General features: G+C 60.2%; 51 protein-coding genes and 3 pseudogenes (1 of these 54 cut by a window edge). 21 read left to right on the top strand and 33 right to left on the bottom strand.

The features are described from left to right. Together L4G42_RS11785 and L4G42_RS11780 are read left to right on the top strand one after the other, a co-directional pair. Positions 1–148, top strand: the 3' end of a protein-coding gene (locus tag L4G42_RS11785) for a carbonic anhydrase (RefSeq protein ID WP_419789370.1). 518 nt of this gene lie to the left of the window's left edge; 148 of the gene's 666 nt are visible here — the last part of the coding sequence; its start codon lies beyond the left edge, outside the window; its stop codon occupies positions 146–148. Between the two features lie 131 nt (positions 149–279). Then, positions 280–1809 (top strand): SulP family inorganic anion transporter, encoded by a 1530-nt coding sequence (locus tag L4G42_RS11780; protein ID WP_237250256.1) that lies wholly within the window; start codon positions 280–282, stop codon positions 1807–1809. 22 nt (positions 1810–1831) lie between these two features. Here the strand turns inward: L4G42_RS11780 and L4G42_RS11775 are convergent, their stop codons facing one another. Continuing rightward, the gene (locus L4G42_RS11775) at positions 1832–2482 is read right to left on the bottom strand and encodes a hypothetical protein (RefSeq protein ID WP_237250257.1); all 651 of its coding nucleotides are present in this window, start codon (positions 2480–2482) and stop codon (positions 1832–1834) included. Positions 2483–2632: 150 nt separating this feature from the next. Here L4G42_RS11775 and L4G42_RS11770 point away from each other — a divergent pair, with 150 nt between their 5' ends. Then, positions 2633–3265: an SCO family protein gene (locus L4G42_RS11770; RefSeq protein ID WP_237250258.1), complete on the top strand. Its 633-nt coding sequence runs from the start codon at positions 2633–2635 to the stop codon at positions 3263–3265. A 211-nt stretch (positions 3266–3476) separates the two neighbouring features. Here the strand turns inward: L4G42_RS11770 and L4G42_RS11765 are convergent, their stop codons facing one another. From L4G42_RS11765 to L4G42_RS11755, 3 genes are all read right to left on the bottom strand, one after another. Next, the gene (locus tag L4G42_RS11765; protein WP_237250259.1) at positions 3477–4250 is read right to left on the bottom strand and encodes a MetQ/NlpA family ABC transporter substrate-binding protein; all 774 of its coding nucleotides are present in this window, start codon (positions 4248–4250) and stop codon (positions 3477–3479) included. Positions 4251–4315: 65 nt separating this feature from the next. Further along, on the bottom strand, positions 4316–4990 hold the full coding sequence (locus L4G42_RS11760; protein ID WP_065987960.1) for a methionine ABC transporter permease: 675 nt from the start codon (positions 4988–4990) through the stop codon (positions 4316–4318). After that, the gene (locus L4G42_RS11755; RefSeq protein ID WP_237259253.1) at positions 4990–5997 is read right to left on the bottom strand and encodes a methionine ABC transporter ATP-binding protein; all 1008 of its coding nucleotides are present in this window, start codon (positions 5995–5997) and stop codon (positions 4990–4992) included. Before L4G42_RS11755 ends, L4G42_RS11760 begins: the two co-directional genes overlap by 1 nt. Positions 5998–6378: 381 nt before the next feature. On the opposite strand from L4G42_RS11755, the gene katE reads away from it, so the two are divergent. Beyond that, positions 6379–8538 (top strand): catalase HPII, encoded by a 2160-nt coding sequence (gene katE, locus L4G42_RS11750; protein ID WP_237250261.1) that lies wholly within the window; start codon positions 6379–6381, stop codon positions 8536–8538. A gap of 73 nt (positions 8539–8611) precedes the next feature. Here katE and L4G42_RS11745 read toward each other — a convergent pair whose 3' ends face one another. From L4G42_RS11745 to L4G42_RS11730, 4 genes are all read right to left on the bottom strand, one after another. Continuing rightward, positions 8612–9325 (bottom strand): PA5502 family lipoprotein, encoded by a 714-nt coding sequence (locus tag L4G42_RS11745; RefSeq protein ID WP_237250262.1) that lies wholly within the window; start codon positions 9323–9325, stop codon positions 8612–8614. Positions 9326–9482: 157 nt separating this feature from the next. Beyond that, entirely contained in the window at positions 9483–10265 is a 783-nt protein-coding gene (gene znuB / locus L4G42_RS11740) for a zinc ABC transporter permease subunit ZnuB (protein ID WP_237250263.1), read from the bottom strand. Then, a complete protein-coding gene (gene znuC, locus L4G42_RS11735) occupies positions 10258–11064 on the bottom strand; it encodes a zinc ABC transporter ATP-binding protein ZnuC (protein WP_237250264.1) in 807 nt (268 codons plus the stop codon). Before znuC ends, znuB begins: the two co-directional genes overlap by 8 nt. Further along, complete coding sequence (locus L4G42_RS11730; RefSeq protein WP_237250265.1) at positions 11064–11546, bottom strand: Fur family transcriptional regulator; 483 nt, start codon at positions 11544–11546, stop codon at positions 11064–11066. Before L4G42_RS11730 ends, znuC begins: the two co-directional genes overlap by 1 nt. Positions 11547–11603: 57 nt before the next feature. Between L4G42_RS11730 and znuA the strand changes: the two genes are divergently transcribed. Beyond that, positions 11604–12533: a zinc ABC transporter substrate-binding protein ZnuA gene (gene znuA, locus L4G42_RS11725; RefSeq protein WP_237250266.1), complete on the top strand. Its 930-nt coding sequence runs from the start codon at positions 11604–11606 to the stop codon at positions 12531–12533. Between the two features lie 149 nt (positions 12534–12682). On the opposite strand, the gene L4G42_RS11720 is transcribed toward znuA, so the two are convergent. Both L4G42_RS11720 and L4G42_RS11715 read right to left on the bottom strand, forming a co-directional pair. Further along, positions 12683–13633, bottom strand: a complete 951-nt coding sequence (locus L4G42_RS11720; protein ID WP_237250267.1) for a homoserine kinase — start codon at positions 13631–13633, stop codon at positions 12683–12685. Between the two features lie 32 nt (positions 13634–13665). Further along, positions 13666–13956, bottom strand: a complete 291-nt coding sequence (locus tag L4G42_RS11715; RefSeq protein ID WP_133774125.1) for a DUF2782 domain-containing protein — start codon at positions 13954–13956, stop codon at positions 13666–13668. 74 nt (positions 13957–14030) lie between these two features. Between L4G42_RS11715 and polA the strand changes: the two genes are divergently transcribed. Further along, positions 14031–16796, top strand: coding sequence for a DNA polymerase I (gene polA, locus L4G42_RS11710; protein WP_237250268.1), 2766 nt, complete (start codon positions 14031–14033; stop codon positions 16794–16796). 239 nt (positions 16797–17035) lie between these two features. Here polA and yihA read toward each other — a convergent pair whose 3' ends face one another. Next, positions 17036–17671, bottom strand: a complete 636-nt coding sequence (gene yihA, locus L4G42_RS11705; protein WP_237250269.1) for a ribosome biogenesis GTP-binding protein YihA/YsxC — start codon at positions 17669–17671, stop codon at positions 17036–17038. Between the two features lie 232 nt (positions 17672–17903). Between yihA and L4G42_RS11700 the strand changes: the two genes are divergently transcribed. The 6 genes from L4G42_RS11700 (at position 17904) to L4G42_RS11675 (ending at position 24914) form a co-directional block, all read left to right on the top strand. Beyond that, a complete protein-coding gene (locus L4G42_RS11700; protein ID WP_237250270.1) occupies positions 17904–18521 on the top strand; it encodes a c-type cytochrome in 618 nt (205 codons plus the stop codon). 191 nt (positions 18522–18712) lie between these two features. Next, positions 18713–19354, top strand: a complete 642-nt coding sequence (locus tag L4G42_RS11695) for a thiol:disulfide interchange protein DsbA/DsbL (protein ID WP_237250271.1) — start codon at positions 18713–18715, stop codon at positions 19352–19354. 9 nt (positions 19355–19363) lie between these two features. Continuing rightward, on the top strand, positions 19364–20245 hold the full coding sequence (locus L4G42_RS11690; RefSeq protein ID WP_237250272.1) for an endonuclease/exonuclease/phosphatase family protein: 882 nt from the start codon (positions 19364–19366) through the stop codon (positions 20243–20245). Next, positions 20242–22326: a GGDEF domain-containing protein gene (locus L4G42_RS11685; RefSeq protein ID WP_237259256.1), complete on the top strand. Its 2085-nt coding sequence runs from the start codon at positions 20242–20244 to the stop codon at positions 22324–22326. The genes L4G42_RS11690 and L4G42_RS11685 overlap by 4 nt, the downstream gene beginning before the upstream one ends. A gap of 99 nt (positions 22327–22425) precedes the next feature. Then, positions 22426–23202 carry an N-acetylmuramoyl-L-alanine amidase gene (locus L4G42_RS11680; protein ID WP_237250274.1) on the top strand — a complete coding sequence of 259 codons (777 nt, stop codon included), beginning with the start codon at positions 22426–22428 and terminating at the stop codon, positions 23200–23202. A 92-nt stretch (positions 23203–23294) separates the two neighbouring features. Further along, positions 23295–24914 (top strand): EAL domain-containing protein, encoded by a 1620-nt coding sequence (locus tag L4G42_RS11675; RefSeq protein ID WP_237259258.1) that lies wholly within the window; start codon positions 23295–23297, stop codon positions 24912–24914. Between the two features lie 15 nt (positions 24915–24929). On the opposite strand, the pseudogene L4G42_RS26310 reads toward L4G42_RS11675, so the two are convergent. From L4G42_RS26310 to algB, 3 genes and pseudogenes are all read right to left on the bottom strand, one after another. Then, positions 24930–25238: pseudogene (locus L4G42_RS26310) on the bottom strand (sensor histidine kinase); the annotation flags it as partial. A gap of 77 nt (positions 25239–25315) precedes the next feature. After that, a pseudogene (locus L4G42_RS11670) lies at positions 25316–26717 on the bottom strand (KinB sensor domain-containing domain); the annotation flags it as partial. Positions 26718–26727: 10 nt separating this feature from the next. Continuing rightward, positions 26728–28074 (bottom strand): sigma-54-dependent response regulator transcription factor AlgB, encoded by a 1347-nt coding sequence (algB, locus tag L4G42_RS11665; protein WP_237250277.1) that lies wholly within the window; start codon positions 28072–28074, stop codon positions 26728–26730. A 257-nt stretch (positions 28075–28331) separates the two neighbouring features. Between algB and L4G42_RS11660 the strand changes: the two genes are divergently transcribed. The 6 genes from L4G42_RS11660 to L4G42_RS11635 all read left to right on the top strand — a co-directional run bounded on the left by L4G42_RS11660 (position 28332) and on the right by L4G42_RS11635 (position 33832). Then, positions 28332–29186, top strand: a complete 855-nt coding sequence (locus tag L4G42_RS11660; protein WP_237250278.1) for a BON domain-containing protein — start codon at positions 28332–28334, stop codon at positions 29184–29186. Positions 29187–29458: 272 nt separating this feature from the next. Next, on the top strand, positions 29459–29743 hold the full coding sequence (locus tag L4G42_RS11655) for a hypothetical protein (protein WP_237250279.1): 285 nt from the start codon (positions 29459–29461) through the stop codon (positions 29741–29743). 87 nt (positions 29744–29830) lie between these two features. Further along, positions 29831–29995, top strand: coding sequence for a DUF1328 domain-containing protein (locus tag L4G42_RS11650; protein WP_002555679.1), 165 nt, complete (start codon positions 29831–29833; stop codon positions 29993–29995). A gap of 2 nt (positions 29996–29997) precedes the next feature. Next, positions 29998–30465, top strand: coding sequence for an inhibitor of vertebrate lysozyme family protein (locus tag L4G42_RS11645; RefSeq protein WP_237259259.1), 468 nt, complete (start codon positions 29998–30000; stop codon positions 30463–30465). A 699-nt stretch (positions 30466–31164) separates the two neighbouring features. Further along, positions 31165–32496: a glutamate/aspartate:proton symporter GltP gene (gene gltP / locus L4G42_RS11640; RefSeq protein WP_237250281.1), complete on the top strand. Its 1332-nt coding sequence runs from the start codon at positions 31165–31167 to the stop codon at positions 32494–32496. A 97-nt stretch (positions 32497–32593) separates the two neighbouring features. After that, the gene (locus L4G42_RS11635) at positions 32594–33832 is read left to right on the top strand and encodes a nucleoside recognition domain-containing protein (protein WP_237250282.1); all 1239 of its coding nucleotides are present in this window, start codon (positions 32594–32596) and stop codon (positions 33830–33832) included. Here the strand turns inward: L4G42_RS11635 and L4G42_RS11630 are convergent. From L4G42_RS11630 to L4G42_RS11590, 9 genes are all read right to left on the bottom strand, one after another. Further along, positions 33805–34443, bottom strand: coding sequence for an ABC-type transport auxiliary lipoprotein family protein (locus L4G42_RS11630; protein ID WP_237250283.1), 639 nt, complete (start codon positions 34441–34443; stop codon positions 33805–33807). The two genes, L4G42_RS11635 and L4G42_RS11630, sit on opposite strands and share 28 nt — an antisense overlap. After that, positions 34440–35378: an MlaD family protein gene (locus L4G42_RS11625; protein ID WP_237250320.1), complete on the bottom strand. Its 939-nt coding sequence runs from the start codon at positions 35376–35378 to the stop codon at positions 34440–34442. Before L4G42_RS11625 ends, L4G42_RS11630 begins: the two co-directional genes overlap by 4 nt. Then, complete coding sequence (locus L4G42_RS11620) at positions 35378–36184, bottom strand: ABC transporter ATP-binding protein (protein WP_237250284.1); 807 nt, start codon at positions 36182–36184, stop codon at positions 35378–35380. Before L4G42_RS11620 ends, L4G42_RS11625 begins: the two co-directional genes overlap by 1 nt. Continuing rightward, positions 36181–37341, bottom strand: a complete 1161-nt coding sequence (locus L4G42_RS11615; RefSeq protein WP_419789369.1) for an ABC transporter permease — start codon at positions 37339–37341, stop codon at positions 36181–36183. The genes L4G42_RS11620 and L4G42_RS11615 overlap by 4 nt, the downstream gene beginning before the upstream one ends. A 19-nt stretch (positions 37342–37360) precedes the next feature. After that, entirely contained in the window at positions 37361–38536 is a 1176-nt protein-coding gene (locus tag L4G42_RS11610) for a DUF5924 family protein (protein WP_237250286.1), read from the bottom strand. A 99-nt stretch (positions 38537–38635) separates the two neighbouring features. Then, a complete protein-coding gene (locus L4G42_RS11605) occupies positions 38636–40018 on the bottom strand; it encodes a M16 family metallopeptidase (protein WP_237250287.1) in 1383 nt (460 codons plus the stop codon). A gap of 67 nt (positions 40019–40085) precedes the next feature. Then, the gene (locus L4G42_RS11600) at positions 40086–41729 is read right to left on the bottom strand and encodes a Na/Pi cotransporter family protein (RefSeq protein WP_237250288.1); all 1644 of its coding nucleotides are present in this window, start codon (positions 41727–41729) and stop codon (positions 40086–40088) included. Positions 41730–41991: 262 nt separating this feature from the next. Then, the gene (locus tag L4G42_RS11595; RefSeq protein ID WP_237250289.1) at positions 41992–42759 is read right to left on the bottom strand and encodes a TerC family protein; all 768 of its coding nucleotides are present in this window, start codon (positions 42757–42759) and stop codon (positions 41992–41994) included. Positions 42760–42825: 66 nt separating this feature from the next. Beyond that, a complete protein-coding gene (locus L4G42_RS11590) occupies positions 42826–44133 on the bottom strand; it encodes a CitMHS family transporter (RefSeq protein ID WP_237250290.1) in 1308 nt (435 codons plus the stop codon). 322 nt (positions 44134–44455) lie between these two features. On the opposite strand from L4G42_RS11590, the gene L4G42_RS11585 reads away from it, so the two are divergent. Continuing rightward, positions 44456–44857 carry a GFA family protein gene (locus L4G42_RS11585; protein WP_237250291.1) on the top strand — a complete coding sequence of 134 codons (402 nt, stop codon included), beginning with the start codon at positions 44456–44458 and terminating at the stop codon, positions 44855–44857. A 30-nt stretch (positions 44858–44887) separates the two neighbouring features. Here the strand turns inward: L4G42_RS11585 and L4G42_RS11580 are convergent, their stop codons facing one another. The 10 genes and pseudogenes from L4G42_RS11580 to L4G42_RS11535 form a co-directional block, all read right to left on the bottom strand. Continuing rightward, entirely contained in the window at positions 44888–46849 is a 1962-nt protein-coding gene (locus tag L4G42_RS11580) for a DUF7844 domain-containing protein (RefSeq protein WP_237250292.1), read from the bottom strand. Continuing rightward, positions 46846–47166, bottom strand: a complete 321-nt coding sequence (locus tag L4G42_RS11575) for a DUF2388 domain-containing protein (RefSeq protein WP_237250295.1) — start codon at positions 47164–47166, stop codon at positions 46846–46848. Before L4G42_RS11575 ends, L4G42_RS11580 begins: the two co-directional genes overlap by 4 nt. A gap of 36 nt (positions 47167–47202) precedes the next feature. Further along, positions 47203–47508, bottom strand: a pseudogene (locus L4G42_RS11570) (DUF2388 domain-containing protein). Between the two features lie 116 nt (positions 47509–47624). Further along, positions 47625–47942: a DUF2388 domain-containing protein gene (locus L4G42_RS11565; protein ID WP_237250296.1), complete on the bottom strand. Its 318-nt coding sequence runs from the start codon at positions 47940–47942 to the stop codon at positions 47625–47627. Positions 47943–48302: 360 nt separating this feature from the next. Further along, positions 48303–48518 carry a DUF1127 domain-containing protein gene (locus tag L4G42_RS11560; RefSeq protein ID WP_093466716.1) on the bottom strand — a complete coding sequence of 72 codons (216 nt, stop codon included), beginning with the start codon at positions 48516–48518 and terminating at the stop codon, positions 48303–48305. Between the two features lie 319 nt (positions 48519–48837). Continuing rightward, a complete protein-coding gene (locus L4G42_RS11555) occupies positions 48838–50331 on the bottom strand; it encodes an acetyl-CoA hydrolase/transferase family protein (protein ID WP_237250301.1) in 1494 nt (497 codons plus the stop codon). A gap of 186 nt (positions 50332–50517) precedes the next feature. Then, the gene (locus L4G42_RS11550) at positions 50518–51963 is read right to left on the bottom strand and encodes an NAD(P)(+) transhydrogenase (Re/Si-specific) subunit beta (protein ID WP_237250302.1); all 1446 of its coding nucleotides are present in this window, start codon (positions 51961–51963) and stop codon (positions 50518–50520) included. Next, complete coding sequence (locus L4G42_RS11545; RefSeq protein WP_065987890.1) at positions 51963–52283, bottom strand: NAD(P) transhydrogenase subunit alpha part 2; 321 nt, start codon at positions 52281–52283, stop codon at positions 51963–51965. Before L4G42_RS11545 ends, L4G42_RS11550 begins: the two co-directional genes overlap by 1 nt. Positions 52284–52294: 11 nt before the next feature. Continuing rightward, on the bottom strand, positions 52295–53416 hold the full coding sequence (locus L4G42_RS11540; protein ID WP_237259261.1) for a Re/Si-specific NAD(P)(+) transhydrogenase subunit alpha: 1122 nt from the start codon (positions 53414–53416) through the stop codon (positions 52295–52297). Between the two features lie 425 nt (positions 53417–53841). Beyond that, positions 53842–54738, bottom strand: a complete 897-nt coding sequence (locus tag L4G42_RS11535; RefSeq protein WP_237250304.1) for a LysR family transcriptional regulator — start codon at positions 54736–54738, stop codon at positions 53842–53844. Between the two features lie 172 nt (positions 54739–54910). On the opposite strand from L4G42_RS11535, the gene L4G42_RS11530 reads away from it, so the two are divergent. Both L4G42_RS11530 and L4G42_RS11525 read left to right on the top strand, forming a co-directional pair. Further along, on the top strand, positions 54911–56092 hold the full coding sequence (locus L4G42_RS11530) for an acyl-CoA dehydrogenase (RefSeq protein WP_122534346.1): 1182 nt from the start codon (positions 54911–54913) through the stop codon (positions 56090–56092). A 10-nt stretch (positions 56093–56102) separates the two neighbouring features. Then, the gene (locus L4G42_RS11525) at positions 56103–57323 is read left to right on the top strand and encodes a CaiB/BaiF CoA transferase family protein (protein ID WP_237250305.1); all 1221 of its coding nucleotides are present in this window, start codon (positions 56103–56105) and stop codon (positions 57321–57323) included. Positions 57324–57442: the final 119 nt, after the last annotated feature.

The following is a 57442-nucleotide window of genomic DNA, read 5'->3' as shown; positions in this document are numbered from 1 at the left end:
GGCCAGCGGTCAGCTGTTCATCCACGGTTGGGTTTACGACATCGAGACCAGCGAAATCCGCGCCTACGATGCCGAGCAGGACTGCTTCCTGCCTCTGGATGGCGACCATCCAGTGCCGATGGCGTCGATCCCCCGCGGGCGATATTGATCGCCGGCTGACCCGCTGCCCCAGAGCGCAGCGGCGTCGGCCCTGACGCTTCCACCCTCATACAAGCTCGTAGCGGCCGCGCATAGCGCGTGCCGCCGGGCGTTGTCACGTCTGAATTCTGGAGAGTCGTCATGGCTACTACTGATCTGAAAGCGTTGTTACCACGGGAGCTACTGGCTTCCGTGGTGGTTTTTCTGGTGGCCCTGCCGCTGTGCATGGGGATAGCCATTGCGTCCGGTATGCCGCCGTCCAAAGGTTTGATCACCGGCATTATTGGCGGTCTGGTGGTCGGCTGGCTGGCGGGTTCACCGCTACAGGTCAGCGGCCCGGCGGCAGGTCTGGCGGTGCTGGTGTTCGAGCTGGTCCGGGAACATGGCATGGCCATGCTTGGCCCGATTTTGCTCCTCGCCGGCGCATTGCAGCTGTTGGCTGGGCGATTGAAGCTGGGCTGCTGGTTTCGCGTCACGGCACCGGCGGTGGTGTACGGCATGCTCGCGGGCATCGGCGTGTTGATCGTGCTCTCCCAGGTTCACGTCATGTTCGACAGCGGGCCCAAACCTTCCGGGCTGGATAATCTGGTGGCGTTCCCGCAAACCCTTCTCGGCGCCATTGGCCCGGGCAGCGCCATGCAGGCCGGTCTTCTCGGGCTGGGGACCATCGCAGTGATGTGGCTGTGGGAAAAGCGTCGCCCCCATGCGCTGCGGTTTGTGCCAGGCGCGTTGCTCGGCGTCGGCATTGCGACGGTGGTGAGTCTGGTGATGAGCTTGCAGGTCAAGCGCGTCGAGGTCCCGGCCAACCTTGCTGAAGCCATCGACTGGCTGCGCCCCGCAGACCTGCTGAACCTGGCTGATCCTGCCATCCTGATCGCGGCGATTGCCGTGGCCTTCATTGCCAGCGCTGAAACCCTGTTGTCGGCAGCGGCGGTGGATCGGATGCACGACGGCCAGCGTTCGGACTTCGACAAGGAGCTTAGTGCCCAGGGCGTGGGCAACATGCTCTGCGGTCTGGTCGGCGCGTTGCCGATGACCGGCGTGATCGTGCGCAGTTCGGCGAACGTGCAGGCGGGTGCCAAGACGCGGCTGTCGGCGATGTTCCACGGTCTGTGGCTGCTGGCGTTCGTGCTGTTGCTGTCCAGTGTGCTGCAGAGCATTCCTGTCGCGAGCCTGGCCGGCGTGCTGGTCTACACCGGCGTGAAGCTGGTGAATGTCCAAGCACTCAAAGGGCTGGGACGCTATGGCCGCATGCCGATGTTCATCTACGGCGCGACCGCCAGCGCGATTGTCCTGACCGACTTGCTGACCGGCGTGTTGATCGGCTTTGGCCTGACCCTGGTGAAGCTGGCGCTGAATGCATCGCGCTTGAAGATCAATCTCGTCGACCTGCCGGCCGAGGGGGAAATGGAGCTGCGCCTCAATGGTTCGGCCACCTTCCTCAAGGTGCCGGCGCTGACGCAGACGCTGGAAACCGTACCGCCCGGCACCACGCTGCATGTGCCGCTGGGTAACCTGACCTACATCGACCATTCCTGCCTGGAGTTGCTGGAAGAATGGGGCCGCGCCAACGCAGCGCAGGGCTCGCGTTTGCTGTTGGAGCAACGGCTGCTCAAGCGTCGCGTGGAGGGAAGGATCCGCACGTCGATCGGAGGGGCAGCGCTGCACTGAGGCGGGTAAAGGGTGTGCGGGATCAGTCTTTCCCGCACTCTAGCTCAAGCCCCACGCCCAGCTGACGTGACAGGCTGGGCCAGCGCTTCCACGCCGCGTCGGTGTCCGGGCTGGCGAGGCGCTCGCGGTAGGCTTCCACCGATTCCAGCGAGAAACTGTCGTCGTTGAGCATTTCGTCGATGGCGTGATGCACCACTTCGTCCAGCTGGTTGGCGAACGATTCGCCGATCAATTGGTGCGCGATGACGCTGGCCACGGTGGTGTTCATCGGTATCAACGGCTGGCCGAAATGCTTGATGTACAGATCATTCACTTCCTCCACCAGACGGTGGGCCAGATACGCCTCATCCAACAGCCCATCCAGCCCTTCGTGGCCCGCCATGATGGCGGGCGGCGCGCTGAAGAATTGCTCGGCGATTTTCAGGACCGGCTTGATCTGGCTTTCAATGCCCGCCTGCAACGCGACGTCATGGGCGGCGTCCAGCAAGTCCGGCACCTGACCGATGTAGGCGATGACGAAACGCGTCAGCACGCCTCGCGCGTCTACGTCAGGCAGGTGAATGGACGGGTGCAGATGAGGAAGTTGCGACTCCAACTGGCGCGCTAGCTGACCGGATTGGTTTTCGTGTTCTTGGGCTCGGGTGATCTGCTCGCGCAATGCGGCGGTGTTCATGGATGCTCCATAGGCAGTGAAACCAGGCGGTCATTATAGGGAAGTCCATACCTTAGCTTGCCCACAAATGACGCTAAGACGTAATTGTCATAACAGCTTCATGGTTATGTGCATAATCGCGCGCTCGTGGACCACTTATGGGCTGAACTCATGACCCGAACCCAGAAAACCGTTTTCATCCTGGCGGCCCTTGTGGCGCTGGTGCTTGGCTTGACCGTCTACCGTACGCTGTCCGGAACTGACCAGGGCGACCAGACCGCGCTTGTCGATGCAGGGATCATCCTTCTCCCGCAGAGCCGCAATGTGCCGGATCTTTCGCTCACCGATCAGGACGGCCAGCCGCTTTTATTGAGCCAGTTGAAGGGCAAATGGACGGTGCTGTTCTTCGGCTACACGTTCTGCCCGGACATCTGCCCGACTACCCTTGCCCAACTGCGTCAGATCAAAAGCGAGCTGCCCAGTGAGGCCGTCGACAAACTGCGGATCGTGCTGGTCAGCGTCGATCCCGATCGCGACACCCCGCAACAGCTCAAGCAATACCTGGGTTATTTCGACAAGCAGTTCGTCGGCCTAAGGGCGCCGGTCGATACGCTGCAGAAGCTGGCGAATGCCGTGAGCATCCCGTACATCCCGGCGGACACCAGCAAGCAGAACTACACGGTCGACCACAGCGGCAACCTCGCCCTCCTCGGACCCGACGGCACCCAACGCGGCTTCATCCGCGCGCCGCTGAACAGCCAGAAGCTGGTGGCGCAGTTGCCTGGGCTGGTTGAGAGGAAGTAAGGACTGATGATGTCGGCGTTGCCGATCATGGTAGGAGCGCGCTTGCCCGCGAAATGGAAATGGTCGTTACATCCGATATATCTCTATCGTCTGTACCTCAGTCTTCGCGGGCAAGCGCGCTCCTACACGGGGTCGTGGCGGATGATCAATCGGAGCTTGTGCACTATCTGTAGGCGCCGGCTCCCGCGACGCCACCCGCCTAACGGCGCGATCAGAACGCCGGAACCACGGCGCCTTTGTACGTCTCAACGATGAACGCCTTGGTTTCCGGGCTGTGCAGCGCGGCGACCAGTTTCTGGATGGCCGGGGCATCTTTATTGTCTTCGCGGGTCACCAGGATGTTCGCGTAAGGCGATTCCTGCCCTTCGATGATCAGCGCATCCTTGGTCGGATCAAGCTTGGCGGTCAGGGCGTAGTTGGTGTTGATCAGCGCCAGGTCCACCTGCGTCAGTACGCGTGGCAGGGTCGCGGCTTCCAGCTCGCGGAATTTCAGGTTCTTCGGGTTCTGCTGCACGTCGCTTGGCTTGGCGGTGATGCTGGTCGGGTCCTTCAAGGTAATCAGACCGGCCTTGACCAGCAGCAACAGGGCACGGCCCTCGTTGGTGGCGTCATTCGGGATGGCCACGTTAGCGCCATCCGGCAGCTCGGCCAGACTCTTCAGTTTGTCCGAGTAGGCGCCAAACGGCTCGATGTGAACCTTGGCCACACTCACCAGATGCGTGCCCTTGCCCTTGTTGAACTCATCCAGATACGGCTGGTGCTGGAAGAAGTTGGCGTCCATACGGTTCTGGTCGACCTGCACGTTCGGCTGAATGTAATCGTTGAACACTTTCACGTTCAGCGTCACGCCTTCCTTCGCCAGCATCGGCTTCACGAACTCGAGAATCTCGGCGTGGGGCACGGCGGAGGCCGCCACGGTCAAGGTCTCATCAGCATGGGCAGACAGGGCCGCCACAGCAGCGAATACAGCCAACAACTTTTTCATTTCTACTACTCCTGAGACGCACGCGCAGCGGCGTGCATCTGCCGGTCAGTGACCGGCGAATTCGGTTAACGGTGTGAAAAGTGCGCGACCAGTCTGTCGCCGACGGTTTGCAGGATCTGCACCAGCACCAGCAGCAATACGACCGTTACAAACATCACATCGTTCTGGAAGCGTTGGTAACCGTAGCGAATCGCCAGATCGCCCAGGCCTCCTGCGCCGACCGCACCGGCCATGGCCGTGAACGACACCAGCGCAATCGCCGTCACGGTGATTGCTGCGAGGATGCCCGGGCGCGCCTCAGGCAACAGCGCCTTGATCACGATCTGCCGGGTTGTTGCGCCCATCGCCTGAGTGGCCTCGATGATGCCGCGATCCACTTCCCGCAGCGCGGTTTCCACCAGTCGCGCGAAGAATGGCGTGGCGCCTGCAATCAATGGCGGCAGCGTACCGAGAATGCCCAGCGAGGTGCCGGTGATGATTTCCGTCAGCGGCATCATCACGATCAGCAGGATGATGAACGGCAACGCCCGCAGCATGTTCACGATCAAGCCCACGGTGGTGTAAACCGGCTTGTTCTCAAGCAACTGACGCGGCGAGGTCAGGAACATCAGCACGCCAAGCGGTAAGCCCAGCAGGACGGTGAAGGCAAGCGACACGCCGAGCATGATCAGGGTGTCGCCGGTCGCCAGCCAGATCTCGTACCAGTCGACGTTGGAAAACAGGTTGAGAAAGGTGTCCATCAGCGCAGGACCTCCATGTGAACGTCGGCTGCGGTGAAGCGGGCAAACGCGGCGTCCATGTCACCACCGGTGATGGCCAGCGTCAGTTGCCCGTAAGGCGTGTCTTTGATGCGGTCGATACGGCCGGCCAGAATGCTGTAGTCCACGCCGGTTTCCCGCGCGACCGTACCCAGCAATGGCGCGTAGGTCGCTTCGCCCTGGAACGTCAGGCGCACGATGCGGCCCTGAACATGGACGAAATCGCTGTTCAGCTGGTTTTCGTCGACCTCTTCGTCTTCCTGCACAAAGCGGCGAGTGGTCGGGTGCTTGGGGTGCAGAAACACATCGGCCACAGCGCCCTGCTCGACGATCACGCCAGCATCCATGACCGCCACCTGATCGCAGACGCGACGGATCACGTCCATTTCGTGAGTGATCAGCACGATGGTCAGCTTCAGCTCTCGATTGATCTCGGCCAGCAGCTGCAACACCGACGCCGTGGTTTGCGGGTCAAGGGCGCTGGTGGCCTCATCGCACAGCAGAATCTTCGGCTTGGTTGCCAGCGCGCGGGCGATGCCGACGCGTTGCTTCTGACCGCCGGACAATTGCGCCGGGTATTTTCTGGCGTGGTCGGAAAGACCCACGCGTGCCAGCAACTCGGCCACGCGCTGATCGATCTGCGCGCGGGAAATGTCCCCGGCCAGCGTCAGCGGCATGGCGACGTTGTCGGCCACCGTCTTTGACGACAGCAGATTGAAGTGCTGGAAAATCATGCCGACCTGACGGCGGAAGCCGCGCAGACCGTCGGCATCCAGCGCGGTGACATCGACGTCATCGACCAGGATCTTGCCGCCGCTCGGCGCTTCAAGGCGGTTGATCAGGCGCAGCATCGTGCTCTTGCCGGCGCCGGAGTGGCCGATCAGACCAAACACCTGGCCGTTTTCGATGCGCAGGCTGGTGGAGTGCAGCGCGGGAATTTCCCGGTCGGCGACCCGATAGGTTTTGTGGACGTTTTGAAACTCGATCACGGAGCGAACCTTGTGGGGCGCGTTGAAAAATCAGCGTAGGGCTACTGCCTTCATCACGCTGCTGAGCGATGCCATTTCGGCTTCGGCTGGGTAAACCGGGCGCGCATTTTAGCCTGTCGAATCCGGGTTGGGCCCAGCATTCTTAGCATTTATTTCGCACTTCACCTGCCGAACGGTCATATGGATGGCCGACTGTCAGGCTGGCGCTGGAAATTGAAGAATCGAAAAAACAAACGGAACGGCTGTTTTCATCGTCAGTCACTTACTTAGCGCCTGAATAATGCCTGACCTCGTGTCAGGCATTTCCGCCTACGAGCTCCTGCTGCCTCCACACCATGGAACGCCGAACGAGGAGCCGTCTGAACCGAGGAGTTTTGTCTGATGAGTAAGAACACCAATCCACCTGTTAGCCCCAACGCCAACAGTGAGCTGGCGGGCACTGACACGCTGGACCGTGGCAACACCAACGCTAAGGTTGAAAGTCTCGAAACGTTCCGCTCCGACGCTACCGGTGAGGCTTTGCGCACCAATCAGGGCGTAAAGATCTCCGACAACCAGAACACGCTGAAAGTCGGATCGCGCGGCCCATCGCTGCTCGAAGACTTCATCATGCGCGAGAAGATCACTCACTTTGACCATGAACGCATTCCAGAGCGCATCGTCCACGCGCGCGGTACGGCGGCTCACGGTTACTTCCAGACCTACGAGAACCATTCCGCGCTGTCCAAGGCCGAATTCCTGCGCGATCCGGGCAAGAAAACCCCGGTGTTCGTTCGTTTTTCTACGGTTCAAGGCCCACGCGGCTCCGGCGATACTGTCCGTGACGTACGGGGTTTCGCGGTCAAGTTCTATACCGGCGAAGGCAACTACGACCTGGTCGGCAACAACATGCCGGTGTTCTTCATTCAGGACGCCATCAAGTTTCCCGATTTCGTACATGCGGTGAAGCCAGAGCCTCACAACGAAATCCCTACGGGCGGCTCTGCTCACGACACGTTCTGGGACTTCGTTTCCCTGGTGCCGGAATCCGCGCACATGGTGCTGTGGACCATGTCCGACCGTGCGATCCCGAAAAGCCTGCGCTCCATGCAGGGCTTCGGCATCCATACCTTCCGCATGATCAATACCGAAGGTAAGTCCACGTTCGTCAAATTCCACTGGAAGCCCAAGTACGGCACGTGCTCCCTGGTCTGGGACGAAGCGCAGAAGCTCGCGGGCAAGGACACCGACTTCCATCGCCGCGACCTGTGGGAGTCGATCGAGACGGGTGATTACCCGGAATGGGAACTGGGCGTACAGATTGTCGCCGAGGAAGACGAGCACAAGTTTGACTTCGACCTTCTCGACCCGACCAAAATCATCCCGGAAGAGCTGGTGCCGGTGACGCCGCTGGGCAAGATGGTGCTCAACCGTAACCCGGACAACTACTTTGCCGAGACCGAGCAGGTTGCGTTCTGCCCAGGCCACGTCGTGCCGGGTATCGACTTCTCCAACGATCCGCTGCTGCAAGGTCGGCTGTTTTCCTACACCGATACGCAAATCAGCCGACTGGGTGGGCCGAACTTCCACGAGATTCCGATCAACCGTCCGGTCTCGCCGAACCACAATAACCAGCGCGACGCTCAGCACCGCACCACCATCGACAAGGGTCGCGCTTCCTACGAGCCAAACTCGATCGACGGCGGCTGGCCGAAAGAAACGCCCGCTGGTCCGCAGGATGGCGGCTTCGAGACGTATCCAGAACGCGTCGAAGCACACAAGGTGCGTGAGCGTAGCCCTTCCTTTGGCGATCACTTCTCGCAGGCCACGCTGTTCTTCAACAGCATGAGCGAACACGAGAAAGAGCACATCATCGCGGCCTACAGCTTCGAGCTGGGCAAGGTGGAGCGTGAGCACATCCGCGCGCGTCAGGTGAACGAGATTCTCGCGAACATCGACCTCACCCTGGCTAAACGTGTGGCTGAAAATCTTGGCTTGCCAGCGCCGACCGCCCCGACTGTCCAGGCGCAAAGCAACGGCAAGTTGACCGTCGACAAGTCGCCACTGCTGAGCCAGGCGAACCTGCTGCCTGCCGACATTGCTTCGCGCAAAGTTGCCATCTTGGTTGCCAATGGCGTCGACGACAAAGCTGTAGCGGCGATGAAAGCGGCGCTGGAAGCCGAAGGCGCACACGCCAAGGTGTTGGGCCCTACCTCCGCGCCGGTTAAAACCGCGAGTGGTGCGTCCCTGGCCGTTGATGCTTCGATGGAAGGTTTGCCATCGGTCGCGTTCGACGCCGTCTTCATCCCCGGCGGCGACGCTTCGATCAAGGCCCTGAGTGGCGACGGCGTGGCACTGCATTACGTGCTTGAGGCCTACAAGCACCTCAAAGCCATTGCTTACGGCGGTGACGCCCAGAAACTGATCGACCTGCTCCGTTTGGAAGCCGATGCGGGCTTGCTGGCAGTCTCGGACAGCGCCTCGTTCAAGGCGTTTTTCGATGCGATCCAGCAACATCGCGTTTGGGCACGTGAGCCAAAGGCGAAGGCGATTCCTGCATAACTTGCAGGACTAGCGCGTAACAAAAAAGGCGTTGCCCGCGAGGGCAACGCCTTTTCTTTTGATCAAAAATCGATCAGAGCTGAGCGGGCTTCAACACAATCTTCGCAGGCTCGGAACGCTCGATTTCACGCTGCATCTGCAACTCGAAGTCCGGGTTGATCTTCGCCACGCGTTTGGTCAGCAAGGTCGCCAGCCAAGGGTAATCGTCCGTGCGCGGCACCTGCACAGTGACGTCGCAGTTGAAGGCTGCCACATCTTCAGCGATGTCACTCAACTGACGGCGCAGCTGTTTCATGTCGCCGAGCTTCAGCTCAATAGTCGTGCTTTCGGCGCTCGGGTCGATCACCTTCGCCTTGCGCTTGGCTTCGGCAGCACGCAGATCGGCTTCGGCCTTTTCCAGCTCGGCCTTACGCGCGTGGGCGATGGCACCGTTGACGCCACTGGTCAGCGCCGGGGCTTTTGGCATCAGGGCGCGGGCGCGGCTGAGCGCAGTAGCGGCGGCATTCATGTCGCCTTTTTGCAGCACGATCTGGCTGCGGCTCAAATACGCCTCGGCCAACTGACGCTGGTATTGCTCGAGTCGGGGATCGTCCGGGGATTTGCTTTGCAGCGCCGCCAATTGATCTTCGGCGGTCGCCAACTCGCTGCTGGCGATGTTCTGTTCCAGCTGCTGATAGACATCGGGCGCAGCCACAGGCGCGGGCTGCTCGACGGGCTTGCTCTGGCAAGCGCTCAACAGGACGGAAAATGCAGCAAGCAGCAGATAACGGGATGCGAACGGCTTCATTCCTGCGATTCTCTATTTGCGCAAAAAACGAGCAAGTCTACACACAACTGACTTGCACCGAAAATAACTGATCACTATGGGTAGGCGCGCAAGGAGTCATTGCACATTGCCGCCATTTGATTATTGCGGAGTATGACTCTACCCGCCACCCAAGGTTCTACCGCTTGGGCAAAAGGAAGCTGAGCAGAAACAGCGCCGCCGCCGAGACCACGATAGACGGGCCTGCCGGGGTGTCCTTGAACCAGGACAGCGCCAGACCCGCGCACACCGCAATGACGCCAATAATGCTCGCACCCAAGGCCATTTGCTCCGGCGAACGGGCGTGACGTTGTGCCGCAGCGGCGGGAATGATCAGCAGCGAGGTAATCAACAACACGCCGACGATCTTCATGGCCACCGCGATGACCACTGCGATCAGCAGCATCAACGTCATGCGCAGCGTTGCCACCGGCAGGCCTTCGACCGTTGCCAGCTCTTCATGCACGGTGATCGCCAGCAGCGGTCGCCACAGCGCACAGATCAACACCAGCACTAACGCACTGCCGGCGAGGATCCAGGCCAGATCGTTCGGGCTTATGGCCAGCAGGTCGCCGAACAGATAGCCCATCAGGTCGATGCGCACGTCATGCATGAAGCTCAACACCACCAGCCCGAGGGACAAGGTGCTCGGCGCGAGAATGCCCAGTAACGTGTCGGAGGCCAGCGGTTGGCGCTGCTGCAGGGTCACCAGCAAAACCGCCAGCAGCAGGCAGCCCACCGTCACCGCAATCGTCGGGCTGATGTCCAGCAGAAAGCCCAGGGCCACGCCGAGCAGTGCGGCATGGGACAGCGTGTCGCCAAAATAAGCCATGCGCCGCCAGACCACGAAAGACCCCAGAGGGCCTGCCACTACCGCTAACGCGAGGCCTGCGAGCAAGGCGTAAAGAAGAAAGTCAGCCATGCTTGCAGCTGTCCCCGTGGTCGTGATTGTGGGTGTTGGCATGGACGTGGTCGTGAGCCGGTGCGGGTTGGCAGACTTCGCCATGCAAGTCGTGGGCGTGATCGTGATGATGGTGATAGATCGCCAGGCTCGGCGCGTTCAGGCCGAACAGCTCCACGAAGGCGGGATCGTTACTGACCTGCTCGGGGTGACCGGAGCAACACACGTGGCGATTGAGGCAGACGACCTGATCGGTGGTGCTCATGACCAGATGCAGGTCATGGGAAACCATCAGCACGCCACATTGATGCCGGTTGCGCAGCTGAGTGATCAGCGCGTACAGCTCGGCCTGCCCGGCGACATCAACGCCCTGCACCGGCTCGTCGAGCACCAGCAGCTCCGGCTTGCGCAACAGCGCTCGCGCCAGCAGCACGCGCTGCATCTCGCCACCGGAAATCCCTTGCAGCGGGCTGTCGATGACTTTCTCGGCGCCGACCTCGATCAGTGCCGCCCGCGCGGTGTCCCGATCAACGCCGGGGACCAGACGCAGGAAACGCAGGACCGATAGCGGCAGCGTGGCGTCGATGTGCAGCTTCTGCGGCATGTAGCCGACGCGGAGTTTCGGCTTGCGCCAGATTTCGCCCGAATCAGCCTTGAGCAGCCCGAGAACGGCGCGTACCAATGTGGTCTTGCCCGCGCCGTTCGGGCCGATCAGGGTGACGATTTCGCCTGAACTCACGCTCAGCTGGATATTTTCCAGCACGCTCTGGCCGGCGCGCGCCACGCTGACGTCCTTCAGGCGGATCAGTGCATCACTCATCAGGCGGCCTTGCACCCGGCACATACGCCGACCACTTCGACTGTCTGGGCTTCGACGGCAAAGCCGACCTCATTGGCAGCGTCGACGATGGCCGAGCTGATGGTGGCGTGCTGCAACTCGATGGCGGCGTGGCACTCGCGGCAGATCAGGAATTGACCCTGATGCGCGTGGGTCGGGTGGTTGCAGCCGGCGAAGGCGTTCAGCGACGCGATGCGGTGCACCAGGCCGTTTTCCAGCAGGAAGTCCAGCGCGCGGTACACCGTCGGCGGTGCGGCGCGGCGGCCGTCTTCTTCGCTGAGCACTGCGAGGATGTCGTAGGCGCCCAGCGGCTTGTGGCTCTGCCAGACCAGTTCCAGCACGCGACGCCGCAGGGCCGTCAGCCGCAAGCCTTTGCCCGCGCACAGCGTGTCGGCTTCAGTGAGCGCACTGTGCACGCAGTGGGAGTGATCGTGGGGGCGACTGGCCAGGGGTGTTTTAGACATGAGCGGCGACGGCCTTTGAGAGAGACGTTATTATGTTACCCGTTCCTGCCCCCATGAGTGGTTATCGTGTCCCGACTTTTTTTACTTTTTGTCGTATTTATCAGCGGTTTTTCAACCATCACTGCCGCCGAAGCCAGCGTCCGGGTACTGACCAGCATCAAGCCGCTGCAGCTGATCGCCGCCGCTGTGCAGGACGGAATCGCAGTACCGGAAGTCCTGCTTCCGCCAGGCGCTTCCCCTCATAACTATGCGCTGCGGCCGTCCGACGTACGGCGCGTGCAGGAAGCCGATTTGCTCTACTGGATTGGCCCGGACATGGAGACCTTCCTTCCCCGCGTGCTGTCCGGGCGCAGCAAGGCCTCGGTTCCGGTTGAGTCGCTGCCGGGCATGCACCTGCGCCATTTCACGGCTGGCAGCGAGCACCATGATGATGACGAAGACGAGCATGACCACGACCACCGCCCGGGCAGCGTCGATGCGCATTTGTGGCTGTCGTCGGTCAATGCGCGGCTGATTGCCGCGAAGATGGCCGCTGACTTGAGCCAGGCCGATCCGGCCAATGTGGCGCGTTATGAGAGCAATGTGAAGGCCTTCGACGCACGCCTTGACGCGCTGGACGCTAAAATCAAACAACGGGTCGCAGGTATTTCAGGCAAGCAGTATTTCGTGTTCCACGAAGCGTTCGATTATTTCGAAGAAGCGTACGGGCTGAAGCATGCGGGCGTATTTGCCGTCAGCAGCGAGGTTCAGCCGGGCGCTCAACACGTCGCCGCCATGCGCGCGCGGCTGACGGAATTCGGCAAGACCTGCGTGTTCAGCGAGCCGCCCCTTCGCCCGCGTCTAGCCGACACGCTGAGTGCGGGCTTGCCGGTCAAACTGGCGGAACTGGACGGACTGGGCGGATACACACCCGCCACTGCGCAGGGTTACGAGCAATTGCTGAGCAAACTGGCAGATGATCTGGCGGGGTGTCTGGAGAGTTTATAGCGTCTGGCCCAACGCCTTCGCGGGCAAGCGCGCTCCTACAATTGGAACCCCTATCCCTGTAGCACGGTTGTTTGAGCCATGTCCGCCGCCAACTATCGACCGGCGCATCACCTGTAGGAGCGCGCTTGCCCGCGAACGCTTGGTGAGGTTTACAACGCAAACGGCAACGGAATATGGGTTTCCTGGCGCTGTTCCAGGCGCTTGCGGAATTCGTCCGGGTCGTGAATCAGCACGTCCTGGCCGGCAAAGGTTTCGGCGGCGATGAGACGCGACAGCCAGAAGCGCACGCAACCCACTCGCAGCATCGTCGACCACAGCTCGGCTTCGGCGGCGGTAAACGGCCTCAGCGCAGCGTACGCACCCAGAAACGCACGGGCGCGCGGTGCATCGATGGTGCCGTTCTCAAACGAGCACCAGTCATTCACGGCAATCGCCACGTCGTACAGCATCGGCCCGGAACAGGCGTTGTAGAAATCGATCACGCCCGTCAGGTGGGTGCCTTCGAACAGCGTGTTGTCGCGGAACAGGTCAGCGTGCAGATTGGCTCGCGGCAGCGCCATGATGCTCGCCTTGCGGCGCTGGATTTCCTCGACCGCCTTGGTCAGCAGCGCGCCTTGCGCCTCGTCCAGGTGAGAGATGAAATTAGCGCCCTCCTCCAGCATCCAGTCCAGGCCACGGTCGGTTTTGCGTTCGATGGTCTGGCTGCGTGTGGCCATGTGCATGTGCGCCATGAACTCGCCGATCTGCACGCAGTGCTGGTTGTTGGGTTGAGCCGGGTGCTTGCCGGACAGGCGCGGTTGCAGCAGCGCCGGTTTGCCTTTCAGCTCGCGCAGGGCCTGACCGTCGGTGGTGCGCAACGCGTAGGGCACGGGCAGGTTGGCGTCATGGAGAACATCCAGCAGCTCGATGAAGAACGGCATTTCCTGAACCGGACCGCGCTCGACCAGGGTCAGCACAAACTCGCCCTGCTCCAGGCTGATGAAGAAATTGGTGTTTTCACTTCCAGCGGCAATGCCCTGAAAATCACGCAGGGCGCCAAGCCCGTACGGGGCGAGAAAAGCTTCCAGCTCGGGCCGAGCCAGGGGAGTAAAAACGGACATAGAAGACTGCCAACGAGAGTGAATGTAGGGCGTTACCAGCTGAATAGTACCCATTGGGGTATCAGCATGTCCGGTTGATCCGAACGTATGAATTGACCGCTTGTGCCGTCGGCGCGCACCAGATAGTAGGGCTTGCCGTGTTTGGGCGTGATCTTCACCGCGTACACGAATCCGTTCGCACGATACTCCTTGATGAAGCCATCACTGTCCTGACGAATCGTCACATCAGGCTCTGCCGAGGGCGCTTCATCGTCCGCCGCGACCGCCAGCCACGGACAGGCAAGCAACCCGCCGAGCAGTAACAGGCGATTCAGCGCGCGCATGATAACCTTGTGCCTTTGTCGTCAACGGTCCGCGCATTCTAGCGCCGACCCCGCCGAAAAGGTTGATCTTGCACATGAGTCTTGCGCCCCTCGTCCTGGTGGACGGTTCTTCTTATCTTTACCGCGCGTTCCATGCGCTGCCGCCGCTCATGACCTCCAAAGGCCTGCCCACCGGTGCGGTCAAGGGCGTGCTGAATATGCTCAAAAGCCTGCGCAGGCAATATCCCGAAAGCCCGTTTGCCGTGGTTTTCGATGCCAAGGGCGGAACGTTCCGCGACGCGCTGTACGGCGAATACAAAGCCAACCGCCCAAGCATGCCGGACGACATGCGCGTGCAGATCGACTTCCTGCACAACTGCGTGCGAGGCCTGGGCTACCCGCTGTTGTGCGTTGAAGGCGTGGAGGCCGACGACGTAATCGGCACCCTGGCGCGCAGCAGCGCTGCCGCCGATCGTCCGGTGGTCATCTCCACCGGTGACAAGGACATGGCGCAGCTGGTCGACGGCCACATCACGCTGGTCAACACCATGACTGGCAGCGTGCTGGACGTCGCCGGCGTGAAAGAGAAGTTCGGTGTCGGCCCGGAACACATTATCGATTACCTGGCGCTGATGGGCGACAAAGTCGACAACATCCCCGGCGTTCCCGGCGTCGGTGAGAAAACCGCAGCAGGCCTGCTGGTGGGCATCAACGGTGGCCTGAAAGAGCTTTACGCGAACCTCGACAAAGTGGCAGCGCTTCCGCTTCGGGGCGCTAAATCCCTGCCGGCCAAGCTCGAAGAACACAAGGAAATGGCCTTCCTGTCCTACGAGCTGGCGACCATCAAGATCGACGTGCCGCTAGACATCGAGCTCGACGCCCTGCACTGCGGCGAGCCTGATCGTGAGGCGCTGATGGCGCTGTACACCGAACTGGAATTCAAGAGCTGGATTACCGACCTGCAGCGTGATGCCCGCCAGGAAGGCGCGGAAGTCGTCCCCGCTGCCGAGCCGGCGCCGATCGTCGAGGCCAAGTACGAACTCATTCTTGAGCAGACCCAATTCGATGATTGGTTGAAGAAGCTGAAGAACGCTCAGTTGTTCGCCTTCGTGGTGCAGAGCAACGGCACCGACGCCCAGCGCGCGCAGATCGTTGGCCTGTCGTTCGCGATCAAGACCCACGAAGCCTGTTACATCCCGCTCACCCATTCTTATATGGGTGTGCAGCAGCAACTCGATCGCGACGCGGTGCTGAAAGCAGTCAAGCCCATGCTGGAGGATGCGAGCAAAATCAAGGTCGGCCAGCACGCCAAGTTTGCGATCAACCTGCTGGCCAACTGCGCCATTGACGGCGACCAGAGCCAAGGCATCAACGTTCAGGGCGTCAAGTTCGACACAATGCTCGAATCCTACGTGCTCGACTCCACCGCGACGCGTCACGACCGTGACAGCCTTGTCGCCAAGTACCTGGATCACACGCCGGTGAATTTCCAGGACATCGCGGGCAAGGGCGCAAAACAGCTGAGTTTCGACCAGATCGCGCTGGAACAGGCCGGAACGTATGCGGCTGAAGAGGTCGACCTGACGCTGCGCCTGCACGAAGTGCTGCAGGATAAACTGGCCAAAACGCCGAGTCTGGCGCCTGTGCTGAACGACATCGAAATGCCACTTATGCCCGTGTTGGCGCGCATCGAGCGTCAAGGCGCGCTGGTCGATGCCAATCTGCTGGGCAATCAGAGTGTCGAGCTGGGCAACAAAATGACCGAGCTTGAGCGCGAAGCGTTTGCCATCGCCGGTGAAGAATTCAATCTCGGCTCGCCCAAGCAGCTCGGGGTGATTCTCTACGAAAAGCTCGGCATGCCGATCATCAGCAAGACCGCCACCGGCCAGCCTTCCACGGCTGAGGCGGTGCTCGCGGAACTGGCCGAGCAGGAATATCCGCTGCCGAAGGTGCTGATGCAATACCGCTCGATGAGCAAACTGAAGAGCACGTATACCGATCGCCTGCCGGAGCAGATCAACCCGCGCACCGGGCGGATTCACACCTCCTACCATCAGGCGGTGGCAGTGACCGGGCGTCTGTCTTCCAGCGACCCGAACCTGCAGAACATCCCCATCCGGACCGCCGAGGGTCGTCGCATCCGTCAGGCGTTTGTCGCCCCCCAAGGCTACAAGCTGCTGGCGGCGGACTACTCGCAGATCGAACTGCGGATCATGGCGCATCTGGCCAAGGACGAAGGCTTGCTGCACGCCTTCCGCAACGACCTGGACGTGCATCGGGCGACGGCGGGCGAGGTGTTTGGTGTCGAACTGCCGGACGTGACCAACGACATGCGCCGCAGCGCCAAAGCGATCAACTTCGGTCTGATCTACGGCATGAGCGCGTTCGGGCTGGCCAAGCAGATTGGGGTCGATCGCAAGCAATCCCAGGCGTATGTGGACCGCTATTTCGCGCGTTATCCGGGCGTGCTGGATTACATGGAACGCACCCGTGCCCAAGCGGCGGAACAAGGGTACGTCGAAACCATCTTCGGTCGTCGCCTGTACCTGCCGGACATCAACGCGAAGAATCAGGCGTTGCGCAAAGGTGCCGAGCGCATGGCGATCAACGCACCGATGCAAGGGACGGCGGCTGACATCATCAAGCGGGCGATGGTGGCGGTGAATGGCTGGCTGGAAGCGTCAGGTCTGGATGCTCGCGTCATCCTGCAGGTTCACGATGAGCTGGTGCTGGAAGTGCGTGAGGATCTGGTCGAGCAGATCAGCAAGGACATCCGCGTGCACATGAGCGGCGCGGCCGAGCTGGATGTTCCGCTGTTGGTCGAAGTGGGTGTGGGGAACAACTGGGACGAGGCGCATTAATACGGCCTTGTCGTTCCGATTCTGCGCGGAATCGGAACCGCGCCATCCATTAAATTTCTGCCGGTTTTGAACTTCGGCGGACAAACCCCGGTCTGATTTTGCGAATGGCTGACGTAGCCGTTCATGCTCCTATGTTGTGTTAAGTGTTGGCAGATATCCGGACCCCTCCCGAGAGGTCTGGACTTGGACCCCGAACTTCCCCTCCCCACATGAAGTCCGGGGTTTTTTTTGCCTGCGATTCAGGCCGCCGGTGCCTTGTCTTCCAGTTCCATCCAGTCGGCCAGGACGGTGTAAGCCTCTTCCAGGCCCATGCGCTTGGGTGCCGAGAACAGCTGGATAGTGATTGCGTCACCCCAACCACGATGAATGTCCGACTGAACCTTGAGCAGCGTGTTTTTCGCCGCGCCGAAGGTCAGCTTGTCGGCTTTGGTCAGCAGGATGTGCATCGGCATGCCGCTGGCGATGGCCCAGTCGAGCATCAGCAGGTCGAAGTCAGTCATCGGGTGGCGGATGTCCATCATCAGGATCAACCCCTTCAGACTTTCACGGCCGCCCAGATAGGCTTCGAGGTGACGCTGCCAGTGCAGCTTGAGCGGAATCGGCACCTTCGCGTAACCGTAGCCTGGCAAGTCGACCAGCCGCCGGTCGTCATCCAGGCTGAAGAAGTTCAGCAGCTGGGTACGGCCCGGGGTTTTCGAGGTACGCGCAAGGCTGGCGTGGGTCAGGGTGTTCAGCGCGCTGGATTTGCCGGCGTTGGAGCGGCCGGCGAACGCGACTTCAAAGCCTTCGTCATCCGGGCATTGGTCGACTTTGGCAGCGCTGAGCATGAACTTGGCTTGTTGGCACAGGCCGAGAATAGGGTTCTTGAGTTGCATGGGATATCCGGTGAGGGCGTTGCGGCGTGCGCGGCAACGGGGTGTCGTTTTCCGTTCAATGGGCGCGAGTATATAATGCCGCAGATTTCATGTGTGCCTTGTCCGACCCCGGCAAGGGTATTGCCGAAGCGAAACCCGCATGGCGCGTAGCCTCAGCCTTACAAAAACAGGCCGCTTCCCCTCAAGACAGTCAGTCCTGAAGACGGCACTTTCAGCCGCATCGGATTAGCCCATGAACCTATTTCTGCCGAGTCTGCTGTTGACCGTGAGCCTGAATGCCTTCGTGCAGGCCGCCGAGTCGCCAGTGGGCGATCCGGTCGCCGGACAAGCAAAAACGGCTGTCTGCGGCGCCTGTCATGGACCCGACGGCAACAGCATGGTGCCCAGCTTCCCGAAACTCGCCGGTCAGGGCGAGCGCTATCTGCTCAAGCAAATGCACGACATCAAAGACGGCAAACGTGTCGTGCTGGAAATGACCGGTCTGCTCAACCCGCTCACCGATCAGGACCTGGCGGACATCGCCGCTTACTACGCCGGCCAGAAAGGCAGTGCCGGCGCTGCCGATCCCGATCTTGTCGCCCAAGGCGAGGCGCTATTTCGCGGCGGCAAGCTCGATCAGGGCATGCCGGCCTGCATTGGCTGCCATTCTCCCAGTGGCGCAGGCCTTGCTGCGGCAGGCTTTCCGCACCTGAGCGGGCAGCACGCCGAATACACCAAGAAACAGCTCACGGCGTTTCGCGAAGGTGACCGCACCAATGACGGCGACACGCTGGTCATGCGCACCATCGCCGCTAAGCTGAGCAATAAGGATATCGAGGCGCTGGCGGCGTACATTCAAGGGCTGCATTAAGCGTCAGAACAGCGATCCTGGCGGACACGGTTGGTAAAACAAAATGCCGGCGGACCTGCCCGGACGGGCCAAAAAGGGTAGCGAACGGCTGCCCTTTTTTGTGGCCGCAGGCGTTACACTTGCGACCTCATATCACCTCGGCCGGTCGCACTGCGGCCACCGAAGTGACCTTCCATGCCCAGGAGTTAAGCATGCGTAATCTGATTCTCAGCGCCGCTCTGATTTTTACCAGCCTGTTCGGTCTGACCGCTCAAGCAGCAGAGCCCATCGAAGCCGGCAAGCAATACGTCGAGCTGAAAAGCGCTGTTCCTGTTTCTGAGCCGGGCAAGATCGAAGTCGTCGAAATGTTCTGGTACGGCTGTCCGCACTGCTACGCCTTCGAGCCGATCATCAATCCATGGGTTGAAAAACTTCCCGCCGACGTCCACTTCATCCGCGTCCCCGCCATGTTTGGCGGCCCTTGGGACGCTCACGGCCAGCTATTCATTACCCTGGACACCATGGGCGTGGAGAAGAAAGTCCACGCCGCCGTCTTCGACGCGATTCAAAAAGGCGGCAAGCGTCTGACCGACCCGAACGACATGGCCGAGTTCGTCGCCACTCAGGGCGTCGACAAGACCAAGTTCCTCGAAACCTTCAACTCGTTCGCCGTGAAGGGCAAGATCGCCCAATACAAGGAACTGGCCAAGAAGTACGAAATCACTGGCGTGCCGACCATGATCGTCAACGGCAAGTACCGCTTTGATCTCGGCACTGCCGGTGGTCCCGAGCAAGCGCTGCAAGTGGCCGATCAGCTGATCGCCAAAGAGCGCGCGACGCTGACCGCCAAGTAAGGGCTGACCATGGCGCGCTGGGGAACTACTGAACGGGTCGTTGCCCGGCACACGCCGAAGGTCAACGAGCATCATCTTCACGAGACAGGCCTGCCGGCCGACGGTCGGCTTCGCTTGCTCAGTTTCAACATCCAGGTGGGCAACAGCACCGAACGCTACCGGCACTACCTGACCCGGGGTTGGCAGCATCTGCTGCCCCATAACGGTCGAGCCGGGAACCTGCAGAAGATCGGCGATCTGCTCCGCGACTACGATCTGGTCGCGTTGCAGGAAGCCGATGGCGGCAGCATGCGCTCGGGCTACATCAACCAGGTCGAACACCTTGCCCAGCTCGGTTCGTTTCCATACTGGCACCAGCAACTCAATCGAAACCTCGGACGCCTCGCCCAGCACAGCAATGGCGTGCTCAGCCGTTTGCGTCCGTGGGACATCGAAGACCATCCGCTGCCAGGCCCGGCCGGGCGTGGCGCCATTCTCGTTCGCTTCGGCGAAGGTCCGGATGCGCTGGTTGTGGTGGTCATGCACCTTGCACTGGGCGCGCGGACCCGCACCCGGCAGCTCGCGTACATTCGTGAGCTGATTGGCGGCTATCGCCATCAAGTGCTGATGGGCGACATGAACACCCACGCCAATGACCTGCTGCAAACGTCGCCGCTGCGCGATCTCGGCCTGCTTGCGCCACAGATCGAAGCGACTTTTCCCAGCTGGCGCCCGCAGCGATGCCTGGACCACATCCTGCTGAGCCCGACCCTGACCCTTGAAAAAGTGCAGGTGCTGGCGCAGCCCATTTCCGATCATCTGCCCGTCGCGGTGGAGATTCGCTTGCCGGCCTCATTAATCGGTGACTCGCTGCCGATAACAAGCACATCTCCTCGCGGACCTGTGGAATGACCGACGAAGCGCAGCGCTGGAAAGAAAAGTACCTCAAGAGCATCGAGCAGCAAGACAAACTGGAGCGGCGCTGGAACGCGCGGCTCGACTTGCTGCGTCGAGGCCTCGTGCGCAGCAGCCTGGCGGCAGAAGGTGCAGACAAGGCAGTTGATGCGTGCATGAAGGAAATGCGCGAGATCGTTCGCAAGGACGATATGGACGCAGGCCTGGCCGCCTTGATTCCGCGCCTGGAAAAAGCGGTGCTGGACTCCGAACAACGTCGCGAGCAGCGCGTCGAGCAAATGGGCACGGCGTTGACGTCGTTGGTGGCGCAGTTGCAGGCGTTGCCGTTGCCCAAAGACGTCAGCAAGCCGCTCAAGCGATTCGCCAAGAGTCTGGAAGATCGCATCACCCAAGCCCGTGAGCTGCCGCTGCTGCTAAGTGAGTTGAGCGGACTTCAAGGGCAGGCGCTGTCGCAGATCGAACACCCGGATGAAGGGTCGCGTCCGGGTTTTCTGCAGCGATTGTTCGGTGGCAATCGTGAGGCTGTCAGTGAGGGGGAGCAGCCGGCCGAGTTTCCGCATTCGGCCCCCGACCCAGTTGGATTCAAGCCGCAAGCGTCTGACGATGGGCCGCAGCCATCGGTCGCGGTGTCGGAAGCTGCCTCAGAAAACACTGAACTTGAGGCTGAGCTGCGCAGCGCTATCCTCACGGTTCCTCAGCCAGTCGCCAAAGAGCCCGAGCGCTCCATCCCGGAGCCCCACCCGGAAGTTGCAGTCGAGCCGGTCACCCCCGAGCCCGAGCCGGCTGCCAAGACTGACGAAGAGCCCGAAGCATCGCTCCACACCGCTGACCTCCCACCGCCCTCCGCCGGTGAGGCTCCACACGAAGAAGCAGCCGAGCCTGTGCCTGAAGAGTGCTCCCCGGAGCCTCAAGAGACTGTTGAAGCCGGCGTTATTGCCGACGATATCGAAATCGATGCTGAAGACGAAGCGCCTGACGAGACCGCCACCGAAGACGACAGCCCCTACGCACTGCCCTCCTCGCCCGAGCCAAGTTACAGCTCCGTCGCCGCCCACATCGAAGAAACGTTGCTGGGCCTGCTCGATGAACTGACGCTGCCCGAACACCATCGTCCGCAAGCCGAAGCCATGCGCGCCCGGCTTGAACATGGGCTGAACTGGTACGAACTGCTGCCCATCCTCGACGATCTCGCCGTGCTGATGCTCGCCATCACCGACAGCGGCCAGCATGAATTCGAGGCCTATCTCAAGCAGCTCAATGAGCGCCTTGAGTCGTTTCAGAGCGGTTTGTTGGCTGCCAGCGAAGACCATGCCGATCAGCAGTCGGCGTCGCGGCAACTTGACCATCAATTGCGCGAGCACGTCGATGACCTGCAAACCAGCGTGCAGCAGGCGGCCGACCTCGACAGCCTGAAGCACTTGCTGGAGAGCCGTCTCGAAGGGCTGATTGGCACCATGGATCATCATCAGAAGCAACGCGATGAGCGCGAACAGGAAGTCGCCACCCGACTGCAAGCACTCTCCAGTCGCGTGGCCACGATGGAGCAGGAAGCACTGGGTTTCCGGGTTCACCTGGAAGAGCAACGGCAGAAGGCGCTGATCGATACGCTGACAGGCCTGCCAAACCGCGCGGCGTGGAACGAACGGCTGGAGCATGAGATCAACCAGTTGCAGAGGAAGCGTTCAAGCCTGCTGCTCGGCATTCTCGACCTGGATCACTTCAAACGCATCAATGACGGCTACGGCCATCTGGCAGGCGACAAGGTCTTGAAGATCATCGCCGGTCAGTTGAGAAAGCGGTTGCGGGCTTCGGACTTCATTGCGCGTTTTGGCGGGGAAGAGTTCGTGATCCTGCTGCCAACCACGCCGATGGATGAAGGGCTGGGGCTGTTGGAGCGTCTGCGCGAAGGCATCGAACAGTGCCCGTTTCACTTCAAGGGCGAGCGGGTGACCGTCACGGTGTCCATGGGCATCACGCTGTTCGCTCCGGGTGAGCGCAGCGATGCTGTGCTCAAGCGTGCGGACCAGGCGCTTTACCGCGCCAAGCGCGAGGGGCGAAACCGGATAGAGCAGGGCTGAACGGTTCGTCTGGCTGGCTGCGTGGGCACGATGCATTTTTGGATGCGCTGCCGACGTTACGTTACACTGTTGCATTATTTGCCTACACGTCGTGCTGCCATGAAGTCTATTCCCGCCCTATTTATGCTGTTGCTGCTGACCGCTTGCAGCAGCAGTCCGAAGATCGACACCAGCCACCCTTCCGTCAATTTCGACAGCCGCGTGCAGTTTGTGGTGGTTCATTACACTTCTGCCTCTCTCGAGCGGTCGTTGGCATTGCTGACCCACGGTGAGGTCAGCGCGCATTACTTGATCGGCGACGGTCCAGCCACCACCTACAAGTTGGTCGACGAATCCCAGCGCGCGTGGCATGCCGGTGAAAGCGAATGGGACGGGCGCACCTGGCTCAACTCAAGCAGCATCGGCATCGAGATCGTCAATCCGGGCTACCGCGACACGCCTACGGGCCGGCTCTGGTATCCCTACAGCGAGGCGCAGATTCAAGCGCTGATCGTGCTGCTCAAAGACATCGTCAAACGCAATCACATCGAACCGCGCCACGTCATTGGCCACAGTGACATTGCGCCGCTGCGCAAGCTCGATCCGGGGCCGTTGTTCCCGTGGAAGCGGCTGGCTCAGGAAGGGCTGGGAATCTGGCCGGATGAACAGCAGGTCGCGCAGCGTCAAACCCAGTTGATGGGCGTTGTCCCGAATATCGTGTGGTTCCAGCAGCAATTGGCGCTACTGGGTTACCCGACGCCGCAGACCGGTGAGCTGGACATCGCAACACGTCACACTCTGGCTGCGTTCCAGATGCACTACCGACCACAAAAATTTGACGGTGAGCCGGATCTGCAAAGTGCAGCTATGCTGCAAGTACTTAACTTCAAGCACTAAATTCCGCTAATTGTCGGTTTTTTTTGGGCTATTTCTGCGCTTGTTGCTATACCTCAGTGGTTATGGAAACCCCACCATCTGGATGACTGCCGATGTTCACGGCGACGCCGCGACTGCGCTCTTTCCTTTACCGTCCCTGGCTTCTGGCATTACTGGCCGCGCTGTTAAGCGCGGCCGTCTTGCTGGCGGGCAGCCTTGGTCTGGCGATGCATCAGGCCCGGCAGGACGAACGTGCGCAAATGAATGCACAGGGCGAGCGCTTTCTGGTGCGGCTGGAGCAGTTGTTCAGCCAGTTGAGGGCCGGGCTCGATCAGCTTGAAGCACAGCCGTTGCGCGGTTGTAGCCCCGAGATGATCGAGCAGTTGCGTCAGGTGAACTCACGCTACCGCTTTATCTACGAAGCGGCGTACGTTAGCGAAAGCCAGTTCTGTTCCAGCTGGACGCGGCAGAGCCTGATTGGCAAGCCCAGGCCGCCGGACATTCGCGGCCCCACCTACGATTACTGGCTAAACACCTCCACCCAGCCTGACGATAACCTTGCTTCCTTGATGCTGGGGCGCGGGGAGTTTCGTGTTTCTACCTCTCGCGGTCACCTGACGGATGTTGTCGACCTATCGGCGGGCGGAAGTCTGGTGGTGGTGCTCGATCGCGGCTCCAAAGCAGTACCGGTCCTAGGCCCGGCTCAGACATGGCCACCCACCCCCGACTGGTCGCCGACCTCCACCGAAACGCTGATGACCACCCAGGACAAGCTCGTCTACCGGATGCCGACCCAGAGCCCGGAATATCAACTGGTTCTTATTACGCCGCGCAGTGGCTTGCAACAGAAGGTCACAGGGGCGTGGTGGTTGCTCGTCCCCGCCAGCCTGCTGATCTCGCTGTGCCTCGGGATTCTTGTCCTGCAACTGGTACGTCAACGCCAGTCGCTGGGGGGCGAGCTGCAGGGGGCCCTGCGTCGGGGGGAGCTGAAGGTTTTGTATCAGCCCATTTTCGACCTCAATACCCGGCTGTGCGTGGGCGCTGAAGCCCTGGTGCGTTGGCGACGACCGGACGGCACGCTGACCAGCCCTGACCTCTTTATTCCACTCGCGGAAAACACCGGGCAGATCCGCCAGATCACCGACTTCGTGCTTCAGCAGTTGCTTGAGCAACTGGGCCATCTGCTACGTGCCAATCCGCACCTGTACGTGTCGGTCAATCTGGCGGCGTGCGACGTCATGGCCCCACGCATCGGTCGAGTGACGGCGAAGCTGCTGGCGTTACACCGAGTGGCGCCTCGGCAGATTGCGTTTGAAGTCACTGAGCGCGGCCTCGTGGACGTGGTGGTCGCGCGCAACCATCTCCAGGCGCTGCGCGATCGGGGCCATCAGGTGCTAATCGACGATTTCGGCACCGGCTATTGTAGTCTGGCGTACCTGCAGACGCTGCCGGTGGATTGCCTGAAAATCGACAAGGCCTTTATTGACGCACTCGGTCATGATGCGGCGAGTAGTGGCGTGGCGCCGCACATCATCCGCATGGCCCATGCGCTGCAATTGCGGGTGATCGCCGAAGGCATCGAGTTTGAGTCGCAGGCAATGCTGCTGAAAAGCGAAGGGGTGATTTATGGCCAGGGCTGGCTGTTCGCCCGGCCGCTGAGCGCGACCAAGTTCACTGAGCTGGTGACCGGCGGCAGGCGCAGCGCCGGGCGTCGTGCGGATGATGTGGCGTAGCGCAGCGAGACCGTTCTACAGCGGCAGCGCCATATAGAACTGCGTGCCCTGCCCCGGTCGAGAGTAGACGCCCATTCGCCCGCCGTGCAGCTGAACGATTTCCTTGCACAAGGCCAGCCCCAGGCCTGCGCCGCCTTTCTTGCGTCCAACCTGTACGAACGGCTCGAAGATCCGGGCCTGCTGGCCGTAAGCAATGCCCTCGCCGTTGTCTTCCACGCTGATGATCAAACGCTCGCCGTGACGCCTCGCCTGCAAGCGGATCAGGCCTGATTTGGGGGTATGGCGCAGGGCGTTATCGAGCAGGTTGTCGAGCACGCGGTCGAGCTGCACCTTGTCCGCCTGCACCCGCGGTAGTGGTTCCTGGGTTTCAAGCAGCACCATGACGTCCTGATCGTGGGCGGTGTCGGCAAAGCGCTGACGCGCCGATTCGAGCAATTCGCTGATATCACAGGGTTCGAGCGTCAGCTTCTGCAGGCCGTTCTGATAGCGCGAAAAGTTGAGCAGGTCGTTGATCAACTGCATCAGGCGCTGCATTTCTTCGTTGACGGTATCGAGCAGGTCCTTCTCACGCGAGTCCGGCGGGAAATGCACCCGCTCCTGAAGCAGGCCGAAGGCCATGTGCATGCCAGTGACGGGCGTGCGCAGCTCGTGGGAAGCGCGCAGCACGAACTCGCTGCGCACGCGTTCGAATGCCCGCTGCTCGGTGACGTCGTGCAGCACCATCACGGCGCCGACGATGTGCCCTTTGGTGTGGCTGACCGGCGTGAGGCTGTAGGTGAGCAGGCGAACTTCGCCATCGATCTCGATGGAAAGGTCATCGGGCGCACGCTCCAGCGTGCCGCCACGCAATACCAGATACAGCTGCTCGTCCAGCTCCGGACGTTGCAACGCTTCGCCGAGACCCTGGCCCAGGCGACTTTCTTCCCAGCCCAACTGCCGTTGCGCGACCGGGTTCAAATGTTCAAGCCGCCCCTGGCGATCAATCATCAGCAAGCCGTCGTCGATGCTGTCCAGCACCGCCTGCAAACGCTGCTGGCCGGCGAGCAGCTCATCGACGTTGGTTTTCTGATGCTGACGCAATGCGTCGGCCATCATGCCGAAACGGTGGGTAAGCAGATTCATTTCGTCCGACGAGGACGTAGGCAGCGTGACGTCGAAATCACCTTGGGCAATTCGGTCCGCCGCCTTGGCCAACTGCTCGATGGGGCCGCCGAAACGCCGGGCGATACCGTGGGCGGTGACGAAGCCGATCACCAGCACCGCCAGCCCCACCAATCCCAGCAGGGCCGAGACCCATAGCGCTCGCGATCTTGAGGCGCTTTGTGCCTGACTGATGTTCTCAAGCGCTTGGCGGTGGGCGTCGAGCAGGCCATTGCGCAACGTGTTGAACGCCTCGGTCACGGCCTCATCGTCGCGGATCGCGTCACCATGTTCGCTGGATTGCTCAATGGTTTTGACGAAGCGGGCGTAGTTCACCCGGGCCGTTTCGAACCCGCTGGGCACACCGGTTTGCTGATCATGTTCGATGCCCTGATCAAGCAGATTCTGGAACTGTTCCTGATTGCGCTTGATCGCCGCCTTATCGGGGCTGTCCTGGAGCATCATGACCAATTGGTCGCCCAGGTTCTGTCGCAGCTTCAGGCCGATATCGAGGGTGATGAAGTTATGCCGAATCGATGACTCCTGAGATTTTGCCATCTGCATAACGCTGACAAGCCCCAGCACCAACCCTAGGAGGGCAACGGTGATGAGGGCTGAAATACTCAGGAAGAGTCGGATGCGCAACTTCATCGCAAACATCATCGGCGCCCTGTCACAGGTTGTACTGCTTACGTTTGCGGTACAGCGTCGAGGCGTCGATGCCCAGCGTGCGTGCGGCCTGATCCAGCGTATCGCTGGTGGCCAGCACCGCGCCGATGTGAGCTTTCTCCAGCTCATCCAGACTCAATGCCGCGCCGACGCGCGGGGCATTGTTGGCCGGCTGTTCGGCCATGCCGAGGTGCGTGATTTCGACTTTTTCCTGCGGGCAGATAATGCTCGCCCGCTCAATCACGTTACGCAGCTCGCGGATGTTGCCGGGCCAGCGGTAGTTGAGCAGCGCGCTGAGCGCCTGTTCGCTGAAGCCACGCGCCGGGCGGCTGTATTCCTTGACGAAGCGCGCCAGGAATCGGTCCGCCAGCGTCAGGATGTCTTCGCTTCGCTCGCGCAGAGGGGGCAGATTCAGGGTGATCACGTTCAAGCGGTACAGCAGGTCCTCGCGAAAACGTCCTTCGCGGACCATGTCTTCGAGGTTCAGGTTGGTTGCCGCCAGAATGCGCACGTCGGCGCGACGGGTGACCGGGTCACCGACGCGTTCGTATTCCTTGTCCTGAATGAAGCGCAGCAGCTTTGGCTGCAACGTGAGCGGGAAGTCGCCGATTTCATCGAGGAACAATGTACCGCCGTCCGCCTGATTCACCCGGCCGAGTGTGCTCTCGCTGGCACCGGTGAAGGCGCCACGGCTGTGGCCGAATAGTTCGCTTTCCATCAGCTCGGCAGTGAGCGACGGACAGTTGATGGTCACGCAGGCCTTCTTCGCGCGCTTGCTCCAGCCGTGAATCGCCCGCGCCAATTCGCCTTTACCCGTACCGGATTCACCGAGGATAAGGATGTTGGCGTCGGTATTGGCGACCTGTCGGGCGGTTTCGAGGATCGCCATCATCGACGGGCTGTGGGAATCGAGGCCGTCCTTTGGTTTGCGAACTTCGCCTTCAAGGGCTTCGAGTCGCGCGGACAACTGGCGGACTTCGAGCTGCTTGGCGGTGGCGAGGCGCAGTTGATCCGGGCTGCAGGGCTTGACCAGGTAATCGGCAGCGCCCGCCTGGATCGCGTCCACAGCGGTGTCGACGGCCGAGTGCGCGGTGACAATCACCACGCGCATCCAGGGCGCCTGCACGCGCATTTGTGCCAGAACATCCAGCCCGTTGTCCTCACCCAGACGCAGGTCGAGGAAACACACGTCGAATACCTGACGCTGCAAGAGCGCCTCTGCCTGCGCCGCGCTATTGGCGGTGGCTACGTTGTAGCCCTCATCTTCCAGGCAATAACGGAAGGTGCGAAGGATGGCGGATTCATCATCCACGAGCAGAATACGGCCCTGATTCTCAGCGGCTGCTTCCATTTTTCCTACGCTCCTCAATGAATAGTCTGTGTTAGTCCCGGAAACATCGGGCAAGTTGCATGGTTCATTCTGATTGATTCTTTACGCTGCATGGTAGCGATCTTCTGAAAAAAGCCGTCATGCGCTGATCCACGGCAGGTCACGTCCAATAGCCGTCGGCTCGAATCCTCATGTATGCAAAATCAGGCCGCGCCGAACATCTGGGCGAAAGACCAGTCTGTCCAGAGGTACCTTTTTGCAATTGTCTGGAGATTCCCATGCCCACGTTGAAGAAGATCGCCCTGGCCATCACCACCGCCAGCCTGCTCGGACTGACGCCCGTCATCGCCCACGCCGCAGCCGCCGATCTGCAGACCCAGCTGGCCGAGGCGCGCCAGGAGGGTTCGATCTGGACCGCTTTTGCCCTGAACCGGCATTTGAGCCCGTTCAAGATCAGCGTGGACGTGGAACAAGGCACTGCAATCCTCAAGGGCAAGGTCGAGAACCAGGTCGACAAGGATCTGGCGGCGCAGATAGCGGGCGACATTCAGGGGATCAACAAGGTCGATAACCAACTTGAGATCGATCCGCAGGTCGCTGCCGATCCGGGCACCAAAGCCACCATGGCCCAGCGTTTCGATGACGCGACGCTGACAGCAACCATTAAATCCAAGCTGCTGTGGAATAGCGTGACCGAGGCGTTGAATATCGATGTCAGCGCCGCTCAGGGGGTCGTCACCCTCAAGGGCCAGGCGAAAGACGCGGATGCCAAGCAGCTGGCTGGAAGCCTGGCCACCAATACGGACGGCGTGACGGAGGTGAACAACCTCATCAGCGTCAGCGCGCGAGATACACAGGCAATCAAAGAGCAGAGCGAACTCCAGGCCAATGCCGTCCGGGAAGAATTCAGCGATGCATGGATCACCAGCAAAGTGAAATCCAGCCTTATATATAGCCGCACCCTCGACGGTTTGAATATCAAGGTCGAGACCAAGAACGGTGTGGTAACGCTGGACGGGGTGGTGGCTAACTACGCCGAGAAGGAACTGGCGGTCGAAATTGCGCGAAACATTCGCGGGGTCAAAGGCGTCGATGCCGACACCTTGCGCGTTACAGCGCGCAGCGCGGGCTAGAGCGCTACACGCGGTCGGATGACGGGTGTTAGAACAGAATTCGCACCCGGAATGAATTCGGCCGCATACGTGGTGTCAGGCACATTCGTGCATTCCGCACGATGGCAAATGTTCAATCGTGCAGCTTGCGTGTACGACACTTCTGAATAGACTTCATAAGTTATTGATTTATAAAGATTAATCAATTGGAAAAAAGCTGGCACACACCGTGCAACACCCTTGGTAACAAAGGCCCGAACAGACGGCCGACAAGATTGCCAGGAGTCAGCTGAATGAACGCTCAACATCTCGCCAACAAACTGCGCATCTCCCCTCTGCATTTGCAGCAAGGTCTGTTTGCGAGTCTGGCGTTGATGATTACGCTCATTGTTGTGCAGCAGTTCATTCACTGGAATCAGAATCAGGAAGTGACTCAGGTCCACTACTCCCGCGCTCAGACCGCACCGTTTGCCAAGGTAAGTGCGCTGAAAGCGTCGGACGTCGTCTTGAGCATGCAAGTTGATGATGCGGCCGCTACTACTGATGAAGCGCCACGTCAGCAAAGCTGGGTTTTCTGATCCTCCGGGTCGAAGACGCGATCTACCCCGAGGGTCGTCCCGACGCCTCGACGTAGCAAAAATCAATAAACAGTAAGGAGAGTCACCATGTTGAGTTGGGCAATCACATTTCTGATCATCGCTATCGTTGCAGCCGTCCTTGGTTTTGGTGGTATCGCAGGTACTGCTACCGGCATTGCCAAGATCCTGTTCGTCGTCTTCCTGGTCATGTTCGTGGTGTCGTTCTTCTTTGGCCGTCGCGGCCGAGGCTGAATATGGGCTTCAAGCATTTCCGTGCACTGACATTGGCGCTCCTTGGGAGCGCCAGCGTTACAGCCATGGCGGCCAACGACGGTCAGTCTCGGGCAAACGAGCTTCTGAGCTCGGATCCCGAGTATCGTGAAACGTGGTCGAGCGTGGTGAAGAAGGAAGAGCGACTGCCCGATTGGGTGATCAATCTCTCTGGTGCAGCTGAGCAGATGAATGCCGTGACCGAAGACGGCGACAAGTATCTGGTAGGGCCGCTCTGCGAAACCCAGGACACTTGCCGCAATAAGCGCCTCATTGTCGCGTTCAGTCTGAACAAGTCCCATGCGTACGCAATGTTGGTCGAAGTGCCGGCGGGACTTCCCGCAGACAAATCGCCGACGCGTCATGCGGATTACCGGTTTTTGGGCAAACCGGATGAAGGCATGCAAGGCCTTCTTAAAGAACAGCTCAAGAAAGATCCGAACTGGTACTGATTTGAATGATGGGAGACCTGTCCCTGACAGACCTTCCTGATAGACGCGCAGCCCGAAGACGGTGCGCGTATGACCATGGGGCCGGGGCGTTACGATCAAGGGAGTGATTGAAGCGTCCTAGGTGTACAAGGAGTACTCCCACGCGTGGGCCGGGTCAGGCAAGCCGCAGCGCAAGTCCATCGTCCGATACGGTTTTAGCCTGTATCCGACAGTGGGCTTGTGAGGCGCAAATATCCTCAAAGCCTTTCAAGGTCTCTGTTCATCTAGCGTCCTACACATCCTCTTCTACGTTTCCTACGACCGTATATCGCCAAAAATCCCCCGCTTAAATGGCTTGTCGGCCATCCGTGACCAATCCGTCGCTTTGCCATCGCGTTTCGCGTAAATCCGCTACAGACGACGTTTTAGCCACTTCTCAGCATTCTAGCGTCGAGCACATTCGCCCTCTTTTGGCGCACCCTAGCGTAAGTGATTGATTTACATCATGCCGATTCGGCATAGGGTAGTCGTTTACGGCATTAGACGATGGCAGTCACCGTGGGAATAGTTGCGCCTTTTTCGCCTGCTCAGAGCTCGGATGCTCGCCTGCGGCCACTCACGAGACAGTCCTGACGGCGACCGCGGCATCACGCTTGCTGGCAAGCGCAATGATGAACGTGTGGTTGGGGGATGTCCCGGCAATGACAACAAGGTAATGACATGAAGAAGGCAAAACTGAGCCTCGCCTGGCAGATCCTCATCGGCCTGGTCCTGGGTATCGCCATTGGCGCCGTCCTGAACCACTTCAGCACCGAGAAAGCCTGGTGGATCAGCAATATCCTGCAGCCAGCGGGCGACATCTTTATCCGCCTGATCAAAATGATCGTTATCCCGATTGTGATCTCCTCCCTGGTCGTCGGAATCGCCGGCGTCGGCGACGCGAAGAAGCTTGGCCGCATCGGTCTCAAGACCATTCTCTATTTTGAAGTCGTCACCACGATTGCCATCGTGGTGGGTCTGCTGCTGGCCAATGTCTTCCATCCCGGTACGGGCATCGACATGAGCACGCTGGGCACGGTGGACATCTCGCAGTACGAGAAGACCACTGCGGAAGTACAGCATGACCATGCCTTTGTTGCGACGATCCTCAACCTCATCCCGTCGAACATCTTCGCGGCGGTTGCCCGTGGCGACATGCTGCCGATCATCTTCTTCTCGGTGCTCTTCGGACTGGGCCTGTCGAGCCTGAACGCGGAGGTGCGTGATCCGTTGGTGAAGGTATTCCAGGGCGTCTCGGAGACCATGTTCAAGGTCACCCACATGATCATGAACTACGCACCGATTGGCGTATTTGCACTGATTGCCGTGACCGTCGCCAACTTTGGCTTCGCCTCGCTGCTGCCTTTGGCCAAGCTGGTCATTCTGGTGTATGTCGCCATCGCCTTCTTTGCCTTCGTGGTGCTTGGCCTGATTGCGCGCCTGTTTGGCTTCTCGGTACTCAAGCTGATGCGCATCTTCAAGGACGAACTGGTGCTGGCCTACTCCACCGCCAGCTCGGAAACCGTGCTGCCGCGCGTGATCGAGAAGATGGAAGCGTACGGCGCGCCGAAGGCCATCAGCAGCTTCGTGGTGCCGACCGGTTACTCGTTCAACCTCGACGGCTCGACGCTGTACCAAAGCATCGCAGCGCTGTTTATCGCTCAGCTGTATGGCATTGATCTGTCGATCGGCCAGCAGTTGATGCTCGTCCTGACCCTAATGGTGACCTCCAAGGGCATCGCCGGTGTGCCGGGCGTGTCGTTTGTCGTGCTGCTGGCAACGTTGGGCAGCGTGGGCATCCCGCTGGAAGGCCTGGCGTTCATTGCCGGCGTCGACCGCATCATGGACATGGCGCGCACGGCGCTGAACGTGATCGGCAACGCACTTGCGGTGTTGGTGATCTCGCGCTGGGAAGGCATGTACGACGATGCCAAGGGCGAGCGCTACTGGAACTCCCTGCCGCACTGGCGTGGCAAGGACCCTCTGCCGGCGGGTCAATCGACGGTCGAGTAATCACTGTCTGGCGTGAATCATCAAACCCTGGCCCCGGCCGGGGTTTGTTGTTTCTGCCCCCGCCGTTATCATCGCCGCATCTTGCGAGGGGATTTGTATGCTGAACGGCCTATGGCTTGGGTTTTTTGTGGTCGCGGCGATATCTGCGCTGGCGCAATGGCTGGTGGGAGGCAATGCCGGCGTCTTTGCCGCCATGGTCGAGAGCATCTTCGCCATGGCCAAGCTATCGGTGGAAGTCATGGTGCTGTTGTTCGGCACCCTCACCCTGTGGCTGGGCTTTCTCAACATCGCCGAGAAGGCCGGAATCGTCGACTGGCTGGGCAAAGTCCTGGCGCCGCTGTTTCATCGCCTGATGCCCGAAGTGCCGCGTGGCCACCCGGCGCTGGGCCTGATCACCCTCAACTTTGCCGCCAACGCGCTCGGTCTGGACAACGCCGCCACACCCATCGGCCTCAAGGCCATGCGCTCGTTGCAAGAGCTCAACCCCAGCCAGACCATCGCCAGCAATGCGCAGATCCTCTTTCTGGTGCTCAACGCTTCCTCGCTGACGCTGCTGCCGGTGACCATCTTCATGTACCGCGCCCAACAAGGCGCGGCTGACCCCACCATGGTGTTCTTGCCGATCCTGCTCGCGACCAGCGCCTCGACGCTGGTCGGTCTGCTGTCGGTGGCGTTCATGCAGCGCCTGAAGTTATGGGACCCAGTGGTGCTCGCTTACCTGATTCCCGGCGCGTTGCTGCTGGGCGGGTTCATGACGGTACTGGCCGGGTTGTCTGCCGCTGCGCTGTCGAGCCTGTCATCGGTGCTGGGAAACGTGACGCTGTTCGGCATCATCATGCTGTTCCTGGTGATTGGCGCACTGCGCAAGGTCAAGGTGTACGAGACCTTCGTCGAAGGCGCGAAGGAAGGCTTCGACGTCGCCAAGAACCTGCTGCCGTATCTAGTCGCGATGCTCTGCGCCGTCGGTGTGCTGCGCGCATCGGGCGCGCTGGATCTGATTCTTGAGGGGATTCGTCACGGGATTCAATGGATGGGCCTGGACGCCCGTTTCGTCGATGCGCTGCCGACTGCACTGGTCAAGCCGTTCTCCGGCAGTGCGGCGCGGGCAATGCTGATCGAGACCATGAAAACCCAAGGCGTCGACAGCTTCCCGGCCCTCGTCGCGGCGACGATTCAAGGCAGCACCGAAACCACGTTCTATGTACTGGCGGTGTATTTCGGCGCGGTAGGGATTCAGCGCGCGCGACACGCCGTGGGCTGCGCGCTGCTGGCGGAATTCGCCGGTGTGGTTGCTGCGATTGCCGTCTGCTACTGGTTCTTCGGCTCGGCGGTGTAACGCTTCTCGCCCTGCTCAATGGTCCATTGCAGTACTTGGGCGGCCAGCGTATCGCTGGCCTGACCGAATGCCGAGACCACCGCCGACACCTGCTTGTCGGCCACCGGCTGATGCACTTCAAAGCGCCGGCTCGCGACAATTCGCTGGCGATCGTCAGCGAGCCGCGCATCCAGGCAAATCACCACTTCAATGGTGGCCCCGCGATACTCGCTCTGAAACGCCTGCAGCTCCCCGCCCAATTCGAAATCAGCCTGCAGGTTGCTGTCGTCGGTGCTGATCGACTGTATTCGCCCGTCGCGGTAGAAAGCATCGGTCAGTCGATTGCGCAGCAGGACCGGCGCCGGATCACTCCAGCGCGCGCCTTTGTAGCTGCTGATGACATTGCCCTGGGGGATGACGGCGATGCGCGGGCTGTCCAGTGTCTCGCTGGATTTGGGCCGCACCACCCGCAGCGACCACGCCACCGGCGACGTCCCCTTGCTGGCGGGGGATGCCGCCGGCAAACGGTAAACGTCTGACGGCGCCTGCTCGGGGAGGATCGAACAAGCGCCGAGCGACAACAGGGTTGCCGCCAACAACAGTCGAGTAATGGACTGACCGACAAGCCTCATGGCTCGAACTCCTTATTCTTCTCGCTGCCCAGCAAGTAGCCGCTCGGGTTGGCATTCAGGCTGCGCGAGATGGTTTTCAATGAGCTGAGGGTTTCACGCAGCTCGCGAATCGCCGGGCCCAGTTCGCCCAGCCCTTGCAGACCGTCGTTCACCGAATTCTGGTTGTTCTTGAGCAGCGTATTGATGGTCTGGCTGCTTTGTTCGAGGGATTTCATCGCCTGTTGCGCACTGGCAATGGTTTGCCTGCCATCACTGGTCAGCAGCTGGTTGGCGTTGCGCATCAGTGTTGAGGTTTGCTCCAGCGTTGCTCCGGCCTGCTTGCTCAGCAGCGTCATTTGCTTCAAAGCCTGACGAATGTCGTCGCGCTGATCGGAGATCGCGCCGGTGGTCTGCTCAAGATGTTGCAGCGTGCGCGACAGCGTCTCCACGTTGTTCGAAGAAAACATCGCGTTGGCGTTATGCAGCAATGCGTTGGTGCCGCTCAGCAAGTCGTCACTGTCGTTCAGCAAGCGCGAGATGGGCGACGGCGAGGCGATGATCACTGGCAGGTTGCCGCCCTCACCCTTCAGCTCCTCGCTTTGCGGTGTGCCGCCGCTGAGCTGGATGAGCGAGGTACCAGTGATGCCGGCCAGTGCCAGTTTTGCGAAGGTGTCGCGCTTGATCGGGGTTTCGCCGGCAACGCGGATCTGCGCCAGCACGCGGCGTGGGTCCTGAGGATCGAGGCGCAACTGCACGACGTCACCGACCTTGATCCCGCTGTACTGCACCGGACTGCCGCGAGACAAACCGGTCACCGACTCGTTGAAGACAACCTGATAGTCCTTGAAAGCCGAGTCGACGCTGGATTTTGCCAGCCACAGACCGAACAGCAGCGCGGCGGCGACCACGATGACCGTGAACAGGCCGATCAGAACGTGATGGGCGCGGGTTTCCATCATGAGACCTCGTGTGGGTGGGTGGCCGCCGAATAGGCCGAGCGGCCGCGCGGGCCATGAAAGTATTCGTGAATCCAGGCGTCCTTGGTCGCAGACACCCTGTCGATGCTGTCCGCGACCAGCACGCGCTTCTGCGCCAGCACGGCGACGCGGTCGGTGATTGTATAAAGCGTGTCGAGGTCGTGGGTGACCATGAAGACGCTAAGGCCTAACGCATCGCGCAGGGTCAGGATCAACTGGTCAAACGCGCCGGCGCCAATCGGATCGAGCCCGGCAGTGGGTTCGTCCAGAAACAGGATGTCCGGATCCAGCGCCAGTGCTCGCGCCAGCGCCGCGCGCTTGATCATGCCGCCGGAGAGCGACGCGGGGTATTTATGCGCCGCCGACAGCGGCAGTCCGGCCAACGCCATTTTGATCCCGGCCAGATGCTCGGCTTCCTCGCGGCTAAGCCCGGCGTGTTCAATCAGCGGTAACGCCACGTTCTCCGTGATGGTCAGCGAGGAGAACAGCGCGCCTTTCTGAAACAGCACCCCGAAACGTCGTTCCACCTGAGAGCGCGCGTTGTCGGACAGATTCAGCAAGTCCTGACCCAAGACGTGGACACTTCCTGCGGCGGGCTGTTGCAGCCCGACAATGCTGCGCAGCAACACCGACTTGCCTGCGCCGGAGCCGCCCACCACGCCAAGGATCTCCCCGCGATACAGGTCCAGGTCGAGGTTCTCATGCACCACTTGCGAGCCGAAGCGATTGCTCAGGCCGCGAACCTCAATCACCTTCTCGACGGGTTGTACGCAACGGCGGGTCACCAGCCGATCTCCATGCAGAACATCGCGACCAAGGCATCCAGCACGATAACCACAAAAATTGACTGCACCACGCTCGACGTCGTGTGGGCCCCGACAGATTCGGCGCTGCCCTCGACCTTGAAGCCTTCCAGGCAGCCAATGGCGGCGATGAAGAACGCGAAGATCGGTGCCTTGGCGATGCCCACGAGAAAATGTTGCACGCCGATATCGGCCTGCATCAACGACAGAAACATCGCCGGCGAGATGCCCAGCGACAAAGCGCACACCACGCCGCCACCGACAATGCCGCAGATCATCGCGAGAAACGTCAGCATGGGCAGTGAGATGAGCAACGCCAGCACGCGGGGCAGCACCAGCAGCTCTGTAGGACTCAGCCCCAGGGTTTGCAGCGCATCCAGTTCCTCGTTGGCTTTCATCGAGCCGATCTGCGCGGTGAAGGCGCTGGCCGTGCGACCGGCCAGCAGGATGGCGGTCAACAGCACGGCGAATTCCCGCAGGAAAGAGAAGCCGATCAGGTCAACGGTGAAAATCGTCGCGCCAAAGGCCTTCAGCACCGTGGCGCCGAGGAAGGCCACCACCGCGCCAACCATGAACGTCAGCAGCGCCACAATGGGCGCGGCGTCCAGGCCGATTTGCTCGATGTGGGCGATGACGGATGTGGTACGCCAGCGCCGGGGGCGAAACAGAGTGGACGCGAAGGTCTGCAGGATGAGCCCGATAAAGCCCAGCAGTTGCAGCGTGTCCTTCAAGATCACGTCCACCGCCGCGCCAATTCGCGCCAGCAGCTGCATGCCCACGGCGGCGTCAGGCTCCCGGACTGGCCGGCAATAGTCAGCCAATGCGCTCTGGATGGTCTGCATCAGCGCGCGGCTGGACTCAGGCAGATTAGGCGCTTGCACGGCCAGCAAACGCAGGCGCTGCACGCCGAGAAGCTCTACCAGCAACGACGCGCCGGCGGTGTCGAGCGCGCCGAGTTCGTCCATGTCCACGAGGGTAGTTGGACTGAATCCGGCGCTTAATGCATCGGTCTGGCGCTTGAGTTCGCGGTAGTGGGCGAGCGTCCAGTCTCCGGCGATCCGCAGCTGAACCGGATTGCTCGAAGTGTCCATCAAGACGCGTCCTGGAACCTTGGGCGCGGAGGAAGCCTGCGTGGTCAGTGGGGTCATAGCGACGAGCTTAGTTGGTTTTAGCCGGGGCAGAAGGGTTCTCGGCTGGCGCACTGTCTGCGGGTTTTTTCGCCTCGGAGTCATCCGGATCCTCAGCGTCGGTGCCTGGCTTCAGGCCTGCCGGCTTGATCTTGTTGCGAGTGACGGCCGGCTGGTCGCGCTCAGTGACGTTGAAGCGCAGCACACCAATCATCTGCCCGTCCTCAGTGAGCACCCTCACCTGCCATTTGCCGAGCACGTCCGGCGGGAAATTCTGCTTGTGCGTCCAGGCCCGATAGCCTTCCTCACGACCGCCCTTAATGTCTAGAGCAATACGCTCTATTTCCTCGCCGTTGTGGCGCCACACATGATAAATCCGTTCGTTCAGGCCGCGCGGGGCGTTGATCGACGTGTAGGCGTAGAGCCCGGCGCTGCGCAGCTGGTTGACGCCGATCTCCTGAACGCTCTCGCCGGGGGTGCGATTCTGGTTATCGAAGCGCGTGCTGATCGCCGCCTCGGTCAGCCAGAGCGTCGCCGGCGGCACCCAGAATCGCGCCATCCAGCCTGCACCACCGATGGCCAGTGTCATGGCCACCACGCCGAGGCCGCGTTTCCAGTTGTTGATCGGATAGCCCGACGCCAGGCTCGGGAACGACAGCAGCATCGCAATGCCCAGCGCCAGCTTGTAGCTCTCGGCCGTGGTCAGGTGAACGATGATCGGCAGCGCCGTGAGCAGTGCGGCGAACAGAGTCAGGGTATGCAGGGCCATGAACAGCCAGCGGCGCGGCGCCAGCCATTTGTAGTACAGCGGGTCGATGATCGAAATCAGGCCTGCCGCCCCGAGCAGCCCGGTGAACGCTAGCTGGCCGCTGTACCACGTGGTGGTTACGAAGAAGAACGGCAGTACGAAAAACAGGCTTTCCTGATGGATCATCTGAGTGCCGTAGCGCAACAGCGGCTGCGGAATCTCGCGTTTAAACATTTTCGCGAATAGGGCGACCGCGCTGTTTTCCACCATCAGCCAGATCCAGCTCACCAGCAGAATGACCGCAATCCAGGTCGCCAGCTTGGCTTGGCGATCCACCAGAATGAAGCTGCCGATCCCTGAGCAGAACCCGAAAAACGCAATCAGCCCGGGGTAGCGCTTGATGAACTCCAGCACGCGCTGTACCAGCGAGTGATGAATGATTGCGTTAATGTCCGGCATCTTGGGGCGTCGCTCTTAGGTATAGGTCGAGGTGTATAAAAAATAACCAAAAACGAACTGCGCCACTTCGACGAAATCTTACAGAGCTATGCGCCTCGCTTACAGCGGCCGCTTCTTGTAAACCCGCCACCGCCAGAGAATCAGCAACGCCACCAACGCCGTCAGCAGGCATCCGACTGCATACAGCTCATCGTAGCTGAGCAGTGGCTCCTCAACGCGAAGATACCCGGGTTGCGCCAGCAGTTGACGCATCGCCTGATTGGCCAGATCCAGGCTCACACCACGGGTTTGCTTCGCGGGGTCCTGGAAGCGGCCATCGTCGTAATCATTCAGCGCACCCCAGTAATAGTCGGCCAGCGCGCTATTGCCTTGAACCGACCAGGCCTGCTTGGCAATGGACGCCTGCTGCAGCCGCGCAAAGGTGGCCGGGTCCATGCCTTCCTTGCGCAACCGCTGGAGCATCGAGCGCACTGCGGCAGTGGCCGAATCAACATCTTCGCGGTTCAGATCGGCATTGAGGCTGAGAAAACCGGTGTCCCCAAACGCTTCGCGATCAGCCCATGGCCCGTAGGAATAACCCTTGTCCAGGCGCAGTTCGCTGTACAGCGCCCAGTCCAGATACGCCTTCACCAGATCCCAGGTTTCGTCGTGCTGCTCGCCCATGTCCGGCTCGGAAAACAGCAGATGCAGCTTTGCGCCATCGCCCAACGCGCCGCGGATCAACGTGCGCTCAGGGTCGGCCTTTTCGGTCATCGAGCGAAGCGGCGGATGTTCCGTTGGATCGACTGCATTGAGCTGGCCGAAGGTGCGCTCCAGGTAGGCGGGCAACAACTTGTCGAGGTCGCCCACGATGATCAGCGTCATGTTGTTGGAGGCGTACCAGTTGTCGTGGATATTCTCGATCTGCTCCAGGGTGAGGTGATCGACCTCAGGCCGCTCCGGGCACTTGAGGCCAAGCTCCACGGCAAGCTGGCTGCTGGCGCCGTGGCCCAGATCGCGTTTGTCCAGCCAGCGTTGCAAATGCGAATAATGGCCTCCGTCCTCACGGGCGACGATGCGCTTGGCGGTGTCCAGATTGGCTTGATTGATTTGCGTATGGGTCAGCAGATTGAGCAGCAGGTCGAGCACCTTGCGCTGATTCTGCGCCGGCGCCTCGATGACGAAGGTGGTGTCGGTGTTGCTGGTGAACGCGTTCCACTCGCCGCCCAACGCCTGCATCTGCTGCTCAAGGCCGCCCTCACCGCTGTTATCGATCCCGCTGAAAAGCAGATGCTCAAGCAAGTGCGGCAGCTCTTTGTCTTCGCATTTGAAGTCATCGAAGCCAATGCCGACAACGAGACGAATGGAAACGTGGCCTTTGTCCGCAGGCTTGAGCAGCAACTGCAAACCGTTGGGCAGCACGTAGCCCTCGACCTGAAACCGGTCGAGGGCCATGGAAGAAAGGGATGTCAGAACCAAACAAACGAACAGCAGGCAACGCATAAAAACGGGCTTCCTTGCGGGCCGGTATGTGTAACAGACTTCGCAGCGGCCCCTGCGTTCACCACGATTAATCCGCGTTGCCCTCGCTGGACAAGGCACCTGTGTCAGTGGTCTCAAGGACCGCGTAGGCGCTGCTGCAGAACAGCGAGTTCAAGCGTTTCATGTCGGAAATGAGCTCAAGGTGCAGGGAACTGGTCTCGATACTCTGCACGATCTTACGTTGCAGTCTGCTGACATGGGCGTGGGCCAGGCGCCGCTCCTGTGCCCGAAAACGACGTTTCTCGCGCAACAACTGGCGCGCGCTTTCCGGGTCGCCGCTGAGGAAGACCGACAGGCCAAGACGCAGATTCGCCATCAGTTGCTCGTGCAGCCCGGAGAGTTCTTCCAGGCCGACGTCGGAAAACGACCGGCGCTGTGACGTCTTCTGCTGCTGGACCTTGCGCAGCATGCGCTCTATCAGCCCGCTGGCCAGCTCCAGATTGATCGCCAACTCGATGATCTCGGCCCAGCGGCGATTGTCCTGATCGCTGAGGTCGTCGCGGGGCATCTGCGCCAGGTACAACTTGATGGCGTTGTAGAGGACCTCGACATCATCGTTGAGCCGGCGCACTTCCTGAGTGACCGCCGTCTGGTTGCCACGCAGCACTTCTTGCATCGCATTGAGCATGCTGTCGATCAGATCGCCCATGCGCAGGGTTTCGCGCACGGCATTGGCCAGCGCCAGGCTCGGCGTGGCGAGTGCGGTCAGGTCCAGATGGCGAGGCTTTGTCTGGCCGTTGATCTCGCCCTGCTGCGGCAGAATCGACGCGCACAGACGCCCCATCGGCCCCACCGTCGGCAGCATGATCAGGCAGCGCAGCGAGTTGTAGATCACATGAAAGCTGATGACCAGGCTCGACGGGCTGACATTCAGCGTGTCCATCCAGGCCACCAGCGGGGTCAGCACCGGGGTGATCAGCAACAGGCCGATCAGTTTGTACAGCAGGCTGCCCAGCGCTACCTGCCGGCCGGCGACGTTTTGCATGCTGGTGCTTAGGAACGCCAGCAGGCCGCTGCCGATGTTGGCGCCGATCACCAGGCCGATCGCCACTGGCAGGCTGATGATTTCCGCGCCCGCCAGGGTCGCCGTCAGCAGCACGGCCGCAAGGCTTGAGTAGGAGATCAGCGCGAACATGGCGCCGACCAATGCGTCGAGCAGAAGATCGCCCGTCAGTGATGCAAACAGCACCTTCACCCCGGCCGCCTGGGTAATCGGCGCGGCGGCAGTAACAATCAGCTGCAAGGCGAGAATGATCAGGCCCAGCCCGATGCCGACACGACCCAATTGCCCCACACGGGTTTGTTTGCGCGACAGAAAGAAGATCACGCCCAGAAAGATCAGCAGCGGCGACAGCCACGACAAGTCGAACGTCAGGATTCGCGACATCACCGCCGTACCGACGTCGGCACCGAGCATGATGGCCAGCGCCGGTGTCAGCCCCATCAAGCCCTGGCCGACGAAGGATGTCACCAGCATCGCTGTGGCATTGCTGCTCTGCACCAACGCGGTGACCAGTATCCCCGCGACAAATGCCAGCGGGCGTTTGGACATGTTCTGGCCAATGACCCGGCGCAGTTGCGAGCCGTAGACACGCAGAATGCCGGTCCGAACGATGTGTGTGCCCCAGATCAACAGCGCGACGGCGGAAAGCAAATCGAGCAGGGTCAGCATACGGAGAGCCCCCTGTAGGTTGCCCATTGGGCAAAGTTAAAAGGTCCAGCGTGTAGCGAGCGTAGGCGCTTGAGGTGCATCGAACAGCGCGCTCAACTAAAGCTTTAGTCGGCCTGTGGCCTTAATGCCAGCATGGCACAGGGGATTATTTCTTGAAACAAATCTGTCATAAATCAGGTGTTTGAAAGCCACACCTTTGCGCCCTGCCGATAAAAAACGGGGCATTCACAGCCCCGTTGTATTGACGTCTATGCGGCGGAGGTTATTGACCCGGCACGTCCTTGTGAAGTTTAACCGGGTCCTGCATCGCACGCTTTTTAGCCATCGAGGTGCGCATCTTGATGTTGATCGCCTCGACCGCCAGCGAGAAAGCCATGGCGAAGTAAACGTAGCCCTTCGGCACATGCACATCGAACGATTCGGCAATCAGCACGGTACCGACGACAATCAGGAACGACAGCGCCAGCATCTTCAGCGATGGGTGCTTCTCGATGAAGTCGCTGATGACGCCCGCGCACAGCATCATGATCAGCACCGCCACGATGATCGCCGCGACCATCACCGGTACGTGGGACACCATGCCGACGGCGGTAATGACCGAATCCAGCGAGAATACGATGTCGATGATTGCAATCTGAAGGATGGTGTACAGGAACAGGCCGCCCTTGCCTTTCGGCTCGTCCAGCGTCTCTTCTTCGCCTTCCATACCGTGATAGATCTCTTGCGAGCTCTTCCACAACAGAAACAGGCCACCGAAGAACAGGATCAGGTCGCGTCCGGAAATGCCTTGCCCCCAGACCACGAACAGGTCGTCGGTGAGGCGCATGACCCAGGTGATCGACAGCAGCAGCAGAATCCGCGTCACCATCGCCAGCGCCAGACCGAAGATTCGGGTGCGCGGCTGCATCGCCTTGGGCATGCGGCTGACCAGGATCGAGATCATGATGATGTTGTCGATGCCCAGCACGATTTCCAGGGCAGTCAGCGTGAAGAAAGCAACCCAGATCTCAGGGTTGGTCAGCCATTCCATTACGTATTCCTTTGAGCGTTCGTATTCCCGCTGGCGCGGCTGCGTCAGAGGGAGCGTTGAGTTGCGTTATAGAGTGCTGAAGAACGGGAAAATCCCCATCAGCAGCGCAGCGATCAAAATGCACACGCACACCAGCACGGCCCATTTGAGGGTAAAGCGCTGGTGATCACCGAACTCGATGCCCGCCAGTGCCACCAGTAGATACGTCGAAGGCACCAGCGGACTCAACAGGTGGACGGGCTGGCCGACGATCGAGGCACGTGCCATTTCCACCGGGCTGATGCCGTAATGCGAAGCCGCTTCGGCCAGTACCGGCAGCACGCCATAGTAGAAAGCATCGTTGGACATGAAGAAGGTGAACGGCATGCTGACAATCGCAGTGATCACGGCCAGATAAGGGCCCATCGCTTCAGGGATCACGGCCAGCAGGCTCTTCGACATCGCGTCGACCATCCCGGTGCCGGACAGGATACCGGTAAAGATCCCCGCAGCAAAAATCAGTCCGACCACCGCCAGCACGCTGCCGGCGTGGGCCGCAACACGGTCTTTCTGCGCTTGCAGGCAGGGATAGTTGACGATCATGGCGATACTGAACGCAATCATGAACAGCACCGGCAGCGGCAACAGGCCCATGATCAGCGCGACCATTAGCACCAGCGTAAGAGCACCGTTGAACCAGATCAGCTTGGGACGACGGGCGTCGGGAAACTGCGAAACGCTGATGTCGCTGTGATCGCCTTCGTCACCGGGCAGCTGCAACTCACCCAGGCGCGCGCGCTCACGTTTGCCGTAGAAGTAGGCAATCACCAGAATCGCCACGATGCCCGCCAGCATTGCCGGAATCATGGGCACGAAGATGTCGGATGGATCGACATGCAGGGCGCTCGCCGCACGCGCGGTCGGGCCGCCCCAGGGCGTCATGTTCATCACACCGCCGGCCAGAATGATCAAGCCGGCCATGATGCGCGGGCTCATGCCCAGACGGCTGTACAGCGGCAGCATGGCGGCCACGCAGATCATGTACGTCGTGGCGCCATCACCGTCCAGCGAGACAACCAGCGCCAGCACCGCCGTACCGACCGACACTTTGACGGGGTCGCCTTTCACCAGCTTGAGGATCTTGCGCACGGCCGGGTCGAACAGCCCGGAGTCGATCATCAGTGCGAAATAAAGGATGGCGAACATCAGCATCACGCCCGTTGGCGCAAGCTTGGTGATGCCCGCAAGCATCATTGGGCCGATTTCGGAGGCGAAGCCACCGAACAAGGCAAAAACGATAGGGACGATGATCAAGGCAATCAGCGCTGACAGGCGCTTGCTCATGATCAGGTACATGAAGGCGACGACCATGGCGAAGCCGAGAAAGGTCAACATAGCAATACTCCAGCGTTACGCGGCGGGGAACGGACGAGACGAATCGATCAGCTCAAAACGAGCGGCGCGTGGAGTCGGGGATTACGGAGGGGGTACTGCAGGGCACATGCAAGCATCGGAAATCACCTAATTGTTGTTGTAGATGGGCCGGAGAACGTCAAGCGCGTTCGTCCTGGCCGACCGGTCTGTCGCCGGCGGTGAGGGGATGCTAAACGGGGAAGCTTTCAGCCAGCTTTCGTTGCACTTCTCAAGTTGACGAGCGGGAGTTTGAGTTATCGACCTCAGGATGCGGTCAGACCCATACACAACCGGGAGAGTGCTCATGAGTGAATTGCATACCGGCGGATGCCATTGCGGCAATCTGCGTTACCAGCTCGATGGCCCCGTGGATGACGTTGCCCACTGCCACTGTTCGATTTGTCGGCGCACGTCAGGCGGCATCGTGATGACGTGGACCAGCGTGCCGGTCGATGCTTTCAAATGGCTGGCGGGAAGTCCGACCACCTATGATTCAGGTCCGACGTGCGTAAGGTACTTCTGCAATAACTGTGGGGCGCAGGTCGCGCTGTTCAGCCGCAACAGCCCGGAGACCATGGACGTGACCATCGCTACCCTTGATCACCCGGAGGTGACGCCTGCCGATCGACACATCTGGACCGACAGCCACCTGCCCTGGCTGCACCTCGACGAGCATCTGCCGGGTGAGCCTGGGGAAACTGCCTGAATCATTGCGGGCCGTGCAGCTGCGCAACGATCAAGGCAGCTCCAGCCCGCCGGCTGCCTTGTGCAATGCCCGCAGGTGCTCGCCGACCTGCTTGAGATTGTCTTCGGTCGCGGCGATCTCGGCGGCGCGGTCGGGATCGAGCAGCGCCCTCACCTCTTTGTCCAGATCGCCGCTGAGCCGCTGGAGCTGTTTCTGCCGCTGACTGCTCTCGTCCTCCAAACGCTTCCACTCGCCTTCCTGCGGCAGACCGTAGCCGCCGCTGCCGAGCAGTTCTGCCGGGCGACTCAGGAATCCGCTGTTAGCCAGGATATCCTGCAGTGTGCCGGTCGCCTTGGAGACGCCGTTATCCTTCTGCTCCACGGCACTGAGGTATCGCTGCTTGACCTCATCCTGCGCGAGCAATAGCTGACGACGCAGCCCGGCCTGTTCCAGCAGCAGCATTGCCGCGCTAGTGCGCAGATCCGCCTGAGCGAAATATGGACGCCGCTCCTGCGGCGTCAATGCCAGCCAGTCTTCCACCGTGGTTTGCTTGACGCTGGTGGTCTTGCGCAGCACATCGAACATCGCCTGATAACGGTCGCGGTACGAGTCGAAGCGGTAGCCCATGCGCAGCGCTTTCTTCGGATCGTCCAGCACGCTGGTATCCGCCAGCCCCCTGCCCTTCAGGACTTCCAGCAGCCCGTTGGGCATGATGCTGTCCAGCCCGACAAGCCGCGGATCGTAAGTGCCACTGCGCAGCAGCTTCAGGTTTTCCACCGCGCAGTTATTGGACAGGAACCAGTAATCCCCGTCATAGGCCCAGTGCATCTCGGCAGAGTGCTGAACCAGACCGTTGATCTCCTCACGGGACAGTTTCAGCGGGACCGAGGCCAGCCCGCGCAGTTCGGTCTTGGTGTACTCATCGATGACCTGACCCAGCGGCAGGACAAACAGGCGCGACGGATACTTGCCGGTCAATCCGCTCCAGCTGGACAGCTGCAGGTCGTTGACAAAGGCGCGATAGGACAGCACCAGGTGCTGATCCAGGTCCAGCCGACAGTCGGGGCCACGCGGGCGACCGGGCTTGCAGATCACCAGCCGCAGCATGCTATGGCCCCAACGGCTCGCCAGATTCTGGTTGGCCTCGGCCAGCAGGTAATCGACTTCGTACACCCGCTCGGGGTCTAGCTTGCCCAACGGCTCTCGGGCAAAGTCGTTACCGGCATTGAGATAAGGATAGGACGTCGGGCACTGATCCTTCGTCGCGGGCGCCCAGTCGAACCGAGCCTTGTAATAGTCGTACAGCGCCGGACGGCGGCAGGCGTAGGCTGGGTCGAGGAGGAAGTACTCCATGTTCACCGCAACGAATTCCAGCGGGCTGCTGATCTCATAGATGTCCGGGCTGCGAGCGACTTGGCCGTTGCGCTCTTCCCTGTCACCGCGGCGGCCAACGTACTGCGGCCATCCCGCCAGATCCAGAAGCCGCGGATCATCGCTCAACGTGAAGCGTCGGTCGGTCTGACCCCGGCAACTGTCACGCAGGCCAACCTTGCCCACGCTCTTGCCCTGCCGGACACACGCGACAATCAGCTTGCGGTCTTCAGGGGACCAGAGCTGCGCGTGATCATAAATATGGGTCAGCTCATGCAGGACCGTGGCGAGCATTTCCTCGCGCACGGTGCCGTGAGGACGGTTTGTTCGGGTCGTTGCGGCGCTGCCGTCAGTCAGCCCTGCGAGCAGGTGCTGATTCAGGTCCAGCCGGTAAGGACCGTCTGCACGACCGTAGGCATTGGACGGCATGTCGTCGGTCCAATGCACTTCGACCTTGCGATCAAGTTTGCGGACGAACAGTGGCGGCAGGTGCGCCATGGCTTCGTCGAGCAACGTCTGGCTGGCCTTTTGTTGTGCAGGACTGAGCCCGTCGGTATGCAGCGACAGGCTGAGGTCGGCGAAGGCGCTCGTGCAGATCAGCGAGAGCGCCGACGTCAGCAGCCAGACAGCGAGGCGTTTCACAGTGCGAGGATGGCCTCGGCGAGGTCCTGATCACTGGCGTTACGCGCTTCAGGCAGGCGATCGCGCAGGGTCATGAAGGCTGCGTCGAGCAGTGCGCCATGGATATCGCCGTTGCTGGCGACATAGCTGGCGGCATCGTCACGGGCTTCAAGCACGAGTTTCCAGTTGCGCACGGATGAGGTGGTGTCGGAGGTGAAGTCGATGCTGCGGCCGAGGGCGCGAACGACGATGTTACTGGTGGCCTTCAGGGTTTGTGCCTGTGCCATATCAGTCAGCAGGAGCAGGCCGATGGCGGCAGCGATCAACGGGGTACGCATGGAACGTCTCCAAATACGGAAGTTACAAAAAAGTGATTATTGGACGAGGATTGCCTGCGCCAGTTCAAGGTCGCTTGCATGAAGTTTTGGACGGGTTTGACGCAGGTATGCCAGCGCTGACTCCAGTCGTGCTCCTCGCAGTTGGCCATCACTGGCGACAAACACTGCAGCATCATCCTGGGCGGCAATTATCAACTTGCTATCGAAAGGCCCGGTCGTCACCTGGCTGGTGGCGTATCCGGTTTTGACCAGGCCTTATGTGGTCACATCGAACGCCAGAACCTGAGTGCAAATACTCAAGGTGGCGATGACGGCAAGCACTAGGCGAGACAACGAATGCATGGCTATTCAGGGCTGTTCAGGTTCTGCGATACGAGTCGCAAGGCTAGCGCAACACCTGGGCCAGGGCTAGTGCAAAGACCTGGGCGCGCGCTGGAAAAACCTGTCGCGATACTGAATCAGATGGCAAGAATCGCTTGCGCGAGCTGCGCGTCCGACGCTTGCAGGCCGGGTGCAACCTCACGGATGTGTTGCAAGGCGCCCTGGAGCTTCACGCCACGGATCTCGCCTTCGCTGGCAACGAAGCTGGCTGCGTCGTCGCGGGCGGCCAGGACGATCTTGTCGTCATGAAAGGAGGAGGAGATTTTCGACGTGGCATTGGACGAAGCATCGAGCGCACGGACGATGGTGTCGGTAGTGACCACGAAACTGGAAGCTTGGGCTCCGGTGGCAGCAACGATCAGGAAAGCAGCATTCAACAGGCGAACGCGAGACATACAGGCACTCCAAAATAACGGGATTCGAAAACCACTGACGCTTAAATCGGAAGCTCAGCGGTAGCTGTCTCGCGAGTGCGTGGTCAAGGTGGCGCAAGATTAGCTTATAAGCGGTCGCGCGAACCATCCCAGCCGTATGCCAGTTGCCGCGGTGCGGCCCCTAACTGCCGAAATCGACCGGAATCATTGGTCTGTATAGGTCTGTCTTGGCGATTATAAAACTGTACTGTTTTTCACTTGCTGCGGTTCGCCTCCGGCTGAAACGACAAAACCCGTCAGCAGTGATCTGCTGACGGGTTTTGTTTGAACAATTGGGGTTGCTGGTGAGAGGCGCGTAGCCTGGGACCAGCAGACGCTAAACTAGCGCCAGAACGGCTTGCTCAGCTCTTCGTAACGCTGGGATTCGCTGATACCGGCGTCAGCCAGCAAGCGTGCATCCAGACGAGCCAGTTGATGGCGGCTGGACAGACGACGCTGCCAAAGCATCAGGTTGGCAAACATGCGCAGCGGCAGGGAGGCTTGTGCGGTTTTTGCGGTGTCTTCGTAGAACAGTTCGGAACTGACGGTGCGTTCCATGATGCTTCTTCCTTCCGCTTGTGGCGGGATTAGAGAGTGACTTGATTGGTGACAATATTCCTCTCATTGTCCTTTTCTCTCTAGACACAGTTCATTTGTATTGTGCTGCTCCAGTTAACTGTTAAACCACACTGTTTTGTTCGGAAGTGGGGCAACTGTACGGGTCCGCACCATAAGCGTGCTTTTTCGATGCTTGTACGGATGATTTCCGGTTTTGCCTGGGCGCAGTAACCCGTACAGCAGTACAGTTTTTGCAGGATTTGGGCTCAGTCTGCGAACTGTGGCGACGAAAGGTCGTCGCCACTCTCAAACTGTATTTTCAGATTGCCAACATGCGGCCGGTTTCTTCCAGGTTCAGGTGCCAACTGAGTGCATCCCGCAGAACATGCGGAGTGTGACCGCCAATCGCGCAGGCGCGGAGGAAGTAGTCATTCAGCGCCTCGCGATAGGCCGGGTGCACACAGTTGTCGATGATGACCCGGGCTCGTTCGCGGGGTGCCAGGCCTCGCAGGTCTGCCAGTCCGATCTCTGTCACCAGGATGTCCACGTCGTGTTCGGTGTGGTCCACATGGCTGACCATGGGCACCACGCTTGAGATCGCCCCGGCTTTGGCAATGGACTTGGTCACGAAAATGGCGAGATGGGCGTTACGCGCGAAATCTCCCGAACCACCTATCCCGTTCATCATCCGCGTGCCACCTACGTGAGTGGAGTTGACGTTCCCGTACAGGTCGAACTCCAAAGCGGTGTTGATACCGATGATGCCCAGGCGGCGGACGACCTCCGGATGGTTCGAGATTTCCTGAGGCCGCAATAACAGTCTGGATCTGTACTGCTCGAGGTTGTCATAGACCGCGGCGTGCTTGCGTTCGGACAGCGTCATGGAGCAGCCCGAAGCAAAGTCCAGTTTGCCTGCCTCGAACAGATCGAACGTCGAATCCTGCAGCACTTCCGAATACATGGTCATGCCGTGAAAGGGTGAATCGATCAGCCCTGTCATGACGGCATTGGCGATCGTGCCTACCCCTGCCTGCAGCGGCATAAGCTGATTGGTCAGGCGGTTCAGCCGCACTTCGTTCTTGAAGAACTCGACCAGATGCCCTGCGATGGCTTGGGTGTCGTTGTCTGCCGGCAATACCGTCGACGGCGAGTCGGGTTGATTGCTGATCACGATGCCGACGATTTTGGCCGGATCTATCTTCACGGCTTGACTACCAATTCGGGTGTCCGTCTTCAGCACCGGGATCGGCAGGCGCGTCGGCCTGTATGTAGGTATATAGATGTCGTGCAGCCCTTCGAGCTCCAAGGGCTGGGCGAGGTTGATCTCGATGATCACGTGTTCGGCAAGAATGGCGAAGCTCGCCGAGTTGCCAACTGACGTGCTGAGCACCAGGTGGCCTTCTTCGGTGATCGCCACACATTCAATCACGGCGATATCCACGGCCTTGATCTGGCGATTGCGCAGTTGCTCGACGGTGTCGGACAGATGCTGGTCAATAAACATGACGCTGCCGTCGTTGATGGCCTTGCGCAGGGTGCTGTCGACCTGAAAAGGCATGCGACGGGAGAGTACGCCCGCTTCGGTCAGTTGCTTGTCCAGATCGTTGCCCAGGCTGGCCCCCGTCATCAGGCTGATCTTCAGCGGAACTGTCTTGGCCCGTTCAGCCAACGCCCGGGGTACGGCTTTGGCTTCGCCAGCGCGGGTGAAGCCGCTCATGCCGACGGTCATGCCGTCCTTGATCAAGGAAGCGGCGTCGGTCGCGCTCATTATCTTGCTCATCAGCGAGGGCAGACGGATTCGTTCACGGTGCATGTTGTTTAATCTCATGACAAAGATGCGTGAGCGAAGTCTAGAGATTTGAAGTTTGTTCGTCCCGCTACCAAGGTCGCAATAAAGGCTCTAATTAGAGCCTCTGCGCGAGAAACACTTTTACCCGGGCTGTAAAAAACCCTCGGCCATGACCTGCGCCGAGGGTTGTTTTATCGCGGGTTGCAGCGGTTATTCGATCGCTTTGACCATGTCCTCGATGACCTTTTTGGCGTCACCAAAGACCATCATGGTTTTGTCCAGATAGAACAGCTCGTTATCCAGGCCCGCGTAGCCGCTGGCCATGGAGCGCTTGTTGACGATGATGGTCTTGGCCTTGTACGCCTCGAGGATCGGCATGCCGGCAATCGGCGACTTGGGATCATTCTTGGCCGCCGGATTGACCACATCATTGGCGCCAAGCACCAGGACGACGTCCGCCTGACCGAACTCGGAGTTGATGTCCTCCATCTCGAACACCTGATCGTAAGGGACCTCGGCCTCCGCCAGCAGCACGTTCATGTGCCCCGGCATCCGGCCGGCCACCGGGTGGATCGCGTACTTCACCGTAACGCCTGCGTGGGTCAGCTTTTCGGTCAGCTCTTTTAGCGCGTGCTGCGCGCGAGCAACCGCCAGCCCGTAGCCCGGAACGATGATCACGGTATCAGCGTTGGTCAGCAGGAAGGTCGCGTCGTCAGCCGATCCCGATTTGACCGGACGGGCTTCCTTGGTGCCGCTCGCAGCACCGGCATCCACTGCGCCACCGAAGCCGCCGCCGATCACGTTGAAGAACGAGCGGTTCATCGCCTTGCACATGATGTACGACAGAATCGCGCCGGAAGAGCCGACCAGGGAACCGGCAATGATCAGCATCGAGTTGTTCAGCGAGAAGCCAATACCCGCCGCTGCCCAGCCTGAATAACTGTTCAGCATCGACACCACGACCGGCATGTCCGCGCCACCAATCGGGATAATCAGCAGCACGCCAATCACGAACGCCAGGATCAGCATGATGCTGAACGCGAACAGGCTACCCGTCAGCATGAACGTGATGCCGAACAGTAGCGTCGCCAGACCCAGAATCAGATTGAGCTTGTGCTGACCGGCAAACTGCACCGGTGCGCCCTGGAACAGGCGGAATTTGTATTTGCCCGACAGCTTGCCGAAGGCGATGACCGAACCGGAGAACGTAATCGCCCCGATCGCCGCGCCAAGAAACAGCTCCAGACGGTTGCCCGCAGGAATCGGATCGCCCAAGTGGTGAACGATGCCCAGCGACTGTGGCTCGACCACTGCAGCGATGGCGATGAACACGGCTGCCAGACCAATCATGCTGTGCATGAAGGCGACTAACTCCGGCATCTTGGTCATTTCGACGCGCTTGGCCATGATCGAACCGGCAGTGCCGCCGACCAGCAAACCGATAAGGATATAGCCAATGCCTGCGCTGGCACCGTCGGTGGACAACGCGGCCAGTTTGAATACCAGTCCGACCGTAGTCAGAACAGCCAGGCCCATGCCGAGCATGCCGAACAGGTTGCCTCGACGCGATGTGGTTGGGTGAGACAAGCCCTTCAACGCTTGGATAAAGCAGATCGCAGAGACGAGGTACAGCAAGGTGACGAGGTTCATGCTCATTACTTGGCCACCTCGTCTTTTGCCTTGGGCGCTTTCTTTTTGAACATCTCCAGCATCCGCCGGGTGACCAGAAAACCGCCGAAGACGTTAACGGCAGCCAGCGCGACGGCCAGGGTGCCCATGGTTTTGCCCAGTGGTGTCACTGTCAACGCTGCGGCAAGCATGGCGCCAACGATGACAATGGCCGAGATGGCATTCGTGACTGCCATCAGCGGCGTGTGCAGCGCAGGCGTCACGTTCCAGACCACGTGGTAGCCGACGTAAATGGCCAGCACGAAAATGATCAGGTTGTAGATACCGGGTGAGATGAACTCTTCCATTATTTTTATCCTCAGCCGTTCTTGCGGATGACTTGGCCATCGCGGCACATAAGGCACGCGGCAACGATGTCGTCTTCGAGGTTGATCTGGAACTGTCCTTCGGGGGTGAAGAGCAGCTTCATGAAGTCCAGCAGATTGCGGGCATACAGAGCAGACGCATCCGCCGCGACCATGGCGGGCAGATTCGTGTGGCCGACGATGGTCACGCCGTGCTCGACCACCACTTGGTCGGCCACCGTCAGCGGGCAGTTGCCGCCCTGCGCTGCAGCCAGATCGATCACCACCGAACCGGGCTTCATCTGCGCGACTGTTTCAGCGCTCAACAGCACCGGCGCTTTGCGACCGGGGATCAGCGCCGTGGTAATCACGATGTCCGCCTGCCTGGCGCGCTCATGAACGGCCACTGCCTGACGCTGCATCCAGCTGGCCGGCATCGGGCGGGCGTAACCACCGACGCCCACGGCAGCCTCGCGCTCCTCGTCAGTCTCGTAGGGCACGTCAACGAACTTGGCCCCTAGCGACTCGATCTGTTCCTTAACGGCCGGACGTACATCCGAAGCCTCAATGACCGCGCCCAGACGTTTGGCAGTGGCGATGGCCTGCAGCCCCGCAACGCCCGCTCCGAGAATCAGCACGCGCGCTGCTTTCACCGTACCGGCCGCCGTCATCAGCATGGGCATGAAGCGCGGGTAGTGATGCGCCGCCAACAGCACAGCCTTATAGCCGGCGATGTTGGCCTGGGAAGACAGCACGTCGAGGCTTTGCGCTCGGGATGTGCGTGGCGCAGCTTCGAGGGCAAAGGCAGTGATCCCGCGTTCGGCCAGCTTGGCGATCATGTCGCTATTGAAAGGGTTGAGCATCCCGACAACCACTGCGCCGTTTTTGATCAGCGGGAGCTCGGCGTCACTGGGAGCCGAAACTTTGAGGATAAGCCCGGCACCAAACGCATCGACGGCGCTCCCGATCAATGCGCCTGCTGCCTCATAAGCACTGTCGGTCACGCTCGCCGCAATGCCCGCGCCGTTTTGGACAGTCACCGTGTGGCCTTGGGCGATGAGCTTTTTGATGGTCTCGGGAGTGGCGGCGACCCGGGTTTCACCAAGCTGGGTTTCGAGGGGGACTCCAATGTGCACGTCAAATCTCCTGCGTGATCTTATTGTCTTTAATTAGGCCAGCGCGCTACGGCCCGAGGGCTGGGATTGCGATCACTACGCCCGTTAAAACAGCCGGGCGCGGCATTTTGCAGGGGATACAGAGGGGCTTCAAGGGTTTCTGTAACTGAACGAAAAATGTACTACAAGTCACCCCGTGACCGGTTGACGCACTAGATCGCTCAAGAGCTTGATCCATATGGTTTTTTAAGGATTTTAGGTTCTCGCCGGCATCCTGATGCAAGAGTTCTAAAAATGACATGGAATCAGGCTGCAGGACGCTATTTGTATGACTATTGGGGTGTTCAGGTCTAAGAAGAACGGTGTGTCACAGATGCGACAAATCAAGATATATGTAGGTTTTTAAAAATCCGTACTACATGGAAACGTAGTGTGCGAATCAGCATTCAAGGCAGGGAGTAGGTGCCGGCCTGCTGTATCAGCCAGTCGCGAAATGCCTTCAGCGATGCCGATTCCGTTTTGCGCTCCGGAATCATCAGGTAATACGCCTTTGTGCTCGAGAGCTGGTGCGGGTTGGCAATCACCAGGCGCTTTTCGGCCAGTTCATGCTGAATAAGAAATGGCGGGATCAGCGCGACGCCCATGTCGTGCATGGCTGCCTGCGCGAGCATAGAGAATAGTTCGTAACGCGGACCTGTCATGTCGCGGGCCACGCCCATGTCCAGCGAGTTGAACCATTGCCGCCAGGCGTAGGGCCGAGTGGTCTGTTGGAGCAGCGGCATCTCGGCCAGTTCTTGAGCGCTGATGCTGTGCCGTGCCCCAAGCAGCGCGGGGCTGCAGACCGGCATCGGGTTTTCGCCCATCAGTCTGTGGGATTCGGTACCGGACCAATCACCATCGCCAAAGTAGATCGCCGCGTCGAATTCGGTATCCGCGAACAAAAAGGGCCGCGTGCGGTTGGTCAAGTTGATGGTGACATCAGGGTGTTTTTTCTGAAAATCCTTCAGGCGCGGAAGTAGCCATTGCGTGCCGAACGTAGGCACTACCGCGAGTTCGATCACATTGACGCCCTGATGACCCATCACCGACAGCGTGTCGCGTTCAACGGCGTCGAGTTGCGTTGCGATGCGCCGGCTGTAGGAAAGGCCAGCCTCAGTAAGCTTCACACCCCGTCGCGAACGTCGGAACAGGCCGACATTCAAGAACTCTTCCAGGCTCGCGATTTGTCGGCAGATTGCGCTCTGGGTCAGGGAAAGCTCCTCGGCCGCCTTGGTGAAGCTCTCGTGCCGCGCGGCTGCCTCGAAGCTCACCAGCGCAGCGGTGCTTGGGATTTTACGACGCATGTACCTTTGCCTCACTTAGAAGGGTAGGCCGACTGCTGCCTGGCGTGTTTCGGAGTGAGAAATTAGCACAAGATGATGCTAAATCGTCGTTTGCTCCGTTAAGGGTTCAGGCCTAGGCTCGCTCCATTACTTTTCCGGCAGGTCCGGAAGCGCATTTGGTGAGGAGAGAATCATGAGCGGCAAGGCAAGTTTCAGTTGGATCGACCCCCTGTTGCTGGATCAGCAGCTCACCGAAGAAGAGCGCATGGTCCGCGACAGCGCCGAGCAGTTCGCCAGGGACAAGCTGGCGCCGCGCGTGCTTGAGGCCTTCCGGCATGAAAAGACGGATCCGGCCATCTTCCGCGAGATGGGTGAGATAGGACTCCTCGGCGCTACGATCCCGGAGCAGTACGGCGGTAGCGGCCTGAACTATGTGTGTTACGGCTTGATCGCTCGCGAAGTCGAGCGCGTCGATTCCGGTTATCGCTCGATGATGAGCGTGCAGTCCTCTCTGGTCATGGTGCCTATCAACGAATTCGGCACCGAAGCGCAAAAGCAGAAGTACCTGCCAAAACTCGCGTCCGGTGAATGGATTGGTTGCTTCGGTCTTACCGAACCCAATCATGGTTCGGATCCGGGGGCGATGATCACCCGTGCGCGGAGCGTCGAAGGCGGCTATCGTCTGACCGGCAGCAAGATGTGGATCACCAACAGCCCGATCGCCGACGTCTTTGTTGTCTGGGGCAAAGATGACGCTGGGGACATCCGCGGCTTCGTGCTGGAAAAAGGCTGGCAAGGCCTGACTGCTCCGGCGATTCACGGCAAGGTCGGCCTTCGCGCTTCGATCACCGGCGAGATCGTGATGGACAACGTGTTTGTGCCGGAAGAGAACATCTTCCCGGACGTCCGAGGTCTCAAAGGGCCTTTCACGTGCCTGAACTCCGCCCGCTACGGCATCTCTTGGGGCGCCTTGGGGGCTGCCGAGTTTTGCTGGCACACCGCGCGTCAATACACGCTGGACCGTCAACAGTTCGGCCGTCCGCTCGCAGCTAATCAGCTGATCCAGAAAAAGCTCGCTGACATGCAGACCGAGATCACGCTGGCGCTTCAAGGCTGCCTGCGTCTTGGCCGGATGAAAGACGAGGGCACCGCAGCGGTCGAAATCACCTCCATCATGAAACGCAATTCCTGCGGCAAGTCCCTGGACATCGCGCGTATGGCGCGTGACATGCTGGGTGGTAACGGCATCTCTGATGAGTTCGGTATCGCCAGGCATCTGGTCAACCTGGAGGTGGTCAATACCTACGAAGGTACTCATGACGTCCATGCGCTCATCCTGGGTCGCGCGCAAACCGGCATCCAGGCCTTCTATTAAGGGGTCCGCCATGGGCGCGCTATCGCATTTGCGTGTGCTGGACTTGTCTCGGGTGCTCGCAGGCCCGTGGGCAGGGCAGATTCTGGCTGATCTGGGTGCGGAGGTGATCAAGATCGAGCGACCGGGCAATGGCGACGACACGCGCGCCTGGGGGCCGCCCTTTCTGAAGGATCCGCGCGGAGAAAACACGTCCGAAGCTGCCTACTACCTGTCTGCCAACCGTAACAAACAGTCCGTCACCATAGACTTCACTCAGCCTGAAGGGCAGAGGCTGGTTCGGGAGTTGGCGGCGAAGTCCGATATCGTCATCGAGAACTTCAAGGTTGGCGGGCTGAAGGCCTACGGACTGGATTACGAATCCCTGCAGGTGGAAAACCCCAGGCTCATCTATTGCTCTATTACAGGGTTCGGTCAGACGGGGCCTTACGCCAAGCGAGCAGGTTACGACTTCATGATCCAGGGGCTCGGCGGGCTAATGAGCCTTACCGGTCGTCCCGAGGGGGAAGATGGCGCGGGACCGGTTAAGGTCGGTGTAGCGCTGACGGATATTCTGACAGGGCTGTATTCGACTTCTGCGATTCTCGCTGCTCTGGCGCATCGTGATCAGGGAGGGGCTGGTCAGCACATCGATATGGCGCTGCTGGATGTGCAGGTAGCGTGCCTGGCGAATCAGGCGATGAATTACCTGACGACGGGCGTGTCCCCAAGGCGACTGGGTAATGCTCACCCTAATATCGTGCCCTACCAGGATTTCCCCACTGCCGATGGCGATTTCATTCTCACGGTGGGGAACGACAACCAGTTCCGCAAATTCGCAGAAGTGGCCGGGCAACCGCAGTGGGCGAGCGATCCGCGGTTCGCGAGTAATACACAGCGCGTGGCGCATCGTGCCGAGCTGATTCCGCTGATCCGGCAGGCCACCGTCTTCAAGACGACGGCTGAATGGGTCACGGCGTTAGAGGGGGCGGGCGTTCCGTGTGGGCCTATCAATGATGTCGCCCAGGTATTCGCAGACCCACAGGTGCAGTTCCGCGGTTTGCAGGTGGATTTACCACATGCATTGGGCGGTACTGTCCCTCAGGTCGCCAGTCCGATCCGCTTGTCAGCGACGCCTGTTGAATACCGGCGAGGGCCGCCGTTGTTGGGGGAGCACACGTTGGAGGTTCTTACCGGTGTATTGGGCTTATCAGACGCCGAGGTGATGATGCTGCGTGAGGCGGGTGTACTTTGAAGGCTGATGCTTCTTCAGGTGTGTATAGCCAAGGTCTATATAAACAGAAGCAACTACAGGATTTCCTTAAAGTTTTACCTTTTTCACTGAAAGTTCAAATTAGGTGTTGACGCCCCTCG

The sequence above is a fragment of the Pseudomonas petrae genome, assembly GCF_021728295.1.
In the GTDB taxonomy this organism is placed as follows: Bacteria; Pseudomonadota; Gammaproteobacteria; order Pseudomonadales; family Pseudomonadaceae; genus Aquipseudomonas; species Aquipseudomonas petrae.
Note: the sequence above shows the minus strand (reverse complement) of the source record. Positions and strands in the feature narration are given on the sequence as shown.

Bases quoted from the DNA above. Each gene is read 5' to 3' on its own strand.
- L4G42_RS11635 (WP_237250282.1), top strand. From the start codon at position 32,594: ATGCTGAACGGCCTATGGCTTGGGTTTTTTGTGGTCGCGGCGATATCT.
- L4G42_RS11700 (WP_237250270.1), top strand. From the start codon at position 17,904: ATGAACCTATTTCTGCCGAGTCTGCTGTTGACCGTGAGCCTGAATGCC.
- L4G42_RS11560 (WP_093466716.1), bottom strand. From the start codon at position 48,518: ATGGAACGCACCGTCAGTTCCGAACTGTTCTACGAAGACACCGCAAAA.
- L4G42_RS11655 (WP_237250279.1), top strand. From the start codon at position 29,459: ATGAACGCTCAACATCTCGCCAACAAACTGCGCATCTCCCCTCTGCAT.
- L4G42_RS11715 (WP_133774125.1), bottom strand. From the start codon at position 13,956: ATGCGCGCGCTGAATCGCCTGTTACTGCTCGGCGGGTTGCTTGCCTGT.
- L4G42_RS11680 (WP_237250274.1), top strand. From the start codon at position 22,426: ATGAAGTCTATTCCCGCCCTATTTATGCTGTTGCTGCTGACCGCTTGC.
- L4G42_RS11550 (WP_237250302.1), bottom strand. From the start codon at position 51,963: ATGAGCATGAACCTCGTCACCTTGCTGTACCTCGTCTCTGCGATCTGC.
- L4G42_RS11590 (WP_237250290.1), bottom strand. From the start codon at position 44,133: ATGTTGACCTTTCTCGGCTTCGCCATGGTCGTCGCCTTCATGTACCTG.
- L4G42_RS11690 (WP_237250272.1), top strand. From the start codon at position 19,364: ATGGCGCGCTGGGGAACTACTGAACGGGTCGTTGCCCGGCACACGCCG.
- L4G42_RS11595 (WP_237250289.1), bottom strand. From the start codon at position 42,759: ATGGAATGGCTGACCAACCCTGAGATCTGGGTTGCTTTCTTCACGCTG.
- L4G42_RS11530 (WP_122534346.1), top strand. From the start codon at position 54,911: ATGAGCGGCAAGGCAAGTTTCAGTTGGATCGACCCCCTGTTGCTGGAT.
- L4G42_RS11645 (WP_237259259.1), top strand. From the start codon at position 29,998: ATGGGCTTCAAGCATTTCCGTGCACTGACATTGGCGCTCCTTGGGAGC.
- L4G42_RS11565 (WP_237250296.1), bottom strand. From the start codon at position 47,942: ATGTCTCGCGTTCGCCTGTTGAATGCTGCTTTCCTGATCGTTGCTGCC.
- L4G42_RS11625 (WP_237250320.1), bottom strand. From the start codon at position 35,378: ATGGAAACCCGCGCCCATCACGTTCTGATCGGCCTGTTCACGGTCATC.
- L4G42_RS11555 (WP_237250301.1), bottom strand. From the start codon at position 50,331: ATGCACCGTGAACGAATCCGTCTGCCCTCGCTGATGAGCAAGATAATG.
- L4G42_RS11525 (WP_237250305.1), top strand. From the start codon at position 56,103: ATGGGCGCGCTATCGCATTTGCGTGTGCTGGACTTGTCTCGGGTGCTC.
- algB (WP_237250277.1), bottom strand. From the start codon at position 28,074: ATGGAAGCAGCCGCTGAGAATCAGGGCCGTATTCTGCTCGTGGATGAT.
- L4G42_RS11780 (WP_237250256.1), top strand. From the start codon at position 280: ATGGCTACTACTGATCTGAAAGCGTTGTTACCACGGGAGCTACTGGCT.
- L4G42_RS11775 (WP_237250257.1), bottom strand. From the start codon at position 2,482: ATGAACACCGCCGCATTGCGCGAGCAGATCACCCGAGCCCAAGAACAC.
- katE (WP_237250261.1), top strand. From the start codon at position 6,379: ATGAGTAAGAACACCAATCCACCTGTTAGCCCCAACGCCAACAGTGAG.
- L4G42_RS11660 (WP_237250278.1), top strand. From the start codon at position 28,332: ATGCCCACGTTGAAGAAGATCGCCCTGGCCATCACCACCGCCAGCCTG.
- znuC (WP_237250264.1), bottom strand. From the start codon at position 11,064: ATGAGTGATGCACTGATCCGCCTGAAGGACGTCAGCGTGGCGCGCGCC.
- L4G42_RS11650 (WP_002555679.1), top strand. From the start codon at position 29,831: ATGTTGAGTTGGGCAATCACATTTCTGATCATCGCTATCGTTGCAGCC.
- L4G42_RS11630 (WP_237250283.1), bottom strand. From the start codon at position 34,443: ATGAGGCTTGTCGGTCAGTCCATTACTCGACTGTTGTTGGCGGCAACC.
- L4G42_RS11685 (WP_237259256.1), top strand. From the start codon at position 20,242: ATGACCGACGAAGCGCAGCGCTGGAAAGAAAAGTACCTCAAGAGCATC.
- polA (WP_237250268.1), top strand. From the start codon at position 14,031: ATGAGTCTTGCGCCCCTCGTCCTGGTGGACGGTTCTTCTTATCTTTAC.
- L4G42_RS11695 (WP_237250271.1), top strand. From the start codon at position 18,713: ATGCGTAATCTGATTCTCAGCGCCGCTCTGATTTTTACCAGCCTGTTC.
- gltP (WP_237250281.1), top strand. From the start codon at position 31,165: ATGAAGAAGGCAAAACTGAGCCTCGCCTGGCAGATCCTCATCGGCCTG.
- L4G42_RS11575 (WP_237250295.1), bottom strand. From the start codon at position 47,166: ATGCGTACCCCGTTGATCGCTGCCGCCATCGGCCTGCTCCTGCTGACT.
- L4G42_RS11770 (WP_237250258.1), top strand. From the start codon at position 2,633: ATGACCCGAACCCAGAAAACCGTTTTCATCCTGGCGGCCCTTGTGGCG.
- L4G42_RS11545 (WP_065987890.1), bottom strand. From the start codon at position 52,283: ATGGAAGAGTTCATCTCACCCGGTATCTACAACCTGATCATTTTCGTG.
- L4G42_RS11675 (WP_237259258.1), top strand. From the start codon at position 23,295: ATGTTCACGGCGACGCCGCGACTGCGCTCTTTCCTTTACCGTCCCTGG.
- yihA (WP_237250269.1), bottom strand. From the start codon at position 17,671: ATGCAACTCAAGAACCCTATTCTCGGCCTGTGCCAACAAGCCAAGTTC.
- L4G42_RS11605 (WP_237250287.1), bottom strand. From the start codon at position 40,018: ATGCGTTGCCTGCTGTTCGTTTGTTTGGTTCTGACATCCCTTTCTTCC.
- L4G42_RS11720 (WP_237250267.1), bottom strand. From the start codon at position 13,633: ATGTCCGTTTTTACTCCCCTGGCTCGGCCCGAGCTGGAAGCTTTTCTC.
- L4G42_RS11600 (WP_237250288.1), bottom strand. From the start codon at position 41,729: ATGCTGACCCTGCTCGATTTGCTTTCCGCCGTCGCGCTGTTGATCTGG.
- znuB (WP_237250263.1), bottom strand. From the start codon at position 10,265: ATGGCTGACTTTCTTCTTTACGCCTTGCTCGCAGGCCTCGCGTTAGCG.
- L4G42_RS11760 (WP_065987960.1), bottom strand. From the start codon at position 4,990: ATGGACACCTTTCTCAACCTGTTTTCCAACGTCGACTGGTACGAGATC.
- L4G42_RS11730 (WP_237250265.1), bottom strand. From the start codon at position 11,546: ATGTCTAAAACACCCCTGGCCAGTCGCCCCCACGATCACTCCCACTGC.
- L4G42_RS11535 (WP_237250304.1), bottom strand. From the start codon at position 54,738: ATGCGTCGTAAAATCCCAAGCACCGCTGCGCTGGTGAGCTTCGAGGCA.
- L4G42_RS11765 (WP_237250259.1), bottom strand. From the start codon at position 4,250: ATGAAAAAGTTGTTGGCTGTATTCGCTGCTGTGGCGGCCCTGTCTGCC.
- L4G42_RS11585 (WP_237250291.1), top strand. From the start codon at position 44,456: ATGAGTGAATTGCATACCGGCGGATGCCATTGCGGCAATCTGCGTTAC.
- L4G42_RS11745 (WP_237250262.1), bottom strand. From the start codon at position 9,325: ATGAAGCCGTTCGCATCCCGTTATCTGCTGCTTGCTGCATTTTCCGTC.
- L4G42_RS11610 (WP_237250286.1), bottom strand. From the start codon at position 38,536: ATGCCGGACATTAACGCAATCATTCATCACTCGCTGGTACAGCGCGTG.